A 57,671-nucleotide genomic window follows, 5' to 3' on the forward strand; every position below is an offset into this window, starting at 1 on the left:
GGCGGGCATATAAGGAGCTGTCCGTTAATAACCGTCTGCTCCTCTTCATTTGTTCCCTGTACCTTAATTTGTACAGTATGACTTGAGGTGTTCACTTCTGTTACCTCGAATAAGAATTGAACGGTGCCATAATGATAGACAGGCTTCACATACTCGATCTCCTGCTTTAAAACATGGCTTCCTGGCCCCGGCAAATATTTTGATATGGCAGAGTTAATGATGCCATTCAGCATAACACTTGGTACAATCGGTTTTTTATAAGGTGTTTGTGAGGCATAATCATGCTGGATATATAAAGGGTTTGCATCGTTCGTTAAGCCCAGGTACAGCAATAGGTCCTTATCTTCTATTTTTTCTGTAAGCGTCAATTTTTCGCCAACAGATATTTCATCAATGGTTCTTCCCAGTTTTCTTTTCTTTCCAAGCAGCATATCTAAGCACCTCCAAGTATTGTAACCGTTTACATAGTTGCTTTAAAAAATAGACTGTAAAATATTTTATATTATTCAGTCTATTTTTTATATGATATCATTTTATACTATTTCCCAAAAGAGCTTCCAGTAAAAAAATTCGGAGAGTGGTCCCCGAATTTCTTTACTGTCTATTTTCTCAAAGATTAATTATTAGCCTTAGTACGCTAAAACTTCCATTACCTTGCGAACTGAATCTGCCGATTTATCTAGGGCAGCTTTTTCCTCGCTTGTCAGTTCAAGCTCTATTACTTTTTCAATTCCGTTTGCTCCAAGGATTGCAGGCACACCCAGATAGATTCCTTCGTAGCCATATTCTCCTTCAAGGTAAGCAATGGAAGGCAGTACACGCCGCTGATCTTTAAGGATAGCTTCACACATTTCCACAAGGGAAGCAGCTGGAGCATAGTATGCACTTCCGTTGCCTAATAAGTTGACGATTTCTCCGCCGCCTTTACGTGTGCGCTCAACAATGGCATCAAGACGATCTTTTGAAATTAATGTTTCCAAAGGAATGCCGCCAGCATATGAATAGCGGACTAGCGGAACCATGTCATCACCGTGTCCGCCAAGTACGAATCCTGTAATGTCTTTAACAGACAAATTCAGTTCCTGGGCCACAAATGTCCGGAATCGGGCTGTATCAAGAACGCCTGATTGGCCAATTACACGGTTTTTGGGGAATCCTGATTCTTTGAAGACTGTATAGGTCATCGCATCGACTGGATTTGTCAGAACAACAATATAGCTATTCGGGGAATGTTTTACAATCTCCTGAGCTACACTTTTCATAATCTTCTGGTTCGTTTGCACAAGGTCGTCCCGGCTCATGCCTGGCTTCCGTGCAATGCCTGCTGTAATAACGACAATGTCAGAGTCCTTTGTATCTTCATAGCTTGAAGTACCCGTAATGTTCGCATCGAATCCTTGAACAGGACTAGCTTCAAGCATATCAAGAGCTTTACCCTTTGTCGGATTTTCCATTTGCGGAATATCGACCAGCACAACGTCTCCAAGTTCCTTTTGGGCAAGCAAAAATGCGGTTGTTGCACCAGTAAATCCCCCACCGATTACAGAAATCTTTTTGCGTTTCAATGACATGAGCAGTTCCTCCTTTAGGAAATGAAAGTATCAGGAATTTGCATTCCTTATGTAAGAGGCTGTTTTATTAAACAGCCATCCTATTAGCTTTACACATTCATCACTTATAAAAAATCGCAAGCTGCCAGCTGCAGAAGTTTCCCCAAGAAGCAATCTAAATAACACTGCAGAAATAGTATATTAGCCAAAAGCGCCTTTTATTAAAGGCGCTTCTGTTTTTTTACTCCATATTTTTAATTAATTCGTCTGCAAATTCAGAGCATTTCACTTCAGTTGCTCCATCCATTAGACGGGCAAAATCATATGTTACGACTTTAGAAGCGATAGATTTTTCCATAGATTTAACGATCATGTTTGCAGCTTCGTTCCATCCAAGGTGTTCAAGCATTAATACACCTGAAAGAATAACAGAAGAAGGGTTAACCTTATCAAGGCCAGCATACTTTGGAGCTGTACCATGAGTTGCTTCGAAGATCGCATGTCCAGTTTCATAGTTGATGTTTGCTCCTGGAGCAATACCAATGCCGCCAACCTGTGCAGCAAGTGCGTCAGAAATATAATCGCCGTTCAAGTTCATTGTCGCAACAACATCAAACTCTTTTGGACGGGTAAGGATCTGCTGAAGGAAAATATCAGCAATCGCATCTTTAACGATAATTTTGCCAGCTGCCTCTGCATCTGCCTGTGCTTTGTTCGCAGCTTCAACACCTTGCTCATCTTTAATGCGGTCATATTGTGCCCAAGTGAATACTTTTTCTCCGTACTCCCTTTCAGCAAGCTCATAACCCCAATTTTTAAAGGCGCCTTCAGTAAATTTCATGATATTGCCTTTATGTACAAGTGTTAGAGATTTGCGGCCTTCTTTGATTGCATACTCGATGGCAGCGCGTACAAGGCGGCTAGTTCCTTCTTCTGAAACAGGCTTAATGCCGATGCCTGAAGTTTCCGGGAAGCGGATCTTATTAACGCCCATTTCATCCTGAAGGAATGAAATTAGCTTTTTAACCTCATCAGAGCCTTTTGCATACTCAATGCCGGCATAAATATCTTCAGTATTTTCACGGAAAATAACCATGTCAGTATCCTGAGGGCGCTTAACTGGAGAAGGAACGCCTTCAAACCAGCGGACCGGACGCAGGCACACGAATAGGTCAAGCTCCTGGCGAAGCGCAACGTTCAGAGAACGGATGCCGCCGCCGATTGGTGTTGTTAATGGTCCTTTAATCGCAATAAGATATTCATTGATCACATCAAGTGTTTCAGAAGGAAGCCACTCACCAGTCTGATTGAAAGCTTTTTCTCCTGCTAACACTTCTTTCCAGACAAGCTTGCGCTCACCTTTATATGCTTTTTCAACAGATGCATCCAATACACGGGAAGCTGCTGCCCAAATATCAGGGCCTGTTCCGTCTCCTTCGATAAAAGGAACGATTGGATTGTTTGGTACGTTTAATACACCATTAGTAACTGTGATTTTTTCACCTTGCATTGTTATACCCTCCATTTTGAAAAGTGCGAGCATCAGCCTTTTTATTTATATAGTCTGCGGCACGATACTGCATCAGTATATCAGAATCAAAGGTTAGAAGGCATTTGCCCCTAACCTTTTCCCTGCTCTCTCTCTATTACAGCAATTTTTTAATAAAAAGTAAAATGCTGAGTAGTAATTTTAGTTCTATTAATCTGCTTTTTAAAGGCCTCTTTGCTCTACTGGCACGTATTTCTGCATTCCCGGGCCTGTATAGTCAGCACGAGGGCGGATCAGACGATTATTCTCATATTGTTCGAGAATATGAGCCAGCCAGCCAGATACGCGGCTTACAGCGAAAATCGGCGTGAACAGGTCGTGGTCGATTCCCAGACTGTGGTATACAGATGCAGAATAGAAGTCGACATTTGGCGGAAGTTTTTTCTCTCCGGTAACAATCGCTTCAATTTGCGTGGACATTTCGTACCAGTGTGGTTCCCCGGTAAGTTCAGTAAGCTTTTTGGACATTTCTCTTAAGTGCTTGGCACGAGGGTCGCCCTGACGGTATACACGGTGCCCAAAGCCCATGATTTTCTCTTTCTTTTCAAGCTTTTCACGGATATAAGGCTCCACATTTTCAAGAGTGCTGATTTCAGTAAGCATTTTCATTACCGCTTCATTGGCACCGCCATGCAGCGGCCCTTTTAAAGCGCCAATTGCAGCTGTAACTCCGGAATAGATATCTGACAATGTGGCTACACATACACGTGCAGTAAAAGTGGAAGCATTTAGTTCATGGTCAGCATGAAGAACTAGCGCTTTATTAAATGCTTCAATCGCGATTGGTTCAGGCTCTTTGCCTGTAAGCATGTATAGGAAGTTGGCTGCAAATCCAAGATCTGTTCTAGGAGCAATTGGCTCAAGGCCTTTTCTTACTCTAGCAAATGCCGTTACGATAGCAGGCATTTTAGCTTGAAGGCGAATTGCTTTTTGATAATTTGCTTCTTCATCCATCTGGTCTGCTTCTTCATCATAAAGTCCTAATAGAGACACTGCAGAACGAAGGGCAGCCATTGGATGCACTTTCTCAATTGGATATGTTTTAAAATGGTTCAGAACTTCCTGTGGAAGAGAGTAGTTTGCTGCAAGCTGACTCTTTAACTCATCAAGCTGGGATTGAGTAGGAAGCTTTCTGTGCCATAAAAGATAAATAACCTCTTCAAAGCTTGCATTTTCAGCCAAATCATCAATATTGTAGCCTGCATAGGTTAATGTATCGTCTATGATGGAGCTGATAGACGAAGTAGTAGCTACTACCCCTTCAAGACCGCGTGTTACTGTCATACCGAATCTCTCCTTTACATAATAAAATTTCCCCATACCCATTTTTGTCTGTACATTAAACATAAGTAAGCCGAACCTGATTTTTCATTTTTCAGAAAAGCTTCCTTGTCATGTCCACATTCTGTTTTATCTTTATTATGAACACCTTATAGGGCTGCAGGACAGCCATTGCTAAGCCGGCTGTATTAGCCGATCTACAGACCAAAACCATGAAAGGTGAAACTTCCATTTAGTGAAAGGGCACTCCCCGATATACGGAAGAAATAAACTTTCTTTTGGCATGCATTTCATCGAGCGGTTGCTCGGTACTCTTTTAAAAAAAGAAAATGCTTACATTTTTTCAGAATAGAAAAAAATAAAATATATTAATAACATTTTAATAGAGCTTAACTGAATATAATAGGTACCGTGAAATAGGTTACGCTTACAAGTCCTATTATAAACAATTATCTGACTTTTGTGAATGAAAAGCACTTAAAATGTTAAAAAATAATATTTTTCAAAAAAAGTTTATTTACATTAATGCCCAAGGGCAATAAGAAAAGCGGAAGCGCCTTGCCCATCCCCGACACCTCGAGGGGATAGGCTGCTTGCGCTAGACAGATATCAAAATTCAAAGTTTTCTTTCTTCTTTTCAAAAAATCTATCATGAGCACTTTAATCATTCATTTAAAGAGCTCAAAGATTTTCATTGCCATATACGCAATTCCTGCCCCTATCAGAGGACCGACGGCAACACCTTTAAAAAGGGAAACAGCAAGAATGGTCCCAAGAACAAGAGCAGTAGTAATATGAGGGTCTTCAGCCAGCAGAACGATGCCGCCTTTTGCCAGAAGCGCAACTGCAATCCCTGAGACAAGGGCAACCCATGCATAAGGGGACTTGAATGCTCCGCCTAAATCCCGGAAGCCGATTTCACCGCTTGCTATAGGTGCCAGGACAGCGATTGTAATAATGGTTACACCCCAGTTAATCCCTTTGGACTGCAGGAATGAAAAGGCTTTTGAATCGAGGCCGGCTGCTTTAAGGACAATCAATACAAAGACAGCAATGATCAATGATTGATTTTTTGCTATTACACCTATACCCAGCAAAAGAAACAAAAAAATGAGCGATTGGGAAAACATTTGCTAATTCACCTGCCAGCTTTCTATATTATCGTAACATAATTTAATTTAATTTAATAATTTATGAGTTCTTTACCGCATTTTAATAAATAGAATAAGTATTACTAGACAATAGCTAATTATTTTTAGCTCCATCAAAAATGATGTATGATATGACTAATAACATTACATAAAAGCGGCAGCTGCAATGACTTAGTCTGTTCTAATTAAATAAGGAGGCTATTACTTGAACCCGGCATATATCTATCGGACCGTAAGATTTTTCTTTGTCATTGGAGTAGTGATCTTAAGTCTCTATGCTTTCTTATATTTATCCAAAGTGACTTACCCTTTCATTATTGGACTGGCTATTGCCTTTCTAATAAATCCCCTTGTCAACATGATGGAAGTTAAATGGAAAATCCCCAGGGCTCTTGCAGTCCTCATCGCTCTGATTCTTATCTTTGCCATTTTTGCTGGATTAATCACCTTGCTGGTGGCAGAGATCGTATCAGGTGCGGATTATTTGGCAAAAGTAGTGCCGCAGCACCTCGATACTTTAATTGACTTTATTGAGCAGTTCTTTGCTGGGCAAATCATTCCTCTTTATAACCAGCTTGCAAGTTTATTTAATAATCTTGGCACAGGCCAGCAGGATACCATAATGACGAACATAGAAAATGTCGGGAAGCAATTTGGCTCCACTCTGGGAGATTTTATCCAGGCATTTTTCGAGAAAATCCCAAACATCCTTTCCTGGTTTCCCAATGCAGCAACTGTCCTGATTTTCTCGCTGCTGGCCACTTTTTTCATCAGCAAGGATTGGCATAGGCTGTCAGGCCTCTTCAGCCGCATACTGCCCAGCCGTGCAAAAAAGAGCGGCAGAACTGTATTTGCCGATCTGCAGAAGGCCTTGTTTGGCTTTGTCAAAGCACAGGCTACCTTAGTATCCATTACGACTGTTATCATACTTGCCGGACTGCTGATTTTGCGTGTCGATTATGCTATTACAATTGCACTTGTGACTGGCCTTGTCGATATAATTCCCTATCTCGGAACAGGGCTGATTTTTGTGCCATGGATCATCTATGAGGCAATTGGGGGAGAAATGAGCAGGGCAATCGGACTTGGCATTCTTTATATCATCGTATTGGTGCAGCGCCAGATTATGGAGCCAAAAATTCTTTCATCAAGCATTGGACTTGATCCTTTAGCTACTCTGATTGCTTTATTTGTCGGTTTTAAACTGATTGGATTTCTGGGCTTAATCGCCGGGCCGGTTACTCTTGTACTCATCACCACTCTTCATAAAGCTGGAGTATTCCGGGATATCTGGATGTTTATAAAAGGCAATGAAGAAGCAGATTAAGATGAAGAACCTGAAATATGGGCATCGCTTTCAATCAGGCTATGTAATGGATTACCTATTTGGCACTTTACATGACCAAAAGGTGTGAATACGTCAGAAAATACAAATGCCAATAAAATAAACAAGCCGCTCCCATTTAAAGGAGCGGCTTTATATATAGCTGTTTTCACCTGATTATCGTGATCGTTCCCTTGTTCATCCATTTTTTCAGCCCTATATACAGGATGTTTTTAAATACTTTTCTTGCAGAAGGAAGAAGCAATGTAAATCCTAATGCATCTGTAATGAATCCGGGTGCAAGAAGCAAGGTGCCTCCAATAAGGATGCTGACCCCATCAAGAATGGCATCCCCAGGCATTTGCCCGCAGCGGAGCTGATCCTGTATTTTTCTAATTGTTTCAAGGCCCTGTTTTTTAGCCAGATAAGCACCGAGAACGCCTGTAAACAAGATAATCGCAAGAGTAGGCCATAGCCCAATTGTGTTCCCTGATAGAAGTAAAACACCGATTTCAGCAGCAGGAACGATTATCATCAGCAAGAAAATGTAGCGCATCAAGCACCTCTATTTTGTATAAGACTTATCTTCATTATATCAAACATGGAACTGAGAATATAACAATTTGTCTTTCCCAGGAATCAAAAAAAGGAAGGGCATCCCCTTCCTTTTGTGATTCCTAATTATAGCACACTTGCATGGCCGTTATAAATTACGCCGCGCTGAGAATCGACTGTTACTTCCTGTCCATCTTTGAGAAGGGTTGTTGCTTTTTCAACCCCTACAATGACAGGTATGCCAATATTAAGGCCTACAACAGCCGCATGGCTTGTAAGCCCGCCTTCTTCTGTAATAAGTGCACTGCATTTTTCAATAGCAGGCACCATTTCACGGTCAGAACCGATTGTAACCAGAATAGACCCTTCTGTTACTTTTGCCAATGCTTCCTCTGCATTTCTAGCCACAACGACTTTTCCAAAGGCTGATTTGCGCCCTATTCCTTGCGCCTTAGCCAGGATATCCCCCACCACATGAATTTTCATTAAATTGGTGGTACCTGCTTCACCAACAGGCACTCCTGCTGTAATAACCACTAAATCTCCTGATGCAACAATTCCGCTGTTCACGCTTTCTTCAACTGCAATATCAAGCATATCGTCCGTAGTAGACGCTTTTTGGCCAATTTGAGGATAAACACCCCATGTTAAAGATAAACGGCGTGATACATAGTCATTTGATGTAACGGCAACAATAGGAGCTTTTGGACGGTACTTTGAAATCATTCTTGCTGTATGGCCGCTCTCAGTCGGTGTAATAATTGCGTTAACATCAAGGTTTAGAGCTGTATGTGCCACGGATTGTCCAATGGCATCTGTAATGTTATGTTCATTATCTTTGCTCCGATTTGATAGGATTTCTTTATGATCTAATGCAGATTCTGCTCTTGATGCGATGTTGTGCATCGTCTGCACAGCCTCGACAGGATAAGAGCCCGCAGCCGTTTCGCCGGATAACATGATAGCATCAGTACCATCAAAAATGGCATTTGCTACATCACTCGCTTCTGCGCGTGTTGGGCGGGGGTTGCGCTGCATGGAATCCAGCATTTGTGTTGCGGTAATAACAGGTTTACCCTGTGCATTGCACTTTTTAATTAATTTCTTTTGCACGAGCGGAACTTCTTCTGCTGGAATTTCAACACCAAGGTCTCCGCGCGCTACCATAAGACCGTCGGAAATTTCAAGAATTTCATCAATGTTATCTACACCTTCCTGATTTTCAATCTTAGGAATGATGTTGATATAAGAGGCATTGTGCTCTTCAAGCAGCTGTCTGATTTCCAAAACATCAGACGCTCTGCGGACAAAAGAAGCGGCGATGAAATCGACGCCCTGTTCGATTCCGAAGATGATGTCCTGAGCATCTTTCTCCGTTATGCCAGGAAGATTCACAGATACTCCCGGAACGTTGACTCCTTTTTTATTTTTAAGTGTTCCGCTGTTTAATATTTTTGTGTGGATTTCACTGTTGGCTTTATCAATTTTTGTCACTTCAAGTCCAATTAAACCGTCGTCAAGCAGAATTTTGCTTCCTGTGTGTACATCTTCAATAAGCCCTGCATATGTAACGGAAAACTTATCTGCTGTTCCTTCAACCTCGTTCATGGAGATAATAATGTTTTCCCCAGCTCTCAGTTCAATCGCACCATCCTGCATATTGTTTGTGCGGATTTCCGGTCCTTTGGTATCCAAAAGGATCGCTACTGTTTTGCCGGTCTTTTCTGCAGCCACACGGATATTCTGAATTCGCTGTCCATGCTCCTGGAAATCACCATGGGAAAAATTTAAACGGGCAACATTCATCCCTGCTTCAATAAGCTGTGTTAACTTTTCAACACTTTCACTGGCAGGTCCAATAGTACAAACGATTTTCGTTTTACGCATTATAATTTACCTCCTGAATTGATGCAGCTTGAATACCAGCACTGACAGCTTAATGCCGCTTGGTGCCGGCTTATATCTGATTAGATTAAATAGACAGCTCTTTCGAAAGTTTGTATAGGTCCAGGTCAAGTGTATGCTCTCTATCCAATATTTCTATTATATCATGGTCAACAAGTTTATTATTTTGAATTCCTACTGCACGTCCGCCTTTGTCTTCGAGGAGAAGTTCTACCGCATGTGCTCCAAGGCGGCTTGCCAGCACCCGGTCGAATGCAGTTGGAGATCCGCCCCTCTGCATATGGCCAAGTACAGACACCCGTGTATCAAAGTTTGTTGTGTCTTTGATCTGCTTGGCAAATTCCACTCCGCTGCAGACTCCTTCTGCAACCACAATGATACTGTGTTTTTTGCCGCGTTCATGTCCCTTTTTAAGTCTCTCTGCTATTTCATCCATGCTATAGCCTGCTTCCGGGATGAGGATTGTTTCCGCACCGCCTGCTAATCCTGCACATAAAGCGATGTCTCCTGCATCTCTTCCCATCACTTCAATGATAAATGTTCTTTCATGGGAAGTAGCTGTATCACGGATTTTATCAATTGCATCAATAACCGTATTTAAAGCCGTGTCAAAGCCAATAGTATATTGCGTTCCCGGAATATCGTTATCGATGGTGCCAGGTACTCCAACACAAGGAAAGCCCTGCTCTGTCAAAGCTTTTGCTCCACGGTATGAACCGTCCCCGCCAATTACAACAAGACCTTCAATGCCGTGCTTATTCATCTGTTCAATGCCTTTTTGCTGGCCTTCTTTTGTTTTGAACTCTTCGCTTCTTGCCGAATGCAGGACTGTGCCGCCGCGATGGATGATGTCACCAACCGAACCAAGGTCAAGCTTCTTAATATTCCCTGACATTAAGCCGGAATATCCGCCATAAACACCATACACTTCAATATTATGATAGATCGCTTTACGGACAACTGCACGTACAGCTGCATTCATGCCAGGAGAATCGCCGCCGCTTGTTAATACTCCTATTTTCTTCACAATAATCACCCCGAATTGAATTTATATAAAAATAAGAAAGCGTGTTGTCTGCTGCGCTGTTTATTAACAGCCTATAAACCATGGACACGCCTGCCCAAGAATTTTGTAAGTAATATAGGCTCTTTATGTAAAGCAGAGCATAGTCTGCTTATCTTATTATTGAACAAAACGCTATTGAATATTTCTAAAATACCATGAAGAAGGGAGCATCTCAACTTAATCAGGCAAATTCAAGGAAATACAGAATTGTCGGGATACTGAAAGCGTTTTATATTGAAAAACCTGCATTTTTTACTTTCAAAGCGGGATTTTTATATAAGCCTCCCGCTGACAAAGATGGCTTTCCATTCGACACCAGGGTGCAATGGAATGTGCAAAAAATAAAAGCGTGCCCGAAAGCACGCTTTTATTTTACCCCAATAAATTCCTTTAAAAACGAATATTCACCAATGGATTTGAACTTGTTGTATCGGTGATCGATCAGCTGATCTTCAGAAAGGACCATCAAATCCTTCAATGATTGATAAAGGACCTCTCCGATTTCCGCAGCCTGAACCTTTACATCTTTGTGGGCTCCACCCTTTACCTCTTCGATAATCTCATCCACAACACCTAATTCTTTTAAATCCGGAGCAGTAATTCTCATGGATTCTGCAGCCTTTTTAGCCTGCGTGGCATCTTTCCAGAGAATGGCTGCCGCTCCTTCTGGAGAAATAACCGAATAAGTGGAGTTTTCGAGCATATGAATATGGTTTCCCACACCGAGAGCCAGCGCTCCGCCGCTTCCGCCTTCACCGATGACAATACAGATAACAGGAACCCTAAGGCTGGCCATTTCAAACAGGTTTTTGGCAATTGCCTCACTCTGTCCGCGTTCCTCTGCGGCTTTCCCAGGGTAGGCACCCTTTGTATCAATGAAACAAATAATCGGCCTTCGGAATTTATCAGCTTGCTTCATAAGCCTTAATGCTTTGCGGTAACCTTCGGGATGCGGCATTCCAAAATTTCTGCGGATATTCTCTTTTGTGTCTTTTCCGCGCTGATGCCCGATGACGGTAACCGGAAGACCCCTAAATTTTGCAATACCTCCAACAATTGCCTCGTCATCCCCAAAAGCACGATCTCCATGACACTCGAAAAAATCCTCAAAAAGATAGGAGATATAGTCCTGTGTAGTTGGCCTTGCGGGATGTCTTGCAACCTGCACACGATCCCACGGTTTCATATTTTCATATATATCGGTTTCTAATTTTTCCAAGCGCGCTTCCAGCTTCTCTATCTCAGAGGATAGGTCTACATCGGCTGTTTTTGTAAACTCTTTTAATTCAGCAATCTTTTTTTTCAGTTCCATAACCGGACGTTCAAATTCTAATTCTCCTGCCATTGGAAGTCACCTCCTGGTTGATGTATCGATAAAATGGCTGATATCTTGTCCTTTAGCTCTGTTCTGGGAATTACTGCATCCAATTGACCGTGTTTTAATAAGAATTCTGCTGTCTGGAAGTCTTCCGGCAATTCTTCTCGGATTGTTTGTTCTATGATTCTGCGTCCCGCAAAGCCAATCAAAGCACCAGGTTCCGCCAGATTGTAATCTCCCAGTGAAGCAAAGCTTGCAGACACACCTCCTGTTGTAGGATGAGTCATGATGGAGATAATCAGGCCTCCATTATCACTGAATCTTTTTAAGGCTACACTTGTCTTAGCCATTTGCATCAGGCTCAAAACGCCTTCCTGCATTCTTGCTCCGCCTGAAGCGGTAAATATAATAAAAGGAACTCCCAATTCATCTGCTTTTTCAATGGCACGGGTAATTTTTTCTCCGACTACTGAGCCCATGCTTCCCATTCTGAATGTGGAATCCATAACAGCCACTGCAAGTTTTTGGCCATTTACAGTGCCTGTCCCAGTCACTACCGCTTCATTAATCTTTGTTTTTTCCCTATCCTTCTCAAGCTTTTCAATATAATCCGGGAAATTCAGAGGATTTTCAGAAATCATGTTTGCGTTAATTTCTTCAAAGCTATTGGCATCCAAAAAGCTTGCCAAACGCTCTTTTGAATTCATGGTGTGGTGGTATTGACAGTGGAAACACACTTTAAGGTTCTTAACCAATTCTTTTGTATACATGATCTTCTTGCAGTTCGGACACTTTGTCATGATTCCTTCCGGCACATCCTGCTTTGCCGTTTCCGATGGAATGGTTGCATATTTCTTCTTCTTCGTCTTAGTAAAAATATCTTTAAGCAAGATGAAACCTCCCTGATAATCGCTGAATCATTTCCATTAATTTCAACAGTGGTCAGACCACCGATTTAAAAATGAATGCCTAACTCTCCTAGGCTCCATTTATGCTTGTCTGATTATTTAAATATAGAGGATATCAGCTTTAAAATCTGCAAAAAATTGTCGTTAGCTTTTCGACAATTTCCTCAGATTTCTATATACACGAATAACTTCGGATTCATTTCTGGAAATCAATGTCTCAATCAGCTCTGCATATTGTTCCTTGGTTACCATCATTGTCTCCAGATCCAGAGAATTATAATAATCTTTAAGGATGATCCAGATACGGAGGAAAAGATGATTATCTGCAAGTGTGACGATTTCCAGGAAAAAGTCATCATCTGAGTAGTCTGCTTCAAGAGTCCACTTTTTGAACCTAAGAAGCTGATCTTCTCCAGCCTTTTGAATGATCAGCCATAAACAATCCAGTTCGATCAGAAACTTGGTTTCTTTAACATCTCTTATGGATTTCTTATCCTGAAGAATAAACGTGCTAAGCAGCTGTACAAGCTGATGCCCTCTAAAATCTCTCACAAAAGTCCCCTCGCCTCTCCTTGTCTCTATTAAGCCAAGAAGTTCAAGGGCTCTTAATGCTTCCCGAACGGAAGAGCGCCCGACACCCAGGCGCTCTGACAGCTCTCTTTCGGAAGGCAATCGATCTCCAGGCTTAAGTCCGTCATGTTCAATCATGGACCTAAGCTGTTTGACAATGCCGATATAAACCTTCGTGTTATTTTGAGGTGAATTCACGTATGGAGTCACTCACCTTTTCCAATGACAGCAAGTTGCTTCGTTTTTTCCTTTACTTCTTCAGGATCCACTTTAATGCGGGCAACACCGGTTTCCATAGCTGCCTTTGCCACAGCAGCCGCAACTGCAGGTGCGACACGGGGATCGAATGGCCCCGGGATGACATAATCTGCGTTCAGTTCATCCTGATGAACCAAATTGGCAATGGCTTCTACAGCAGCTACTTTCATTTTCTCATTGATATGAGTTGCACGGACATCCAGAGCTCCGCGGAAGATTCCAGGGAAAGCCAGCACATTATTGACCTGGTTTGGAAAGTCGGATCTTCCTGTACCAACTACCATCGCTCCAGCTGCTTTCGCTTCTTCAGGCATAATTTCAGGAGTTGGATTGGCCATAGCGAAAATAATCGGATCCTGATTCATGGTACCAATCATCTCTGCCGTTAACGCTCCAGCCACAGATACCCCGATGAATACGTCTGCGCCTTTAATAACATCAGCTAGGCTTCCCTTCGCATTTTCCCGATTCGTATACTTCGCTACTTCATTTTTTATCTCATTCATTCCCTGCGGGCGGCCTTCATAGATGGCACCCTTGGTGTCACACATAATAATATCGCGAACACCATAGCTGTAAAGAAGTTTAATGATGGCAATTCCGGCCGCACCCGCACCATTTGCCACAACCTTAATTTCATTCATTTTCTTTCCGGAAAGCTTCAAGGCATTCACAAGACCTGCAACAGTCACAATGGCAGTGCCATGCTGGTCATCGTGGAAAACAGGAATATTTGTTTCCTTCTTTAGTCGCTCCTCTACATAAAAGCAATTTGGAGCAGCAATATCCTCAAGGTTTACGCCCCCAAATGTAGGTTCAAGAAGTTTTACCGTCTCAACGATTTTATCTACATCAGTCGTATTGAGGCAAATTGGAAATGCATCCACTCCTGCAAAACTTTTGAATAGTACAGCTTTCCCTTCCATTACAGGCAGGGCGGCTTCCGGCCCGATATTTCCTAATCCCAGCACTGCTGTTCCATCGGAAACAACCGCGACCATATTGCCTTTCATCGTATATTCATAGACAGTTTCCGGCTTATCATAAATCTCCTTGCAGGGCTCAGCAACCCCCGGGGAGTAAGCAAGGCTTAAGTCTTTGGCATTTCGCACCTGTACTTTTGATTTAGATTCCAATTTCCCTTTATTAGCTCTATGCATATGCAGTGCTTCTTCGCGTAAGGTCAAAATTTTCACTCCTCATATTCCGAATAGAATTTATATATAAACATAGATCGACGAACAAATATCTGCTGCACTTCTGCTTAATTAACAGATGGTGCAGGGCTTATCTTTTCGCTTCAGTGGTCAGACCAGTTTATTTTTCTTCTTACAAATATACCATAATTGTTATTGTTGTAAAGGGTAATTACTTTAAAATGACGTTATTCTGTCCAAGCATTTTCATAAGCAATTTAAGGAAATCCTCTGATGGCGAGATTAGATCCTCTTCACCCAGGCGAATGGTTTTTCGGGAGCTTTCATAATACAAAACCACCTGAACCCGGCCTTCATTTTTTTTAAATAATTCTTTAAGAAAACGAAGATTTTCCGATGTTTCCCGATCCTCAGTAATCCTTAAATACAAAACGGGATCTTTGTTTTGTATTTTTTCAATAGCTTCCTTCACATCATCAAGATGCTGGACAATCAGCTGTTTCTTTCCATCCCGCTCCTCTATCCTTCCTTCCGCTAAGACGATGTTTCCCTGGGAGCAGAGCATTGAAAATCGGTTAAACACCTTTGGAAAAACAACTGCCTCCATATCCCCCGACTGATCGCTCAAGGAAAGAAACGCCATTGGCTCGCCTTTTTTCGTACGAATCTTTTTCACTTCGGATAAATAAGCAACTGTTTTTGCCTTATTTGCAGTTCTTTCTAGTTCAAGAAGCGGACAAGCATCCAGCAGGTGAAAAGATGATTCGTAAATCGAAACCGGATGATCCGATAAATACAGGCCCAGCACTTCTTTTTCAAATCTCAGCTTGTCCTCGGAACGGATCGGATCTACTTCAGTATATTTAGGCTTAGGAAAAAATTCATCATCCTCAAAGAAATCCGCTTGGTCGTCCTCCGGCATAACAAGCTGGGCATGTTCTGCAGCCACATCCAGGCTGGCAAGAAGAACAGCTCTATCTTCCCCAAATTCATCAAAGCTGCCTGAATGAACCAGGGATTCGAGAATCTTGCGATTAACAGCTTTTGTTGAAACCCTTATGCAAAAATCAAACAGATCTTCAAAGCGCTTATTTTTCCTTGCCTGAAAAATATCCCTTAAAGCTGCAGCACCTACGCCTTTTATGGCTGCAAGACTATACCTGATTGAATCTTTTTCTACCAGAAATGAATAGCCGCTTTTATTAATGGAAGGCGGGCTGAGCGGCAAACCCATCTGTCTCAGTTCTCCAATATATTGGGCAATCCTTCCTTCATTTCCTACGGCTGAAGTCAGCAGGGAAGCCATAAAGTGAAGCGGATAATGAGTTTTTAAATATGCCAGCTGATAAGCTATGAAACTGTATGCAACCGCATGGCTCCGGTTGAATCCATAGTTTGCAAACCGGACAATTAGATCATATATTTCATGAGCAGCTTGTTCATTATAGCCTTTCTTCACTGCCCCCCCTACAAAATGGGCACGCTCACGGTCCAGCACTTCTTTTTGCTTCTTGCTGACCGCTCTCCGAAGCAAATCGGCTTCCCCCAGTGAAAATCCTGCCATTTTTGCAGCGATTTGCATAATTTGTTCCTGATATACGATGACACCATACGTGTTTTCAAGAATAGGCTTCAAATCGGGATGAGGATAATTTATCGGCTTTCTCCCATGCTTCCTGTCAATAAACAGCGGGATATTTTCCATTGGACCGGGGCGGTAAAGGGCATTGACAGCCACAATATCTTCAAAGCGTGTTGGCTGAAGCCTTGTCAGCACACTTCGCATCCCCTCAGATTCAAGCTGAAAAATGCCTGTAGTATCTCCTTTTCCCAATAGACTGTATACTGCCTCATCATCTAGGGGAATGTTTTTTATATCAATCTGTGTGCCTGTTTTTCTCTGGATAGAGCTTAGGATATTCTCGATTAATGTCAGGTTCCTAAGACCGAGAAAATCCATTTTTAATAGGCCGACATCTTCAAGATGCTCCATCGAGTATTGAGTCAGATAAACATTTTCATGTCCCTTTTGAATAGGAATGGCCTCAACCAGCGGGTGCTCGCTGATTACAACACCGGCAGCATGAGTGGATGTATGTCTTGGCAGACCTTCCAGTTTGATAGCCGTTTCAAAAAGTCTCCGATTTAAATCGGATTCCTGGGTGAATCTTCTTAGAGGCTCTGATTCTTTGTAGGCCTCTTTGAGACTGATGCCCAATTTGGAAGGTACTTTTCTTGAAAGCATGTCCAGCTCTTTCGGATTAAGCCCAAATGCCCTGCCGACATCCCGAAGTGCAGCCTTGGCTGCCAGTGTTCCAAACGTAAGAATTTGGGCAACATGGAGCTCTCCATATTTCCTGGATACATACCGAATCACCTCATCCCTTCTGTGATCCGGGAAATCGATATCAATATCAGGCATGGAGATTCTCTCTGGATTTAGGAATCGCTCGAATAATAACTGATGCTCAATTGGATCCACATCTGTAATATATAAGACATAAGCAACCATTGAACCGGCAGCAGATCCCCGCCCCGGGCCGGTTAAAATTCCATTTTCTCTCGAAAACTTCATAAAATCCCATACGATTAGAAAATAATCGCTGAACTTCATGTTTCTAATTATGTTCAGCTCATACCGCAAACGTTCCCTATGCTCATCATCTGCATCCGGATATCTGTCAGCAAAACCCTGCCAGCAGACTTCTGACAATAGCTCATCGGCACTCATGCCTCTTACAGCAGGGTATTTAGGAAGGTTCTGTTTATCTAGCTCAAGCATGACATTGCATTGCTCTGCTATCTTAATCGTATTCTCCAAAGCATCAGGATAACCCGATAACAATTCCGCCATTTCACCGGATAATTTTAAATAATACTCATCACTCTTCAGCCGCTCTCTCTCTTCATCCTGAAGCTTCTCTCCATTTTTAATGGCCATCAGGCACTCATGGGCAAAAGCATCTTCTTTCTTTATGTAACAGACACCATTTGAAGCAGCCAGGCCAATCCCTGTTTCCCCAGAAAGCTGAACCAGAAGTTCATTGTTTTTTTTCTCTTCACGCAGCCCATGATCCTGTATAGCGAAAAAGAATGAATTTGGCTCGAAAAGACTGCTGAAAAGTTCAGCTGTTCTTTTTGCCTGGCCGTATTCACCTGCCTCAAGATATTGTTCGATTTCCCCATCAAGGCCGGGAGTTAAAGCAAACAATCCACCTGCATAGTGCTTAAGCCATTTAACAGGGATGCCTTCAGGCGATTTTGTCTGGACTGTGCTTGTGATTTTTAATAGATTCTGAAACCCCTGCCGGCTTTTAGCCAAGAGGACCATTGGATAAGCTTCGCCTTCGGATATCTCGCTTAACACATCCACAGAGAGACCCAGGATCGGCTTTATGGACTGCTTAAGACATTCTTTATAAAAGGCAACGGCTCCGTACATGACATTCCGGTCCGTTAAAGCCAGGGCAGGAAACCTGTTTTCCCTGGCGCCTGACACAAGCTGCTCTATTCTTGCCGTGCTCGACAGCAGGCTATAAGCGCTATATACATGAAGGTGAATAAATGACACGTTTCTCACACCCTTAATTTCTCTGCTATTTTTTATTATAGAACGCCCGTTTCCAAAAAGAAAATATGTTCTCTTTTTAACGGCAGCTAAAAAACATATTTTACTAAGTTTGTCCATATGATGAAGTATCAAGATAATTCTGGCAGGGCCATTCCTGCAGCGAGGACGGATGATATGAATACCCAGCCCTTTTTTTCCACTTTAATTGAGAGTTATTTTATTGCTTTCGGTGTTTTGATAGGAGGTTCAATCATTGGAGGCATGGCTGCTTTTCTGACAGGAAAGCCTCCTTTAAATCAAATCTTCCAGATTTCCAATATGATACGCATTTGGGCCATTATTGCAGCAATCGGAGGAACCTTTGATACAGTTTACAGCTTTGAAAGAGGTGTCATGGACGGACAGACAAAGGATATATTTAAACAATTCATGCTGATTCTTTCTGCTCTCGGAGGGGCCCAGACAGGCGCCATGCTCATTAACTGGCTGACTCAGGAGAACATTTCAGCATGAGGATACCGCCTTACTACCGATTGCCATCCTGGCAGCGCTTTTTTTCAGGAATGGCCATAGGGGGCATCATCAGCTGGTTTATTTTTTTATTTGTTTTTGGGCAATGGCAGGAGAGATACAGCAAAGAAATCAAGCTTCAAAAGGATGCTATTTATGAATTGGAAAAAGATAAAGAAATCTGGCAGGAGGAATTCAAAAAACTAAATAAAGAAAACCAGAAAAAACTGACTGTCCAGGATATATCCATTAAAATTGTCAACAGCGATAAATATAAACTGGATTCCTTCAGTGTTTTTCAGCTGGAAGATGAAATAAAAGAGGATATTAGCATGATGATTGCCAAAGACATCGATACGGTTTATAAAAGCAGTGAACTGATCAAGAAAATAATAGAAAATAAGACACATCGGGTTAACGAAAAGAGATACCGGGTGGAAGTTAAAGAATTGGTCATCTATACAACTGTCTCAATTGAATTGAATATTATGCTGGATTAATGCCCGGCTTTTGCCGGGCATTATATTTTAGTCAGCTTTGCAGACATCCTCCAGATCTCTTACAACTGATTCCATCTCTTCCCATGAATAAATGGAAGCTCCGGCAGCAAGAGGATGTCCTCCGCCTTTATACTTCCTTGCAATTTCATTAATTATTGGACCCTTCGAGCGGAACCGCACACGGATTTGATCACTTTCCTCAATAAAGAAAACCCATGCTTTTATTCCCTTCACATCGCCAAGAGTGCTTACAAGCAGGGAAGCTTTAGAAGGTACTGCCTGAAATTCTTCGAGCAATTCTTTTTTCAGGATCATAACAGCAGCCCCGCTGTCTCTCATTTCAAAGTTCTGCAGTACATAGCCCTTCAATTTAACAATATTTGCGTCCAGCTCGTACATCTTATCAAACAGTCCCGGCCGTGAAAAATTATAGTGAATCAGTTCACCTGCATACGCAAACGTCTTATCTGTCGTGCTTGGATAGAGGAATCGGCCGGTGTCCCCTACTATTCCGGCAAATAACAATCTTGCAGCTTCATCCGACATTTTCAGGCCCTGATCTTTGCCGAAAAGATAAAACTCATAAATCATTTCACTGGTAGAACTTGCATCCGTATCAACCCACATCATATCTCCATACGGATCCATATTCGGGTGATGGTCAATTTTGATCAGTTTATTACCCGTTCCATATCTATCATCACATATCCGTTCCGCATTTGCTGTATCACAGACAATGACCAGCGCCCCATTATATGTATCATCAGATACTTCATCAAGCCTTCTCATATAATGAAGTGTTTCTTCTTCCTTCCCGACAGTGAAGATCGATTTTTCAGGGAAAGAAGCCTTCAGGATTTCAGCAAGGCCTCCCTGTGAACCATATGCATCCGGATCAGGACGGACATGCCTATGAATAATGATTGTTTCATATTTTTTGATTTCATCAAGTATCTTTTGTTTCATGGCGCGCTCCTTTTATTCTGAATACTACTTTATTTTTACCATATCACCATGAAAAGAAAAAGAAAACACTGCATGCTTATGGCAATTTTTTAATAATGAAGGTAAAATAATAAGAGATTGTCGAAACTTGGAGGTTATGAAATGCCTATCTTTGTTATCCTGATTATTCTCTCTTTTTCTTTCTATATTTTCTATAAAGTGAAATTCTTCAGAAGCAAACAGCCGGCTGAAAGACAATGGATATCAGCCAAGTCCAGGATTGCGCTCGGTTCATTCGTCGCCATATTTGGCCTTAATCAGCTGTTTTTATACAATACAACAACAGCTCTCATTGTGGGAATTGTGTTTATCCTTATTGGGGGATTGAGCATTTGGGGCGGCATAAAAGCATACAAGTTTTACATGCCTCACGCAGCAAAAGAAGCTGAGGAAGCAAGGAAGAGTTAAGTTTAACCGGACTTCCCAAAGGGACCTGCAAAAAAAGCCGTTCAAATGTGAACGGCTTTTTGTTTATTAGTAAGAAAGTATAACCTTGAACGTGGATTACTGTCTAGCTCCAGCGCCTACCCCCTCGAGGTGAGGCCCCAGGATGGGGGTCATGCATACGTTGCCACAGGACGTGGCGTTCTTAGTCTGCGTTCATTCGTGGGCAAGGCGCTTCCACTTTACTTGTATTAATGCCTGTCAATAAGCTGGCACATCATCATCGCCTTGCCTACAAGGACACCTTCGTTAAAAACTTCAACATCCACTTTTCCGAACTTCCGTCCTACTTCCAATACTTTTGGATAGATTTCAAGCATACTGTCGATCTGAACAGGCTTAATAAAGTAGACAGTCATATTTTCAACTACGAGATCTCCTTTTTTATAGCTTCTTAAGACTCTGTTTGCAGCTTCCGAAACAATGGTTGTAAAGACTCCATAGGATATCGTTCCAAGGTGGTTGGTCATCTGCGGAGTAACCTCACAGCGATAAACGTCATCCCCTTTTGTTTTTCCCCGTGTCATAACCAGCTGGTTGGTGACTATATCGTCAATTGTTTCACCCACCTGCGGCTGCCTTTGGATCATCTGCAGCGCCTTCAGCACATCCTGACGGCTAACAATCCCTTCGAGTTTATTCGCTTCATCTACCACAGGAAGCAATTCGATTCCTTCCCATACCATCATATGCGAGGAAGAAGCAACACTCGTTTTTCCGCCAACCGTCATAGGATTTTTGGTCATGATTTTTTCAATAAGCGTTTCCTTTTCATGTCCCATAATATCCTTGGAAGTGACAACTCCCTGCACCTTCAGATTACTGTCGACAACCGGGAATCGGCTATGGCCGGTTTCACGATTGTACGTTAGCCAATCCGCAATTGTATCGGTTGTTTTCAGGAAAATCGCTTCTTGCAGAGGAGTCAGGATGTCTTCAACAAGTACAATCTCCTTTTTGATCAGCTGGTCATAGATAGCCCTATTGATCATAGTTGCCACTGTGAAGGTGTCATAGCTGCTTGAGATCACAGGAAGCTGCAGGTCGTCAGCAAGCTTTTTGACATGGTCTTCTGTATCAAAGCCCCCAGTAATTAACACAGCAGCCCCAGCCTTCAATGCCAATTCGTGTGCCTGGGTCCGGTTTCCTACAATCAGCAGGTTTCCGGCATCAGTGTATCTCATCATCGCTTCAAGCTTCATCGCTCCAATAACAAACTTGTTCAGTGTTTTATGGAGGCCGGCTCTTCCACCAAGCACCTGGCCGTCAACAATATTAACAACTTCTGCAAAAGTAAGCTTCTCAATATTTTCTTTCTTTTTCCGCTCGATTCTTATTGTCCCAACACGTTCTATTGTACTGACATATCCCTTATTTTCAGCATCCTTAATCGCTCTGTATGCAGTCCCTTCACTCACAGCGAGCGCCTTGGCGATCTGTCTGACCGATATTTTTTCTCCAATTGGCAGTTCATCAATGTATTGTAATATTTGCTCATGCTTAGTAGCCAAGACTTTCACCCTCTACAAATTATTCCTTATTTTTCATTATAAGGGTAAAGAGGCCTTGATACAATTGACTTCGGGAATCTTAGATTATCTGCCGAAGGAGCGCACCCGCTTCCTGTCTGCCATTTTGCGTACCTGCTTCCCCGAAGCAGCCGCTTTTTTCGGGGCAAACAGCAATGCAGTCAGGTTTCCGGCAATGACAAAAAGGGCAAGGGCCAGCCAGCTTATGGCAAAGATCCCTTCAGTCCCTCCATTAAACACACCCATTCTTGGAGCGGCATAATAAAGCATCAAGCCGCACAGCAGCAAACATAGCAAATATCGGTTTTTATTCAATTTAGCTTCCTCCTTTATCCTATCCTCCCTAAAATGTATGCGGACAGGCTGGGAAAATGATTGGTTTTTAAAGAAAAGCGGAAGCGCCTTGCCCACCCCCGACAAGCACAAATACGAGCCTCCCGGAAAGGCGTTCTTTGCCTTTTTGGGAGGGTTGTCCGAAATGTGGAGGCGACTGCCCAGGGACGACAAGCATAAGACGAGCCCTGCAAGAAGGTGTTCTTTCCTTCTGGAAGGGATTGACTTATGTCTCGAGTCCCTAGGAGCCGCAACTAGACAGGCTTGTGACCTCGAGGGGGTAGGCGCTGGAGCTAGACAGTTATCTAACTTCAGGGTTTATACATTCCTCATTAACAAACGCAGCCTCCATTAGAAGCTGCGTTTTCATATTATAATTCGATTGATTCTCCTGCTTCCAGCACCTGGCCGACTCCAGTTTCCAGCATGCTGATGAATTTATGCGGATCCTGCTTGATTGGCGGGAACGTGTTGAAGTGAATCGGAACCACCTTTTTGGCGCCAAGGAGTTCTGCTGCGTATGCTGCATCATCCGGCCCCATGGTAAAGTTATCTCCGATTGGCAGAAATGCCAGATCGATTGGATGACGGTCACCGATTAACTTCATGTCAGAGAAAAGCCCGGTATCCCCTGCATGGTAAATCGTTTTTCCTTCTAAAGTGATAAGCACACCCGCAGGCATTCCCAGGTAGATAATTTCCTTATTTTCTGTCTCAAGGCCTGTCCCATGAAAGGCAGGTGTCAGCTTCACTCTTCCAAAATCAAAGTCATAACCCCCGCCGATGGACATCCCGTGAGCATTGACACCCTGCCAGCCCAAATAGGTGGCAAGCTCAAAGTTTGCAATAACAAGTGAGTCATTGCGCTTTGCCAATTCAACCGTATCCCCAAGATGATCACCGTGTCCGTGTGTGACAATGATAACATCAGGTTTCTGGTCTTCGGCTTTTAAATCAGTTAAATCATTCCCGGTAATAAAAGGATCTATTAAGATTGTTTTTCCCTGTGATTCGATTTTCACTACTGCATGGCCATGAAATGATACTTTCAATTTTATTCTCCTTTCAAATTTAGAAGTTATGTAAGTTACTTCAACGGAAATCAAGTTATTCCTGCTCCCTTTTTAATATATACCCGAATTGGCAATGTTTAAAAAGTTTACTTTTTCTTATTTAGTTGCTACTCTCAAAGTATCAGTACATAAGGAGGTTCACTATGAATAATAGATTGCAGAAACTATCACAGTGGATGAAAGAAAATGATATCCAGGTCAGTTTTGTAACATCACCGGATAATGTTTTTTATTTAAGCGGTTTTTTAAGCGACCCTCATGAACGTTTGCTTGGATTGGCTGTTTTCCAGGAAGAAGAGCCTTTCCTCGTATGTCCGGCCATGGAAAAAGAAGATGCAAAAAAAGCCGGCTGGAGCCATGAAATTATTGGCTACAGCGATATTCAGAACCCTTGGGAATTTATTCAGACATCCATACATAAAAGAATTGGAAAAGTAAATAAAGCAGCCATTGAAAAAGAACATATGAATGTGGAGCGGTATGAAGCGATCTCGGGACTATTCGGCGGGGCTTCATTCGTTTCGGCAGAAGAAAAGCTGCAGCAGCTTCGTATGGTGAAAGATGACAAAGAATTGGAAATCATTCGCGAAGCATGCGCACTGGCCGATTTTGCGATTGAAACAGGCTGTGCCGAGATCCAGGAAGGAAAAACTGAACTGGATGTTCTAGCTGCTGTAGAATATGCACTAAAGAAAAAAGGCGTTAACGAAATGTCTTTTTCTACCATGGTCCTGACGGGGGCTAACGGAGCTTCCCCTCATGGCACACCAGGAATGGCGAAGATTCAAAAAGGGGATTTAGTCCTATTTGACCTCGGAGTTGTCTGGAATGGCTACTGCTCAGATATTACTAGAACTGTGGCTTACGGTGATATCAATGATAAACAAAAAGAAATTTATGATACGGTCTTAAAAGCTCAGCTTGCAGCTGTGGAAGCGAGCAAGCCGGGAGTCACTTGCGCAGATATTGACCTGACAGCAAGAAATCTGATAGCAGAAGCCGGCTATGGCGAATATTTTCCGCATCGATTGGGCCATGGACTGGGTGTGAGCGTTCATGAATATCCTTCATTAACAGAAACAAACTCACTTTTGCTTGAAGAAGGAATGGTCTTCACCATCGAACCGGGAATCTATGTCCCAGGTGTTGCAGGAGTGCGGATTGAAGATGACCTTGCTGTAACAGCAGACGGAGTTGAAATTTTAACCAAGTTCCCGAAAGAACTTCAGATTATTAAATAGAGACTTGAACAAATTTCCACAGAAAATCCGGAGCTGTCCAGCCCCGGATTTTTTTATGAAATAAGTGTATAAATTCTGAATTTAGATAAGTGTCTAGCTCCAGGCGCCATCGGTTCGATGTCATAATCCGATAAGCTGGCGCCTGCAGCTTTTCCTATTGCTGCTCCAATTGTGTTCCCGTATCTGAATAGTCAAGGTTATGGGCTTCAGCTACCGCCTTGTATGTCACATAGCCATTTAATGTATTAACTCCCTTTAATAAAGCCTCATTATCCAGACATGCCTGCTTGTAGCCTTTATTCGCAATTTGTACTGCATAAGGCACCGTCACGTTGGTCAGTGCAAGAGTTGATGTTCTGGGAACTGCTCCCGGCATATTAGCTACCGCATAATGAACTACGCCATGTTTTTCATATGTGGGATTGTCATGGGTAGTAATTCGATCAGTTGTTTCAAAAATCCCTCCCTGATCGATTGCGATATCCACGATAACAGAACCAGGGCTCATCGTTTTGATCATCTCCTCTGTGACAAGCTTAGGAGCTTTTGCACCCGGAATCAGTACAGCTCCAATCACGAGGTCTGAATCCTTAACAGCTTCAGCGATATTGTAAGGATTTGAGATTAATGTTGTTACTTCTTTTCCAAAGATATCATCAAGCTGCCTAAGGCGATCTGGATTCAAATCGATCATAGTCACCTTTGCCCCAAGGCCTATTGCCATTTTTGCCGCATTGGTTCCAGCAACCCCGCCGCCGATAATGGTAACATTTCCCCGCTGCACCCCCGGTACCCCCGATAGCAGGATTCCTTTCCCTCCATGTATTTTTTCTAAAAATTGAGCTCCTACCTGAGCTGCCATTCTCCCGGCCACTTCACTCATAGGAGTCAATAGAGGCAAAGTCCGGTTGGGAAGCTGGACTGTTTCATATGCGATGCCCGCTACTTTCTTATCAATTAAAGCACTTGTCAAATCGGGTTCAGCAGCCAAATGCAGATATGTAAAGAGAATTAACCCTTCCCGAAAATATACATATTCGCCCGGAATCGGCTCTTTTACTTTCATGACCATATCCATTGACCATGCCTCTTCTGCAGTTTGAACAATATGTGCACCCGCACCCATATAGTCGTTATCCGAAAAACCGGAACCAGTCCCGGCATCAGCTTCGATATAGACTTCATGTCCAAATTGGATGAGATTCATAACACCAGCAGGGGTCATAGCAACCCTGTTTTCATTGTTTTTTACTTCCTTTGGAACCCCGATACGCATGCTGCATACCTCCGTATTTTAAGTGATATACCTATTAACTTTATATGGCTATTTGAGGGAAAAGTATACAATAGCTTTGCCCATTTTTTATCATTACCCGGTATTGCCAAATCCTCATTAAAACAGCTCTCATTAATTTATGAGAGCTTGCTTTCTTATTGCAGATTGCCTTCATTCCGTTCGTGAGCTTCCATGTCAAACTCTGCATTCGGCTGATCAATAACACCGCTGTTATAAGCATTCATGATTTGTGCGCTAACTTCATTTGTACCCTGCTCATCAAAAAAATACGCGGACCCTGCTTTCGGTTCTCTCTTTTCCATTTTCATCTGCTCCTTTAATAAATTTTCATCAGCCTTACTATTGTTCGATTTTTTGTTACAGATATTCAGATTTAACAGCTGTATAATATAGGTAAAGGAGGAGATTCAAATGGGCATGAAGTATAAAAACATATTAGTCGCTGTAGATGGTTCAACGGAAGCAGAATGGGCTTTTAAAAAGGCAATTGAAATTGCGAAGCGCAATAATGCTTCTCTTGTATTGGCACATATCATTGATACCCGCACCTTTGCTACGGTTGAAGCCTATGACCGCACGATAGCTGAAAGAGCTGACCGTTTCGCAACCGAATTAATGGAAAAATACAAAAGAACTGCAATGGATGCAGGCATCGAGAATGTAACATATGAAGTCGATTATGGTTCCCCAAAAGTGAAGGTTCCAAAAGATATTGCAAGAAAGCACAACGTCGACCTGATCATTTGCGGTGCAACAGGCATGAACGCAGTTGAACGTTTCATCATCGGCAGTGTATCTGAACATATTACCCGCTATGCCCGCTGTGATGTCCTCGTTGTCAGAACGGATAAAGAAGATGAAGAATAGAAAAAATGGCGCTGCCTGCTGCAGCGCCATTTTTCTATTCTTTATTGACATACTCTTTAATGCCGAGAGATTTCTTCGCTTTTTCAATCGCGATGCTTACTTGTTTAAATCCTGTTCCGCCTGCACTATTTCTTCTTTTGACAGCTGTATAAGGATCCAGTACTTCATAAATATCTTCTTCAAACAATGAATGGGCGTTCTTGAAATCTTCAAGCGGCAAATCTCCAAGGAAGCATCCCTTTTGTACACAGACAAGGACCAGTTTCCCGACAATCTCATGTGCTTCTCTGAATGGAATGCCTTTATCAGATAGATAATCAGCCAATTCAGTAGCATTGGAAAAATCATTTTTAGTCGCCTTTTCCATCTGCTCTGTTTTAACCTTCATGGTGCGGATCATTCCTGCAAAGATTTTCAGTGAACCTGTGACTGTCTTTACAGTATCAAACATCCCTTCTTTATCTTCCTGCATATCTTTATTATAGGCTAGCGGCAGACCCTTTAGTACTGTCAGCAGCCCCATAAGGTTACCGTATACACGTCCCGTTTTACCGCGGATGAGTTCCGCCATATCCGGATTCTTCTTTTGCGGCATAATGCTGCTGCCAGTTGCAAAGCTGTCGTCCAGTTCAATGAATTGAAACTCCTGGCTTGACCAAAGGATGAATTCTTCACTTAAACGTGACAGATGCATCATCAGGATTGAGCTTGAGGATAGAAACTCCAGAATAAAGTCTCTGTCACTGACTGCATCCAGGCTGTTTTCATAGATGCCTTCAAATCCGAGAAGTTCCGCGGTATACTCACGGTCGATTGGGAAAGTGGTTCCAGCGAGAGCCCCTGCTCCAAGCGGAGATAGGTTGATTCTTTTTAAGCTTTCAGAAAATCGCTCTTTGTCTCTCTCAAGCATCCAGAAATAAGCCATTAGATGATGACCGAAAGAGATCGGCTGTGCCCGCTGCAGATGCGTATAGCCCGGCATGATGGTTTCCACATTATTTTCAGCCTGGATGATTAACTCTTCCTGCATTTCCTGAATCAATTCAACAATCTGCTCCACCTGCTTGCGCAGGTATAAATGCATGTCTGTTGCCACCTGGTCATTTCGGCTTCTTGCGGTATGAAGTTTACCGCCGACAGGCCCAGACAGTTCGGTCAAATGACTCTCAAGATTTAAATGAATATCTTCAAGTTTTACTGAGTAATCCAGTTCATCCTTGGCAGCTTTCTCTTTTAGCTGCTGAAGGCCTGTTTTGATTTTTTGAGCTTCGTCCTCAGTGATGATTCCTGTTTTAGAAAGCATGGCAACGTGGGCCATGCTCCCTTCAATATCTTCCATAACCAATTCCTGGTCAAATGAAATCGACGCTCCGAATTCATCTACCCATTCTTCAGCAGATTTTGTGAATCTGCCTCCCCATAACTTTTTCACACTGTCACCTTCTTGCTGTTTTGAACAATGCTCTGCACCTTTGTCGGCAATCCCCAAAGCTTAATAAAACCAACTGCCGCATTATGGTCAAATTCATCATCGGAAGTATAAGTTGCTAACTTTTCATCGTACAGGGAATAAGGAGATTTTCTTCCTTCAACAATCGCATGGCCTTTAAACAGCTTCACTCTGACTGTTCCTGTAACAAAGGTTTGTGTCTCTTTAAGGAAAGCTGTTAATGCATTGTTAAGCTGAGAGAACCACAATCCTTCGTATATAAGCTCAGCCACTTTTTTCTCAATAACCGGTTTAAAGTGGGCCAATTCTTTTACCATCGTTAAGTCCTCAAGCTCTTTATGTGCTTTAAGAAGTGTCATCGCTCCCGGACACTCGTAAACTTCACGGGATTTGATTCCGACAAGCCGATTTTCCACATGGTCGATACGCCCAACTCCATGCTTGCCTGCAACCTCATTCAGTTCGGCAATAAGCTCGGAAAGCTTTATACTTTTGCCATTCAAGCTGACTGGCACACCCTTTTCAAAACCGATTTCAACGGTATCAGGTGTATCAGGAGCTTTTTCAAGAGAAACGGTAAGATCGTATGCATCTTCCGGAGGAGCTGCCCATGGATCTTCCAGGACTCCGCACTCATTGCTTCTGCCCCATAAGTTTTGATCAATGCTGTAAGGAGAATCCAGATTAATTGGGATGGGGATATTATTTTGTTTTGCATATTCAATTTCTTCCTCACGTGACCAGCTCCACTCACGAACTGGAGCTAACACTTGAAGATCAGGGTTTAGAGCCTGGATTGCCACTTCAAAACGAACCTGGTCATTTCCTTTGCCGGTACATCCATGTGCGACTGCTACAGCACCTTCTTTTTCTGCTACTTCAACAAGCTTCTTGGCGATCAGCGGACGTGAAAGAGCAGAGATCAATGGATACTTATTTTCGTATAAAGCATGTGCCTGCAGCGCTATTAATGCATATTCATTAGCAAATTCTTCTTTTGCATCAATCACATAGGATTGGACAGCACCAACCGTTAATGCTTTTTTCTGGATAAAGTTGAGATCTTTTCCTTCACCAACGTCAAGACAGCAGGCAACAACTGCATAACCTTGATCCTGCAGCCATTTAACCGCAACTGATGTATCCAAACCGCCTGAGTATGCAAGAACTACTTTATTTTGAGACATATATATTTCCTCCTTGGATTATACGTATAAATATACAATCAAATTATGTTTTTATTCATTTATTATTCTCTTACTTTAACAACCTTTTCTTTAAAAATCAATACTTATTCTTAAAAATGTATAAAAATAAATATAATTTCCCAATAAAAAAGGCAAAAGCTCCGTTTTGGCTTTTGCCTGCAATAGTTTAGTGATTTAATGCTTCATAAACAGCTGAGATTACACTTCCATATTGACTGATGCTGTATGTGTCACCTTGAAACTTATGCGGATCTTTTAATGGATCGATGACTGAAGAATGTTTTTTATTTGTCAGGAGAGCAATAGCTAAATTATTTTCTCTGTCTATCACCGTTACCGTTCCTGTCCAGCCTGTATGCCCAAATACTTCTTTCCCAGCATACTTGCTGAACATCCACTCCATACTTGGATCTCCGTTCAAACGCCATCCTAACCCATATGTAGGATTCATATCATAAGGTTCTACAAACTCATCAATTGTTCGTTTATCAAATAACTTTATATTTCCATAGCCTCCATCATTAAGCATCACCTGCATCAGGACAGCAAGATCTGTAGTTGTGGAAAAGAGGCCTGCATGCCCGGATATTCCATCCATTGAATAAAAGGACTTCTCATCATGAACCTCTCCCTGAAGAGTATAGGTCCGGATATTAGGGAAGGAAATGACCCCATCCCTGGTGTTGCCGTGTAATTCAGTTGCTGCGAAATCTTTTTCTTTGAATCCCTTGCGAAGCGGATTAAATAAAGTATGCTTTAACCCTAAGGGCTTATAGATATGATTCTCAGTATAATGGTCAAGCTGCACTCCCGTTATTTTTTCAATAATAAATCCCAGCAGCATATAGTCAATGTCACTGTAAACCTGTTTGGTGCCAGGTTCATACTGAAGGGGTGTTTTTAAAATCATGGAAAGCGTTTTACTGCGTTCCTGGGAATACAATTCTCCCGCCCTTTCAGGATTATGATAATGGATGCTTGAAGGAAATCCGGCAGTATGGTGGAGCAAGTCGATTATCCGGAGTTCACCTTTCCCTTTTATTTCATCGTCCGCTGAATCTTTAAATTCAGGAAAATAATGCTGAATTTTTTCTTCAAGATTGATCTTTCCTTCACTGACAAGAAGCTGCAGTGAAAAGTTAACGGCATACATTTTCGTGTTTGATGCTAAATCAAACATGGTTTTTGTCTTCATTTTCTGCGGGTGATTTAACGGATCAGATTCATCAAAGACTTTGGCTGAACCATATGCGGAGTTTTTAACAATCTTGCCATCTTTAATTACGACTAAAGCTGCTCCTGGAAAACCATTTTCTATTTCTCCCTCGATCAGCTTATCAACCTCTCTTAGCTTTTTGGAAGAAAAGCCTGCATCCTCAGGGCGCTTTGCTTTTGACAAGGTTGGATATTCTAATGGTTTTTTATGTTTAAATACTTGCTCTTCTGAGCTGCTGCTTCCTGTTCTGCCCAATTCTTCTCCTAGGGCTGCAACGGGGTAAGGCAAAAGCAAACCCAGCACTAGGCCTAAAACTGTTAAATGTGTTATAAACCTTTTCATATTCTCCCCCTTTTAATTGTTTTAATATTCTTAATAGTCAATATGTTATTCGATATCTATTAAATCTGTAAACCAATACCTTAGCCTTTCTATTAAATCAGTACTTGTGAACCAAGTTCATTTATCTTTACATTAGTTCCATAGTAGTATCTGCAGAAAAAGATTGAATACTAAAACATTCATGCACCGCAAACACCTTTATAGTAAAATAAAAACAAGATTTATCGTTTGGGGGATTAATAATGGAGGAGCATTTTTCACATAATGGCCGTCTTGGCATTCCCATACCCGCCTTTGACCGGGATTGGGATGAATATTCACCAAAAACACAGCAGATGATCCTGTTTCAATGGGAAAAAATAAGAGGCAGGATTCCTGACCGCATTGCCGAGCTTGAAGCGGACATCAACAGGAAACAGGCTGAGCTATCAGATGAGGGCAATTTCGAAAGATCATGCAGACTCAACAGTGAAATTTCAGAACTGGCATCAGTCATAAATGATCTGTGGCTATGGTATCGAACGAATCAGGATATTACAGGGAAAATGCATTCATAAAGAAAAGCGGAAGCGCCCCCACACCTCGTGGGGCCAGGCTGCTTGCACTAGACAGTTCTCGAAGTTAAAAATTATACTTCCCTATCATTTTAAAAAAACCTTTCCGCGGCGGAAAGGTTTTTTGCCCTTTATAAATCTTTTCTTAGTTCCCTGACGATATGCCCGAGTTCAGGCAGAATCAGCTTATTCATCGCAAGGCGAACAGCCCCGGATGATCCTGGTGTTGAGAAAACTGCTTTATTTTGCACTGTGCCTGCAGCAGCTCGTGAAAGAATGGCCGCAGACCCGATATCTTCCGTGTAGCTTAGCATCCTGAACAATTCGCCGAATCCGTCAATTTCTTTATCAAATAATTCTCTTACTGTCTCAATAGTCACGTCCCTTAACGCAATTCCTGTGCCTCCATTTGTAAGGACAGCATCAATGCCGGGGTTTTCACACCCTTTTAATACGGCCTCACGAATGAGATTTCCTTCATCTTTGACGATTTCATAGTCAGCTATGACATGTCCCGCCTCTTCCAGCAGGCGGATCATCAGCTTTCCGCTTTTATCTGTTTCTTTATTTCTCGTATCACTTACGGTGACCACTTTGCATCTAACTTCTTTTGGGGCCTCTTTTTTATGCTCGAATGTACTCATTTGGCATCACCTTTGCTTAAATTCATAGTAATCCGGGAGTTCACTGCTGAATGTTTTTTCTATGCAAATATCTCATTTGATAATATTTATGAGCGAAATCTGTTACTTTTCTTGTCAGCTGATAATTTGTCCCGGCTCCAATGGCCATGCTGATGAACGGAATTCCCTGTACTGACTTTCTGCGGAAAAAGTAAATAGCCATTGCTTTAAAAAGCTGCTTCATTGGCTGTTCAATCCAGGTTATATCAGTCAATTCTTCTTTTCCTTCATAAAAATAGAATTCTTCCTGATTCTTCAGCTCGTTCATCAGTTCTTCCCAAGCACTGCCCTGCATGCGCGGCGGCAGTGTGGCTGCGTGAAAAACCTTAAGAGAGCTCATCATTTCGAATGGAGTATTGACCTCAAAACCATAGGTCATGGCAATCAGCTGGACGGCACGAAGATTAATAACCGCCATAGCAGGAATATCTGTACCCAGCATGAGTGAGCTGCCTGAACCCGCAATGCCGCCTTGTGCAAAAGAATAAAGGCGATGCCGGGCAATCTGCTGTTGAGCTATGTATTGAAGCTGGTCGATATTCAATTGCTTAAGGTCTTCAATCGTCTCAATATCAGAATGAAAAACACGGCCTGCCGTCAAAATGCGCTCTTTCGCATCCATTTGAAGCTGTGAGCCTTGAATAAGCGCATGAAGATGAAACAGCCAGCTATCCATTGCTGAAAAAAATTGCTGCTGAACTTCTTCAGGCAATAGTGAAAAAGACCTTTCCAATGATTTATCATAAACCATTTCCAAATCATTGGGCTCATAATTCAACAGCTTGTTTTCCCACTCCTGAATACCGGCCAAAACACTTTCTTCCCTTTCGTTCAATGGCATCGCAATTCCTCCCAAAACATTTTTTCTTGGACTCAGTATAGCATAAGTCAGATGATGAATTCTCTTTCCGCCTGATGGGCAATAAATCTCGATAAAAACAAAAAAGACAAGAGCGTTAAGCCCTTGCCTTGTTATGAATGTTATTTAGACATTCTCACAACATCACGTGCAATCATGACTTCCTCATTTGTTGGGATAATCATGACTTTAACTGGTGAATGAGGGTAGTTAATGAACGCTTCTTCACCGCGCACTTTATTTAATGCAGGATCCCAGTATACGCCCATGAATTCCAGCCCCTGAAGAACACGATCACGGATAACATCACTATTTTCACCGATTCCGGCTGTGAAGATGATCGCATCTACGCCATACATGCGGGATGCATAGGATCCAATATATTTGTGGATTCTGTTTGCGAATACTTCAAGAGCCAATTCTGCTCTTTCATTTCCTTCAACAGCTTGAACTTCAATGTCGCGAAGATCACTAGAGAATCCGGAAACACCAAGCATACCGCTCTTTTTATTAAGAACGTCAAGAACTTCATCTGCATTCTTGCCCGTCTTTTCCATAATGAATGGAATAAGTGCAGGGTCAATGTTCCCTGAACGGGTACCCATTGTAACACCCGCTAACGGAGTGAATCCCATGGAAGTATCAATTGACTTTCCGCCTTCAATAGCTGTAATACTTGCTCCATTCCCTAAATGGCAGGAGATGAGGCGAAGCTGTTCAAGCGGACGGCCAAGCATTTCTGCAGCACGCTCTGATACATATTTATGTGAAGTGCCATGGAACCCATACTTGCGGATGCCATATTTTTCATAATACTCATATGGCAAGCTATATAGGAATGAGCTTTCAGGCATCGTCTGATGGAAGGCTGTATCAAATACTGCCACTGCAGGCACATTCGGAAGAACCTGCTGGAATGCCTTAATTCCCGTAATATTAGCCGGGTTGTGAAGGGGTGCAAGTTCAGAAAGTTCATCTATTTTCGCAAGCACTTCATCCGTAATGACTACAGAATCGTTGAATGCCTCACCGCCGTGTACTACACGATGGCCAATGCCATCTATTTCATCAAGAGATTTAATAATCCCAAGATTTGTTAATTTATCAAGCAGGATTTTAACCGCTACTGAATGATCAGGTATATCAGTTACTTCCTTAATTTTTTCGCCATTTACAGAAATATTGAAGACTGCGTTATCCAGCCCAATACGCTCGATTAAGCCTTTCGTAATTACTTCTTCACTCGGCATGTCAAATAATTGAAATTTTAACGAAGAACTGCCGGCATTGATTGCTATGATTTTTGCCATAAAGCTACCGCTCCTTTAGAAGATGTTCAAAGGGACTGACTTGTCTCTCCAAACCCATACTTTTATATAACAATGTGTGATACGACACAAAAAGTAATACAACTTTATTTTGTGCATCGGCCACAATTAATATCTCTCAATTTTCCATTTAAACACTGTAAGCAATACATTTCAAGAAGCACCTTGCAATGGTATCGTTTTCATGATAAATTAAATATTTTCTGATACTTCCCTATATTAATACATTTAAAAAAGAAGCCGGCAAAATGCTCGGCTTCTTTTCGTTTATCCTTATTTGCTTTCTTTAAACCAGACATCAATTTTCTTGAGTATTTTTTCAGCTTCTGCTGTTTTGGATAAGCTGGGCAAGTTGACCAGGAGGGCCTGCTTAGGCGGAGTGACTCCATCCCCTTTTTTCTGAAGGATAAATATGCTTTTGGCCGCTTTTTCATTTTTAAACATGGTAAGCGGCAGCTGTACCAAACCTTGAATATAGGCATACTCCTTAAGGAATTCATGCAGCTTTGGTGCCTGCTCACTTTCAAACAGCCCATTTGGAATGATAAAAAATAGATAACCTCCAGATTTCACATGATTCATGCTCTGCTCAATAAATAAGTGATGAGAATAAGAATGTCCCTCATCTGCTTTTAACTTATACTCAGCTGAACGGACATCATTCGGATAATAGCCAACAGGCAGATCACTCACTACAGCATCAGCAGCTTCTATAAACAGGGGCTCAAGGCTATCCTGGTTAAAAAATTGAATGGGATGCTCCTGTAAATTGGCATTTATATAAGCAAGCTTAATTAATAAGTCGTCAATCTCAATCCCAGTTGCCTCAACCGTTTTATCCTTTTGGTGATTCATAACGGTTGTCAATAAATTTCCTGTTCCTACTGCAGGATCCAGCAGGCGGAAACCTTTTTCCTGAATGAATTTTTCGACCAGATACCCCATCAGCATGCCCACTGCATCTGGAGTCATTTGATGATTAGGCTGGACGTTTTCTTTCATGCCTTTTAATATGGCAAGCTGAAAGGATTTTCTAATCTCTTCTTTTGTGCAGCTGCTTAAGTCAATGGATTCATAACTCTTCCTAAGCCTTTTAACTGTTAATTCGCTGAGCTCATCCTGAAGAATGCTTTCATGGAATAGATTCTCTCCTGTTTCTGCAAGAGCTTCCAAGTATGTACAATGCAGTTCTTCCTGCATAATAGTAGCCGTTTCGTTTAAAATGGTAAATAAATCCTCAACTGGAGTTATTTTCACAGCTTATTCCTCCCGTCCTTATTCTTTTTCCTATTTTAACGGGCTTTTGTTTTATTCACAAGTTTGGTGCTGAAGGGACGTAAAATAATAAAGCTCCGGAACAAATCCGGAGCTTTAAATATTCGTATAATTATTTCGCTTGCTTAGCAGCTTCCACTGCAGCTTCATAGTTTGGATGATCTGTTGCTTCACTTACATATTCCGCATATGTAACTGTGTCATTTGAATCGACAACAAAAACGGCACGAGCCAATAGGCGAAGTTCCTGGATGGCAACCCCATAAGCTTCACCGAAAGAAAGGCCGCGGTGATCGGAAACGGTTTGAACATTTTCAATGCCTGCTGCTGCACACCAGCGTTTTTGAGCAAATGGAAGATCCACGCTTACAGTAAGAATCTTAACATTGTCGAGCTTGGAAGCTTCTTCATTAAAACGGCGTGTCTGCGCATCACAAACTCCCGTGTCAATAGAAGGAACTACGCTGATTAGACGCACCTGCCCTTTTGAATCAGCAAGAGTTACTTCAGAAAGGTCATTTGCCAGCACCTTGAATTCAGGAGCTTTATCTCCAACTTTTACTTCATTGCCCAGCAATGTTACAGGATTTCCTTTGAACGTAATAGATGCCATTTAAATCGTCCTCCTTAATCACTTATGTACAGTGTAAATCATATCTTTTCAGAATCTTTTTTGCAATTATTAAGGATACATTCCAAGAAAAAAGTTAACTCTCCCTGGGAAAGTTAACTTCCTTCTCTTAGATATCAAGGTCTTGTTTCTTGCCGCTGTACTCATCATTGTTTTGATCCTGAGGCTGGCTTTGCTGATTGCCGGTTCCTCCGTCTTTCTTATTGAACATTTGCTGAATTTTATCGACGGCCTGTGGAGCAAGGTCAAGAATTTTCTCATATAAATGAGTGCTTTCATCCAGATGAACCATTTTCACCCCTTGAGAATTGACAATCAAAAAGGCGATTGGAGTGATGGAGACACCGCCGCCGCTTCCGCCGCCAAACGGGTGGCCCTTTTCCTCGCCTGATTGTCCATCAAGCATAAACTCGCTTCCTCCTGCGGCAAAGCCAAAGCCCACCTTTGAAACGGTTAAAATTACACTTCCATCAGGGGTTTCTACTGGATCCCCAATTATGGTGTTAACATCAATCATCTCTTTCAGGTTTTCCATGGCAGTTGTCATAAGCCCTTGAATAGGATGGTCAGACATTCTTGCTCCTCCTTTTTTAGACAGTTTTAGTACCATCATCAGATAAGGCAGAAAGCGGCTTTGTCCTGAAATCCGGCCGTCCGCCTTTCCAATATTTGATCAGTTTAATTCCTGCTAACATAGCATGCCCGACACGAAAATGAATCATACATGAAATGGCCGTTTGTGAGACGGAAAATTGGAAATGGGGAGTTACGGTGATGCTGGGAGGCGTTTTCAGTTTCATATAATGACTTATTAATCCAATAATGCTCCCTTTTATCGCCCAAAGAGCCCCAGTAAGCATTCCCGTATGGGCTGCATCCCCAAGACCAGCAAATGTATGCCATTCAAGATTCCGGATGGTCACACGCTTGAGAAATTTCCGTATTATTTTGTGAAGAGACACGATATGATTTATCATTGCTTTTGTATCATGCAAGCTATCAATAAGATCTTTTGCGGAGTATTGCGTTGTATCTTTTTTAGGAGCATTCTCCTGTGGTCCAGCAGCCGTCTTTTCCTTAACAACAATAGTTGGCGAGTTATCATCCACTTTTATTAGAGGGACTTCAATTTTGTACCTGATCAGTCCGAACCAGGCTTTGAATTGGATTTTCACATGGTCATTATCATTTCCATGGTAAAAATGAAAATATATCTTCAGTTTTGTTGCCATGATTAGAATTAAAAGAAGTATGAGAGCAATTACGGCAATCAGAAGCCACTTCACTTTTTTCACACCCTTTCAGCTTTGTATTATGCCCAACTCTAAAAAAATAAACCTGCCACCAAGCGGTGACAGGCTTCCATTTCTCAATTATAGCCCTGTTCATTTTGCCTTTCATGAACAACGGAGGTATCTGCAAAAAGATCATGCAGTCCCTGTTTCTTCGGCAGGAATGCTACAATTACATATCCGACAAAAATGGTCGCTGATATAAAGCGGCCGATCCATTCACGGAACAAAATTGTGCTCCATGTCAGTTTTTTTCCTTTAAGATTTACTACCCTTAAACCAAATACCATTTTCCCGAGTGTCTGGCCAAAAAACTTGGTCATCAGCACAAAATAGGCATAAAACGTAATAGCAGTAGCTATGGAAATCGGAGCAAACAAATTGCTTTCATGCAAAGGAATATCCAGTGCTCTAAAAATTGGATTAACCAATATCCGGTCAACACTGCCAACTACAACTAAATCTAAAAGATAAGCCCAAAATCTCATCCAAAACCCGGCAAACCTGATTGGTTCTGCAGCTTTTTGAATGGGGAGGGTTTCTGCTTGTGTGATTGTTTCGTTAACAGCAGGATCTGCTTCATCAAAGGATGACTTATTCCTGCCCTCATCCTGCAATGAATCAGGACGGGCAAGCTCTCTTTCATTCTGATCATTTGAGGTCATCTTCTCTCCCCCTCCTTATTCAGCATAAAGATACATTAAACGCGGTGAGTTTGGCTGAGATAACAATTTCATCATTCCCGCCATTTCCAGGTCATCACCCATGATTTTTCTCGCTCCCATGCTGAACATGGAGCCGAACCCAAAATTCTCAGAGTACTTTACAACCTGGGCACCATTTAATTTATGGTCTTTCTTTAATTGTTCGATTACATCATCGCCATAGCCAAAACCGTCGATCAGATTCAGTTCTTTTGCCTGCCGTCCGTCATAAATACGGCCATCCGCAATTTCCTTCACCTGCGCCTCAGTTAGTCCGCGGCCTTCCGAGATGACTTTAACAAACCCTGCATATGAATTATCAATCATGGATTGAAGGATTTTTCTTTCCTCATCTGTCATATCCCTGGTAGGGCTCATGATATCTTTATATGGCCCGCTCTTAATCGTTACAAACTCGACACCATATTTTTCAGCAAGCCCAGCATAATTATAGCCCTGCATGATAACACCCAGCGAACCGGTCAATGTCTCGGGGCTCGCAAAAATCTTGTCAGCCGGAGCGGATATATAATAGCCTCCTGATGCAGCCATTGATCCCATTGATATGTATACCGGCTTCTTTGTTTCTTTTTGAATTTCAATAATCTTATCATGTATTTCGGCGCTTTCCACTACCCCTCCGCCTGGAGAATTAACCTTAATGACAATCGCCTTTACTGTGCTGTCTTCTTTTACATATTCAAGATTATCCATGAATCCTTTGTGATTGTATCCCGGGCTTGCAAATAAAGAAGCTGCATCTCCGGTATCCTGAATCACTCCATTTACATCAAGCACGGCTATCTTTTTCTGTGCATTTCCCTCTTCAATGACTTCTTCCAAAAATGCTTCATTGCTTCCTGCAAACAGTTCATTAACCGAGCTTTCAAAATCTGTAAATGCAAATGCAGTCACAAAGTTCAGCACAACTGAAAAAACAAACAGACCTGCTGCTATTCCCAGTGCAGCCCAACGTTTTCCATTCATTTTGAAATCCTCCTTTTAATATGCTTTCTCCTTCAACATAACCAGCCGCCTTTTTGAATGATTATGATTCCCAGAAAACCTATTCGTCACATATTCTTCATACGTATAAACTTTTAAAATGTTTCAAAAAAAGGTAAACTGAACTCAGGCAACCATAATCATAGCAAAATATGAATTATTTGGGAAAGAAAATCATCAAGGACATTTTCCCCCCTGGAATTCCACAACCTTTATTACTGTTTGGAGGAATGAATATGCCTGAAAGACGCAATATATACTTTTATCACAAAAAAGATGAAGCAACGATGGAAAAAGTAGCACCGCTTTATAGCCTGGCTGAAGAGCATGCCTTTACCATTGTTAATGACTTCAAACAAGCCAATATCATTGTAAGCATCGGGGGAGACGGAACGTTTTTGCAGGCTGTCCGCAAAACTGGCTATAGGGATGATTGTTTGTATGCCGGGATTTCAACTACCGGCAGCCTGAGCCTGTACTGTGATTTCCATCTCGATGATACCGACAAGATGGTAGAGGCAATGACAAATGAACAAGTAGAAGTAAGACGCTATCCCACTATTGATGTTACGGTTGATGACCAGACATCGTTTCAGTGCTTAAATGAATTCAGCATCCGTTCTGCCATAATTAAAACTTTTGTAATCGATGTCTTTATTGATAATTTTCATTTTGAAACGTTCCGCGGGGACGGAATGATTGTTGCCACCCCAACTGGAAGCACAGCCTATAATAAATCTGTAAATGGAGCTGTTGTTGACCCGCTGCTTCCTTGCATGCAGGTGAGCGAACTCGCTTCACTGAATACTAATCGCTATCGCACTCTCGGCTCTTCCTTTATCCTGAGCGGAAACAGAAAGCTGACCCTAAAGGTGGTTCAAGATGGCAACGACCATCCTACAATGGGAATGGACAACGAAGCCCTCAGCATCCAGCATGTAGAAAAGATTGATATTAAACTTAGCGACAAAATCATTAAAACCGTAAAACTGAAAGACAATTCCTTTTGGGAAAAGGTTAAGAGGACATTTTTATAAAAAAAGAGTTTCGCATGATGGTGCGAAACTCTTTTTACTCTATGCCAATACCTTTTCCGCGCTTTAGTTTTGTTTCCCAATGGACAAAGAGTTTTGTCCTTGAAACAGAGTAAATCGTTAAGGCCAGCCAAATAAACATAAAGGAAAGCAAGTGAAGTTTTGTAAAGTGCTCATGATAAACGAAGATCCCCAGAATCAGCGTAATGGTCGGCGCAATATACTGCAGAAAACCAAGCATGGACATCGGTATCTTTTGTGCCCCTTTGGCAAAGTACAATAGCGGCACTGCTGTGGCTGCGCCTGCTCCTATAAGGAGCAAGTCGGAGCTTAGCGAAACATGCAGAAATGCCTGTTTGCCATCCATAAAAAGCATAATCATATAAATAAATGCGATCGGGGTCACTACAAGTGTTTCAAGCGTTAAACCAACTGCAGAATCTACCTTTATGAGCTTTTTGGCTAGCCCATAAAGGCCAAAGGATAAAGCGAGGACAATGGCTATCCAGGGAAACCGCCCATAGCTGACAGTCAAAATCATAACCCCTGCAAACGCAAATCCAAAAGATACGTATTGCGCAGGTGATAGTTTCTCTTTAAAAACCACCATGCCCAGAATCACACTTACGAGCGGATTAATATAATAGCCAAGACTAGCCTCAATCATCTGATCGGTATTGACCGCCCAAATATATAAAAACCAGTTGGTGCTGATCAAAAGGGAGGCAATTACAAGGGCGTAAAGCTGTTTTCTATTTGTTTTAAATCCTTTTAGCGTTTCAGCAAAAGCATTCCATTTCTTTGAAGCCAGCAAAATCACCAGCATAAAGAAAAACGACCAAAAAATCCTGTTTGCCAAAATCTCATCTGCTTGGACGTGATCTAAAAACTTCCAATAAACCGGGAGAATGCCCCATAAAAAGTAAGCAAACCCTGCGTATAGAGCTCCCGTTTGCACTTCATTATTTTTCATTGCCATTTCCTCAATTCTTTCTAGTATCGAAATATTTATATTATAAATCTGCCATAAAAATGTTTGCAATCATTTTTTCCTGCTAAAACGATGCCAGGCACCTGCTGGAATAGGTGCCTGGCACTTTCACTTATGCTTCGTATACTATTTTTCCGTCAATAACGGTTTTGTTTACTGAAATGGCGGCAATGTGCCCTATTGGCTTTTTAAAGATATCTTCATTTAATATGGTGAAATCTGCCAGATACCCTTCTTTTATTACACCTCTATCATTTTCATGGGATCCAGCATATGCACTGCCTTTTGTGAATAAGCATACTGCTTCATAAACAGTTAACGCTTCACTTGGATAATAGACTGTATTGTGCGGATCATCTATATTTGTTCTTGTAACAGCCGCATGAATTCCAAGAAACGGATTGACCGGCTCAATCGGTGCATCAGAGCCTCCTGCACAATGTATCCCTTCTTTCAGAAGTGTCTTCCAAGCGTAACAGTACTCCATATGTTCTTCACCAATGCGGTCAATCACCCATGGAAAATCAGATGCTGTAAATCTTGGCTGGATATCAAGGATTAATGGCAGTTTTTTAGCCCTGTCTATAAGTTCTTTGCGCAATATTTGTGCATGAATCAGCCTGTCTCGTCCCAAACCTTCCAATGGGTGCTTTTCTATCGCATTTAATGCCATTTCAAATGCCAAATCTCCAATCGTATGGACGGCAACCGGCAATTCATGCTTGCGGGCTTTCTCCACTAATCCATCAAGCTGCTCCTGTGAAAAAATGGCAACTCCCGAAGTGGATGGGTCATCTGCATACGGATGGCTTAATAAAGCTGTTCTTCCGCCCAGGGCTCCATCGGCGAATATCTTCATTGCCCCAAACTCTATATGTTTACTTCCCTCTAGAAACCCTCCGCCTGATTCCTTCATTTCATCTGCAACTTCATGATGAACAAGCAGATGTGCACGGAAAGGAAGACCATCCTCCTCTATTACCTGTTTGAAAGCCTGATAAGTTTGGCTGAATCCTCCATAATAATTGAGATCCTCAGTATGTCCCCCTGTCAGTCCAAGCTTATAGGCATCTTTAATGGCAGCATGAAGTGCCTTCCTTAAATAGCTTTCTGAGACAGCCGGCATCACATTAAATAAAAGCTCCTGGGCCTGGTCTTTCAAAATTCCATTTAGTTTCCCATATTCATCTTTATCGATTACTCCTCCTGGAGGACATTCAGTATCTTCAGTAATATTTGCTTTTTCTAATCCAAGGGAGTTCACTGTAAGGGCATGTCTGCACACACGTTTCAGCATGACAGGATGATTCGGAACAAATTGATCAAGCTCTGAAGCATAAATAGGTTCCGGCTGATCCCATAAATTTTCATTCCAGCCTTCCCCAATGACCCACTCTCCCTCTTCTATGGTCTCTGAAAATTCCTTTACAGCCATAAGAACTTCCTGCTTTGATGTGTGCTTAGATAAGTCGAGCCTTATTAGCCTTTCACCATGCCCGATTAGATGCATATGGCTATCCACAAATCCTGGCAGCATGGTGCTTCCCTGCAGATCTATCTCTTTTTGAACCTCTTCTTTATATTTGCTTCTTAACTCTCTCAAGGCGCCAATTTCAATGATACGGCTGCCTTCTGTAAAAACGGCCTCTATCTGATGACCTTCCTGCTGAAGGGTATAAATCGAGCCCCCATGCCAAAGCGTTCCCATAAATCTTTTCTCCTTTAATATACTAAAAGTTCACATTTACCATAGTATAACAAAAATACAGGCGGAATTCCCGCCTGCATTTTTCATAGCATTCAGTTTTGCGCTGAAGCAGTCTCCGCTTCTTTTTTCCGTAACTCCACACGCATAATTTTTCCTGAAGTAGTTTTAGGAAGCTCTGATAGAAATTCAATTTTCCGAGGGTATTTATAAGGAGCCGTCAGCTCTTTTACATGTTCCTGCAGCTGGGAAACAAGGTTAGGGTCGCTTTGGTCAACACCTTCCCTTAATACAACGAATGCTTTAACGATCAATCCGCGCACTTCATCCGGACTCCCCACAACTGCACATTCCGCTACATATGGATGCTTTACAAGCGCATCTTCCACCTCGAAAGGTCCAATGGTATAGCCTGAACTGATTATAATATCATCACCGCGGCCTTCAAACCAGAAATAGCCATCTTCATCTTTCTTTGCTTTATCTCCGGTAATATAGTAATCTCCGCGGAATTGCATAGCTGTTCTTTCCGGATCTTTATAATAGTTTTTGAAGAGCGCAGGAGTTTCGACATGGACAGCGATATCTCCTACCTCACCAACAGCACATACCTCACCTTCTTCATTGATAATGTCAACTCTGTTGCCAGGGGTCGGTTTGCCCATTGAACCTGCTTTTAGCTCCATATCCTTCGTAATGCCTACAAGCAGGGTATTTTCTGTCTGCCCATACCCGTCACGGACATTTACGTTAAAATGCTTTTTGAATGTATCAATCACTTCGCGGTTTAGCGGTTCACCGGCTGAAACAGCACTATGAAGCGCCGGCAGCTTGTATTCATGAATATTTTCAGCCTTTGCCATCAGCCTGTATTCAGTCGGCGTACAGCAAAGGACATTTACCTGATAATCCTCTAACAGCTGCAAATATTTCTTCGGCTCGAACTTTCCATTGTAGACAAGTCCAGTTGCACCAGAACCCAAAACAGAAAGGAATGGGCTCCAGATCCACTTTTGCCAGCCAGGGCCTGCTGTTGCCCATACTGTATCGCCTTCATTAATGCATAGCCAGTTCGGTGCTGCTGTTTTTAGGTGAGCAAATGCCCAGCCATGTGTATGTACTACACCTTTGGGATTTCCTGTTGTTCCTGATGTATATGAAAGAAACGCCATGTCATCCCGGGAAGTATCAGCCAACGAAAGTTCATCGGAAGCCTTTTTCATTTCCTCATCCAGCCCGATCCAGCCTTCTGCGTTTCCGCCTATCACAAACTTCGGCAGGGCTGCTGCTTCCTTAATATCTTTAAATTGGTCAACATATGGATAATAACTTACAATACCTTTAACATCCCCATGATTAATGCGGTATTGGAGATCTTTCGACCGAAGCATTTCTGAACTTGGTATGACGACAATTCCCGCTTTTAATGATGCAATGTAAACCTGATACGCTTCAATCAGTCTTGGAACAATGATCAGAATAACATCCCCTTTATTCAGACCATTTTCTAAGAAAACGTTTCCAATTCTATTTGCATTAAGTATCAGTTCACTGTATGTAATCTCTTTCTTTTCTCCCTGCTCATTTTCCCACTTTATTGCAAGTTTGTCCTTATCTCCGGCAAACCGCTCCATTTCTGATACGAGATTGTATTTCTCCGGTGCAATTAAGTCTTCCCGTTTCATCAAATCTCCCCCTGACAATTTCATTTGCTGGTGTCTGAACTTGGATGCGTAATCTATAGAAATTATTATACTAAATTATTATAAAATTTAAAATTATTTATTTTTTGAAAAATAATTTTCGCACAAAAATAAGGAGCAGGAATGATTCCTGCTCCTTGTAGCCATATTATTTAATTATCTTTGGAAACCGCCTAATTGCTGTTCAGCCATTTGAACTAAACGCTTAGTGATTTCTCCACCTACAGAACCGTTAGCGCGGGAAGTAGTTTCAGCACCAAGGTTTACACCGAATTCAGTAGCGATTTCGTACTTCATTTGGTCAAGAGCTTGTTGTACTCCAGGAACTAGAAGTTGGTTTGAGCTGTTGTTGTTTGCCATGTGATTTTCACCTCCTTGTGAGTATAGAATGTGTAGAATCACATGGCCATATACACTAATTAATTGGTAATTGTTGTATTATTTTTTGAAGTTAAATTTAACAATTAACCTGCATTTAGATCAAAATAACTCCCCAAAAGACTCTTCATTGCGCGATTGAGGTTTAATAACCATCTTTTCGGTATCCTCAACTGCTTTTGCGATGAGAGGTTCGAAATCAACAAAGCTTTCAAAGCGGCGGACTTTGTCACGCTTTGGTTTTGTTTTTGGGGATGATGGAACAAATACGGTACAGCAATCTTCGAATGGCCTGATGGATATATCGTGGGTATCGATGCTTTGGGCAATCTCGATGATTTCTGATTTATCCATTGTGATAAGCGGCCGCAGGATAGGTGTTGTTGTCACATCATTAATGGCAAACATGCTCTCGAGTGTCTGGCTGGCTACCTGTCCAAGGCTTTCCCCCGTGATGATGGCAAGACCATCATTTTTATTGCGTATTTCATCAGTGATCCGGAGCATCAATCGTCTTGTAGCCGTCATCGTATAATTCGACGGAACCTGCTGATGGATCAGCTGCTGAATCTCTGTAAAAGGGACAATATGGAGTACAACGGTTCCAGCAATATTAGAAAGTTTTTCAGTTAAATCAATTACTTTTTGCTTTGCGCGCTCACTCGTGAAAGGCGGGCTGTGAAAATGGACAGCTTCAATTTCCAATCCCCTCTTCATGGACAAGTAACCTGCTACCGGGCTGTCAATTCCCCCAGAGAGCATAAGCATGGCTTTTCCGCTCGAACCTGCAGGAAGTCCGCCAGCACCCTGAATGGTTTCGCATGATAAGTAAGCCGCCTCTTCGCGAACTTCAATTTGCAGATTTATATCCGGTTTTTTTACGTTCACTTTTAGACCCGGCACATTCTTCAGCAGGTGTCCGCCAAATTCATGATTGAGTTCGTCTGTATTTAAAGGAAAGCTTTTATCCGCTCTCTTAGCCGTAATTTTGAAAGTCTTTCCTTCTTCAAAATGTTTTAAGAATAACGCCAATGCGGCTGTCTTCATTTCTTCGATATCTTTAGTGGTTTTAACAGCAGGGCTGAAAGACTGAATGCCAAAGATGCCCTTGAGGCGATCAGAAACCTCTCTGCCATCTGCACCATTCAAGACAACATACATTCGGTCTCTTGTAGATTCAATCTTGATCCCGGGAAATTCATTGAGCACATCCAATATGCTTTTTCTTAATTTATCCACAAACTTATTGCGGTTTCTTCCTTTTGTGGAGATTTCTCCATATCGTATAAGTATACGATCATAATTTATCATGATTTCATAACCTCTCTTAGCCTTATAACGGTCTCTTTTACTGCCTCAGCAAAAACCTCTGCCTCTTCCATTGTATTATCATAAGATAAGCTGACCCGGACTGCACTTTTCGCATCTTTTTCAGGGATTCCCATAGCCATCAAGGTGCTGCTGGCAGCAGCTTTCTTTGAAGAGCAGGCACTTGTAGTTGATATATAAATCCCGCGCTCTTCTAAAGCGTGGACAAATACCTCTGCTTTGAATCCTTCTATGGAAAAATTCACAATATGAGGAGCAGAGTTTCTTTCGGGGGTATGGACAGTAATATTCCCGATTTCATTCATTTCCTCAAAAATATACCTTTTAATAGATATAAGCCGGCTCAAATGCCTTTCCATATTATTTATTGTAAGCCTTAGCGCCTTTGCCATTGCTACAATGCCAGCTACATTTTCTGTGCCGCTTCTCATTTTCCATTCCTGATTGCCCCCGGATAATAACGGTGAAAGACGAAGGCCATCACGAATGAACAAAACCCCATTCCCTTTTAAACCGTGGAATTTATGAGCTGAAATCGTACACAGATCCACGCTGGCTTGATAAAGATCAAGAGGAACCTTTCCGATTCCCTGGACGTTATCTACATGGAATATCACTCGCGAATGCTTCTTCAGCATCTCTCCAATTTCTTTTATTGGCTGAATGGAACCAATTTCATTATTTACATGCATGACTGAGACTAAAATAGTTTCCGGTGTAATTTCCTTTTCAATGTCTTCAGCATGGACAATACCGTCTTTATCCGGTGCAATGATGGAAATGCGGTAGCCCAATTCCTTCAGCTGCTCCATCGCTTCCTTCACTGAAGCATGTTCCAATCCAGTTGTGATAATATGGCGGCCTCTTTTCCTATGCATTAAAGCCGTTCCTTTTATTGCAAGATTATTGCTCTCTGTCCCTCCTGATGTAAAATACACCTCATTATGCTTAACATTCAGCAGTTGAGCAATTTGCTCACGTGCCTGCATGAGCAGCCTCTCTGCCTTTCCGCCGAATTCGTGCAGGGAAGAGGGATTCCCAAAGTATTCTGAAGAAACCTTTATAAAAGATTCAAGCACTTCTTTATATGGTTTTGTCGTTGCACTGTTATCTAAATAAATCACGGACTTCTCCTTTCCGTTCCGAAAACCCTTTTGCCAACTGTAAATCATATCATAACCACGTAAGATTGGAAATGTAATTGAAGCTTTTGTGTCAAATATTCATTTCTTTACTATTAAATTATTCAAGTTTGTACAGTTTAATCAAAATGAATGAAATGCTGCCCCCGTGGAAAGCTGATAATATTGCACTTTGAGTAAAGGACAGCTCTAGTCTGATATTATAAAATACTAAATATTAAGACTTCGTATTTTTTCGACATTTTTTTTAGCACCTGTGCTAATATGAAAATGTTCTAAACATTAAGATATGGAACCATTTTCAGGAGGATATATATGGAGAATAAAACATTAGCACCAAAACAAATTCTCGCCGTCGGACTCATGTTGTTTGCTCTATTTTTTGGGGCAGGGAATATGATTTTCCCTCCATTCCTGGGACAATCTGCCGGAATGAATGTATGGACTGCTATTATCGGATTTTTAATTACAGGGGTCGGATTGCCGCTATTAGGCATTATTGCCATTGCCAAAAATGGTGATTTACAGACGATTGCAAGCCGTGTACACCCTTTATATGGAATTATTTTTACGATTATTATGTACTTAGCCATCGGACCATTTTTCGGAATTCCGCGTACCGGAACCGTTGCTTTTGAAATAGGGATTACTCCGTTCTTGCCTGAAACCGCTTCCAATAGCGCTTATACTTTATTAGCTTATACCATTGTCTTCTTTTGCATTACAGCATGGCTTTCTTTGAATCCATCTAAGTTAGTGGATAGGATCGGCAATATTTTCACGCCTGCACTCCTCATAATCCTTGCTGTTCTGGTTATTAAAAGCATCATTACTCCAATGGGCGAATTAAAAGCACCGATGGGGGCATATGCAGAGGGGCCGTTCTTTAAAGGCTTCATTGAAGGCTACCTGACTATGGATACAATTGCAGCTTTAGTATTCGGTATTATTGTTATTGGTTCAATACAGGGTATGGGTGTGACAAATAAACATTCACTTATGAAAATATGCATTACTGCCGGACTTATAGCAGCTGCTGGTCTTGCGGCAGTATACCTGTCCCTTGCGTATATTGGGGCATCAAGTATGGAAGCTATAGGTCAACTTGATAATGGCGGTGCTGTCCTATCCGCCGCTTCTCAATATCTATTCGGAGCTGCGGGAGCATTGATCCTTGGGCTGGCCATTACGGTAGCATGCCTTACAACGTCTATCGGACTCGTTTCCGCTTGTGCGCAGTACTTTCATAAGCTGCTCCCAAAAGTACCTTATAAAACCATTGTCATCATTCTTTCGCTGTTCAGCATGGTGGTTGCAAACATTGGTTTAACTCAGCTGATTCAACTTTCATTGCCAATCTTAATCATTATTTATCCTCTGGCCATCGTGCTGATTCTGCTTTCCTTTATGCACAATGCCTTTAATGGATACTCTGCGGTATATATAGGGGCTTTAATTCCCACAGGCTTAATTAGTTTTGTGGATGGGTTAAAAACTGCTGGAATGGATGTATCCGTCATCACAGACTCACTGCAATTCCTGCCATTCTTTGCTGAAGGAATCGGCTGGATTGTGCCTGCCATTGCAGGAGCTGTAATAGGTTTCTTCCTGGCAATAGCTTTCGGAGAAGCTAAAAAGCCAATTGCTGTAAATGACTAAAGAACAAAGGCGGAAGCGCCTTGATCAGATGAACTTCAACTAAAAACCGCCACGTCCTGTGGCGGTTTTTAGTTGAAGCCAGCACATCCTGTGCAAGTCCGACAGGCATAAGACGAATCACGTAGGAAATCCTGATTTCTGGAGTGATTTGGCTTATGACCCGAGGGGCTAGGCGCTGGAGCTGGATGCAGATAATTTTTCATCAAAGTTATTCATACCGTTATATTTTATAAATTCCTAGACAACAAAAAACCAGATCCAATCGGATCTGGTTTTTTAGTGCTCAGTTATCATTTCTTCTATTCTCTTGATCGCACCCGGCTCGACCTCTTCGATTGAAGCTGCAGCCTGCTCCAGTGCTGTTTTATATTCATAGCTTCTAAATGAAGCTTCTGCTTCCATTAACCCTTTATCAATAGATGGATATCTGCTTCTGTATCGATTTCCATATTGAATGACTTTCTCAGCTAAAAGGATCGTCTCAATCATATCACTCACTGAATCCGCAGCCTTATCAACAGTAAGTACCGCAACTTCAAGATATTGCTGGACCGCAGGAATATTCAATGGTTTCTCATCGAGTTTAGCCAGCACATTATCTATGCTTTCTTTCGCATCCTGGATCAAATATTTATATTCCTGGGAAACTCCAGGCACATTGTTTTTGGAGATAAGCCTTATCATTTCTGCCACTTTCTTGCTTAACTCTTTTACTTTTTCCCTTGCAGACATCTCGTCTTTTCTTAAGGCCTGGAGCATTTCCGCAAAGGCTGTCTGCTCATCTGAAATTTCCTCAATGTGTTCCTTGATTTCAGCAAGCTCTTCTCTCAAGACAGTATGGGGAGTACTCCCGCTATTAATTTTATGCTCCAGCACTTCGAATTTTTTGAAGAGCTGGGTTATTTTTTTCTCCAGGTGGATTTGAATTTCCAGATCCTTGTCTGGAACATGATAGCTATGCCGGATAGCAGTTATCTCTGTCTTAAGCTGATTATTCATATCTTTATTATTATAAAGCATGTTTCTTGTTGCATCATCCTGCTGGCTTAAGTAATGTCTGGCATGTACTTCCTTTTCGAGCAGATCATACAGAAGTTCAATATTATCTTTAATCTCTTCGACTCCTTTTTGAACTTCCTCAATTTGCGCTTTATCAATAGAGCCTGCATATCCAGTTACTTGTTCTTCAAGTCTCTCAATTTCTTTATCTATTTGCAGATGATCAAGCAGATACCCCTGATCCAGCATATCCTTGTACCCATCCCTTAACTCTTCCAGCTGGGAAGGGATCTTGGATTGACACTCAACCATCAGGTTGGGGATAGCTTCCATTTTAGCCTGAGAATCCTCAAGCAGCGCTTTCATCACAAGAAGGATTTCACGAGCATCAAGGTAATTGCCCTTCTCCGTTTTCTCATCAAATTCTTCAAATTTGGCCAATGCTTCATCCAGCTGTTCTTCAAGAATTATTTCTGATTTACCGAATGTATGGCGATGTGCAAGCAGAGACTTTTTGCATTGGCGATACATTTCTTTCAATTCTTCAATTTCCGCTCTATTTTTCTCTTCACTGCCTACCAGCTCATTCAATTCACTCAGCAGATTTTTTATGCTTTCTTCAATCTCAGTTAATCTCTTCTCTATTCTCTGCTGGATTTCCAGGGAATTCTTAAAGCGGTATTTATCGATGCTCTCTTCAGCATCAAATAACAATTCCTCCACATCCGGAAGCTGTGATGTTACGATCTCATCCCATTCATTTCTCCAGCGTTCAAACAATTCTTCTGTCTGCCCCGTCATATTAAGCTTTTTAACTCTTGACATCTCATCTAGAACAGGGCGGTCCGTTATGTCCATCTTCCATGTTTCCAGCCTGTCAATTTCCTTATAATGTTTTTTCTTAAAAAAATATCCCGTGAGATATAGGCATAAAAGAATGACTATAACTCCAATTATGTATTCCATTTTAAAGCCCCCTGTTCTGTTCCCGAGCCAATATGTATATGTAAAGTCTTTATTTAAGAAATAACAAATGCCCGCAGGCGTTTCTTCATTTTCACATGTTATTTTCAATGCTTTTATGATACCATGTAAACGACATTTTTTGACTATTTATTTCATTTTTTTATGAATTTCTTCTTTTATATCTTATCTAAATTGCTATTTTCGGAAAATAACTGGAACATCCGTATTTTTTATTGAACTATATGAGCTGTTCAAATACAAACAATTCGCTTTTTATAAAAGATTTCCTTCTTTATTTAAGAGATATGTTAAAAAGAGACTTGAGTACTGTATTTATAAACATTTGCAGAAAGGAAGCCCTCCATATGCTAAAAGACGGACACATCCACACCCCCTATTGTCCACACGGGACAAAGGACGCATTGGAAGATTATGTTGAAAAAGCAATAAATCTTGGTTTTAAGGAAATTTCATTTACTGAACATGCTCCGCTACCTGAGGGCTTTGAGGATCCCGCACCTGCTTGCGACAGTGCGATGCGCAAGGAACATCTTGAAAAGTATTTTACTGATATATCAAGAGTGAAGGCTGCTTATCAAGGAAAAATCAGGATTAATGCGGGGCTTGAAGTGGATTATATTGAAGGCTTTGAACAGGAGATCCGAAAATTTCTCGATATGAACGGGAAATATATGGATGACTCTATTTTATCTGTACACTTTCTAAAGCATGGGAGCCGCTACGAATGCCTGGACTACAGTCCCGATGTTTTTGCAAAGATGATCGAAGAATACGGTTCAATTGAAGCTGTTTATATGAATTATTTCCGCACCCTGCTTTTATCTATAAAAGCAGATTTGGGACCATTCAAACCAAGAAGGATTGGGCATATCACCCTGGTTAAAAAGTTCCAAAAAAAATATCCCGCTGATCGGGAATTTAGAGAGGAAATAAACCAAATACTTGATGAGGTACAGAATCAAGACTATGAACTTGACTATAACGGAGCCGGTTTTTTTAAGCCGTTATGCAAAGAGTCCTATCCTCCCGATTGGGCAGCAGAAGCAGCGGCCCAAAAAGGCATTTCACTGATTTATGGGTCCGATTCTCATCAGGCAAAGGAAATGGGTCAGGGCCTTGATAGAATGAAACACATTTAAATGCTTTTAGAGTACAGCAGCATAAGGTTTTCCGGCATGATTGCAGAGGACTCCATCAACCCAATTGAAGATCTCCTTCGTGTATTTGTCTGCGAAATATTTTTCATGAGGAAATACATGCAGAACTTCAGCCATATAATGTGTGTTCAAAAATGGCATGGACAGGAGTCCTTTCAGCTGGACAATCATATAATTGGCTGAATGGATACGAAACTCTTTTGTTTTCATGCCCCTTTCCAGCACCCTGCCAAAATAAAACTTTTCCTTTGCTAAGTAAGTGGACATGATTTCCCTTACTACTTGGGAATCTATAGAAATTTCCCGGAGGATCAATCTTGTTAAATGGCTATGTTCAAATTGATAAGCCATAATATTTTGCGCAATTTTTTTCAGGCTCAGAGCAGCCCCCTGCTCAAGAAATGAAAACCCCCTCTCGATCTCCTGAATATACCCTTCAAAAAATGCAGTAAAGCAATATTCAAGCAGCCCGTGTTTGTTTTCGAAATAGTATGCGATATTCGCCGGATTTGTCTGTGCTTTGCCTGCAATATCACGGATGGAAGTCCCGGAGAAACCTTTCGTATTAAATAAGGAGATAGCGGCCGACACAATTGCCTCTTTTGAATTTTTTTTCATCTTTCCCGCCTCGCTTTCTTTTGTAAAGTCTCTGTTCATGCACATATGAGCGAATAATAAATTATGGCATTATTCAAAAACGGATTTGTTGTGATAATTAAACATTCTTGCTAAAATCGTCTTATCCTTTTTAAAGTTCTCGACAATGTCTATCTAATTTCCTGTTCTTCTGCCAGGAAATTCATATATCTTTGAGGAAGTAAGGTGAATTGTGATGTTTAGTGTCGAATCATACAAGGGAACCCGTGAAGAAAATTATCAATTATTGATTAAACAGCTCTCTGCTCTTCTTGAAGGAGAAACAAACAGCATTGCCAATCTAAGCAATGCATCAGCACTTCTTAATCAATTCCTGGACCGTACAAACTGGGTAGGATTTTACTTGATGGAAGAAGGCGAGCTGGTTCTTGGGCCATTTCAGGGTCTGCCGGCATGTGTAAGAATCCCCCTTGGTAAAGGCGTTTGCGGGACAGCTGCCAGGCAAATGGAAACAGTCCGTGTAGAAGATGTCCATCAATTCCCTGGCCATATCGCCTGTGACGCAGCTTCGCAGTCTGAAATCGTCATTCCGCTTGTCAAAGAGGGCAATCTTCTTGGTGTGCTGGATATTGATTCTCCAGAAAAAAACCGGTTTGATGAACTTGACCAAAAATACCTTGAAGACTTCTCGGAAGTGCTTGTATCATTCCTTTAACGGAATGGCAAAAAGGAGATGACCGTATCTGAGGCCATCTCCTTTTAGTATTAGACTCCTTCGAGTGCCTGGGACAGATCATCCCTGATATCTTCCCACGATTCAAGTCCAACTGAAAGCCTCAGCAGAGTATCTTCAATGCCCATCTTTTCACGTGACTTCTTTGGAACCACTGCATGAGTCATCGTAGCAGGGTGCTGAATCAATGTCTCAGCATCTCCAAGGCTCACGGCAATTTTAATTAGATTCAGCCGGTTCATAAATTCCTGAGCAGTCTCTTTATCCCCCTTTAGAGTAAAAGAAATCATCCCGCCAGGTCTCCTCATTTGTTTTTGTGCAATTTCAAAATCTGCATTATTGCTGTCTCCTGGAAAATAAACTTTTTCTACCTTTGGATGCTCCAATAAGTATGATGCAAGCTGTTTCGCATTGTCACAATGCCTGTCGAGTCTGACTGCAAGTGTTTTCAATCCACGTAGAAGCAGCCAGGCATCAAAAGGTGAAATAATGCCTCCAATGTCTTTTTGAGTCGTCATGGAGACTTTACCCAAAAATTCTTTAGACCCAATTACAAGCCCGGCAACTACGTCACCATGACCCCCGATGTATTTTGTCGCACTATGAATGACAATATCACAGCCCAGTTCTATCGGATTCTGCAAATATGGCGAACAGAAAGTATTATCAACTACAACTGGAATTCCTTTCTCTCTCGCTGCTTCTGCAACGATTTTCAAATCCACCAATTTCATTGTTGGATTTATTGGAGTTTCAACATATATACAGGCAGTTTCCGGTTTAATTTCATCAAGCAGCTGCTGCTTTGATTTCATAGCTGAAAAATCATGGCTGATTTTATACTTTTCATCCATCATCTCCAGGAGTCCAAATGTACAGCCATAAACTCCCTGAGAACATAAAATATGATCACCTGTTTTGGTTAAAGCAAACAGGACAGCTGAAACTGCAGCCATACCAGACCCAAAAGCAAGGGCTGCTTCTCCTTTTTCCAGAGCGGCCATTCTTTCTTCAAGCATCTTAACTGTTGGATTTCCCAGACGGGAATAGATATAGCCTTCTTCCTCACCGGAGAAACGCTTTTCTCCCTGCTGTGCTGTCTCAAATGTAAAAGTTGAAGTCTGGAATATTGGCGGTGCGAGGCTCCCCTTGAACCTTTCAGCATCGTATCCTTCATGGATGACCTGCGTCTCGAAGTTAAACCGATGTTTCCTATCCATTCTACCTCTCCCTTTCACTGCAAGCGCTTACATTATTATCTATAATAAACTTCTCTTTCAGCATATGATAATAGTATATTTTTTGAAAGTATTTTGTTTTGGAAAAATATCAATAAAGACTGCCTTTCCATAAGGCAGTCCCTAGATAAATGAATCTGCAGCCGACTCAATGATCACTTTATTTTTCCCTGTATTTTTGGCGGTATATAATGCCCTGTCAGCCCGTTTAAACAGCGCAGCATATGAATCATTTTTCCCCCTGCTCCAATACGAAACACCGCATGAAATGGTTACTTGGGGATCTGTGATTTGACATACCTTTCTGACAAGCCGTTCAGCAATGAGCGATCCCGCCGGCAATGAAACACCGGGCAGGTAAAGAGCCAGCTCCTCTCCGCCCCATCTTGCACCTATATCAGTGCTGCGGATATTGCTGTTTATTAAATTGGCAACTTGAATAATGATTTCATCGCCAACCTGATGTCCGTATGTATCATTTACCAATTTAAAATCATCTATATCTACAAGCATAAATGTTCCTTCATGATCTTCATTCATGGACTGATGAATCCGATCATCCAGATAACTTCGCGAATATAGCTTTGTTAAGTGATCCGTTACAACCATCTTTTCAAGCTCTTCTCTCAGCATTGAATTGGTAAAGGCAAGTGTGGAATGATGAATCAAAGACTGGAGCAGCTTGAATGTTTCAAATGAAAAATGATAAGGAGAACTATGCATGACCAGGGCAAACCCCTTTAATGCTCCAGATTGGGTCATTGGAACAGCCATAATGGATTTGTAAAAGCTGGCCGTTCCCTCGAACTGTAAAGAAAAATCCCCAATAAAAAGAGACTCTTTCTCTTTGATGATCTTTGTCTTTATATACTGAATATAGATTTCTGCCTCTTTGGTTTGAAAAAATTCAGTGCTGCCCTGGATTATATTCACATCGGCACTATCAGAAGATATCAAGATGAAACCGGCTTCTTCAGCATCAAAGGAATGCAGAATCTGATCTGCCATGAAGTTCATGGTTTCTGTCAGACGCAAATTCGAATTCAGGCGGTGGGATGTTTCGTTAATTAATTGAAGGTCCGCTATCAATCGCTTGGATTGCTGATAAAGCTGCGCATTTTCCAGTGCACTGCCTGCAGTATTGGCCAGAAGCGTGATAAATTCAATTTCATTTTTAGGGAATATGATGGTATTAGGAGCTATGACCTGAAGCACTCCATAAACCCCCTGTTTCCCTTTTAATGGAGCATATAAGACAGAGCGCATTTCCTGCAGGGAATCTTCAAATTGAACAGCCCCTGTGACATATGCCTGCATGGCCGCGATGTTTTCGCTGTCATATTCAAGGTCTCTAATGGGCAAATCCCCATGATTATTGTTATCCTGGGACAGCAGAAGATAATAGGTAAAAGTGGGGTACATTTCCTGTAAAGTATAAATAATTTCCCCCAGCACCATATCCATATCCATTGAGGAATGGAATTTCTCTGTAACTCGATACAGCTGTTTATAGCGTTTTTCTTCAGATGCAATTTTGGCCAGACCCTGGGCTTTATCAAGAAATTGCCCGCATTCTTCGCTAAGCTCCTGAAATACTTTTTCTGGATAGGAATGAAAACAGCCTGATTCACCTGTTAAAATCATGCATCCCAGCAGCTGGCCTCTCTTTACAAGAGGAATCATGATTTGATCTTCCTTAATCTCAGTGCCTAAACTCTGCAATTCTCTGTTTTTGTTAGCCCATCTTTTTAAATCACCTGAAAAAGCAGGTGAAAGCAAAGCATCCGGGTTCGTGGCAGCTTCTGCAAAGAACTCCTGCTTCCATTCATTAAAGACGTACAGAGTTATTTCATCAGCTCCGGTAAGGGCTTTAATGGCAGAAAGCATTTCATTCAGTAATTTTTCATAGTGAAAGAAACCGTTCTCCGTATCGATAATGTCAAAAAATCGGCTTTTTAAATTAAGTATGATTTGGCGTTCAAGTGTATCCATCTTTATTATCACCCATCAAATGTCTCAGATCATGAATCTTTAAACCAATAAGGTATATTATAACGGACCAGAATTAATATTTTCAGCATACATGTGGCTATTTCGTTTCAACTTTCCTATATTCATATCTTTTAAGATAAGAAATCGACAAAAATACACATTAAAATAAAAAAAACGAAGCCGCCTTCCTTTAATTAAACAATTCCAATTTTTTCTTTATTATATCATATCTTGCAAATGGACTCTTTATAAGTTTTCTAATTTCATGTGAAATATGGCAAAGGACAAAAACTTCGCTTATAATTTAAACATCCTTTAAATATGAAGGAGTAAAAAATAAAATCATCTTGACTTTTATCCTTTAAAAATTATATAATACTCCTTGTGTAAAATATTGCAGCCTATGTGAGCACCTTGATGCACTCATTTTGTTCCTCAACCAGAGTTTTCTGGGGATGGGGTACTGTGTAACCCTCTGCTGCTAGGGCGAAGGTACATGAAAACAAAATGGACATGAT

53 protein-coding genes (1 of these 53 running past the window's edge) are annotated in these 57,671 nt (G+C 41.6%); 11 read left to right on the plus strand and 42 right to left on the minus strand.

From position 1 onward, the window contains the following. The 5 genes from IRB79_RS23090 to IRB79_RS23110 form a co-directional block, all read right to left on the minus strand. A protein-coding gene (locus IRB79_RS23090) for a MaoC/PaaZ C-terminal domain-containing protein (RefSeq protein WP_243505236.1) crosses the window boundary here: on the minus strand, window positions 1–431 show its 5' portion. The gene continues 46 nt to the left of window position 1, outside the view; 431 of the gene's 477 nt are visible here — the first part of the coding sequence; its start codon is at window positions 429–431; the stop codon falls past the left edge of the window. Window positions 432–629: 198 nt separating this feature from the next. Further along, entirely contained in the window at window positions 630–1,571 is a 942-nt protein-coding gene (gene mdh, locus IRB79_RS23095) for a malate dehydrogenase (RefSeq protein WP_221878580.1), read from the minus strand. Window positions 1,572–1,791: 220 nt separating this feature from the next. Continuing rightward, complete coding sequence (gene icd / locus IRB79_RS23100) at window positions 1,792–3,060, minus strand: NADP-dependent isocitrate dehydrogenase (protein WP_217032697.1); 1,269 nt, start codon at window positions 3,058–3,060, stop codon at window positions 1,792–1,794. A gap of 201 nt (window positions 3,061–3,261) precedes the next feature. Next, window positions 3,262–4,383 (minus strand): citrate synthase, encoded by a 1,122-nt coding sequence (gene citZ / locus IRB79_RS23105; RefSeq protein ID WP_243505237.1) that lies wholly within the window; start codon window positions 4,381–4,383, stop codon window positions 3,262–3,264. A 665-nt stretch (window positions 4,384–5,048) separates the two neighbouring features. Further along, complete coding sequence (locus IRB79_RS23110) at window positions 5,049–5,510, minus strand: DUF441 domain-containing protein (RefSeq protein WP_243505238.1); 462 nt, start codon at window positions 5,508–5,510, stop codon at window positions 5,049–5,051. A gap of 226 nt (window positions 5,511–5,736) precedes the next feature. Here IRB79_RS23110 and ytvI point away from each other — a divergent pair, with 226 nt between their 5' ends. Then, on the plus strand, window positions 5,737–6,858 hold the full coding sequence (gene ytvI / locus IRB79_RS23115) for a sporulation integral membrane protein YtvI (protein WP_243505239.1): 1,122 nt from the start codon (window positions 5,737–5,739) through the stop codon (window positions 6,856–6,858). Here ytvI and IRB79_RS23120 read toward each other — a convergent pair. From IRB79_RS23120 to dnaE, 9 genes are all read right to left on the minus strand, one after another. Then, the gene (locus tag IRB79_RS23120) at window positions 6,855–7,061 is read right to left on the minus strand and encodes a hypothetical protein (RefSeq protein ID WP_243509694.1); all 207 of its coding nucleotides are present in this window, start codon (window positions 7,059–7,061) and stop codon (window positions 6,855–6,857) included. The two genes, ytvI and IRB79_RS23120, sit on opposite strands and share 4 nt — an antisense overlap. Beyond that, window positions 7,025–7,411, minus strand: a complete 387-nt coding sequence (locus tag IRB79_RS23125; protein WP_243505240.1) for an FxsA family protein — start codon at window positions 7,409–7,411, stop codon at window positions 7,025–7,027. The genes IRB79_RS23120 and IRB79_RS23125 overlap by 37 nt, the downstream gene beginning before the upstream one ends. 125 nt (window positions 7,412–7,536) lie before the next feature. Then, complete coding sequence (gene pyk / locus IRB79_RS23130; protein ID WP_243505241.1) at window positions 7,537–9,297, minus strand: pyruvate kinase; 1,761 nt, start codon at window positions 9,295–9,297, stop codon at window positions 7,537–7,539. Between the two features lie 85 nt (window positions 9,298–9,382). Further along, on the minus strand, window positions 9,383–10,342 hold the full coding sequence (gene pfkA, locus IRB79_RS23135; protein WP_243505242.1) for a 6-phosphofructokinase: 960 nt from the start codon (window positions 10,340–10,342) through the stop codon (window positions 9,383–9,385). 406 nt (window positions 10,343–10,748) lie between these two features. Beyond that, window positions 10,749–11,726, minus strand: a complete 978-nt coding sequence (gene accA, locus IRB79_RS23140; RefSeq protein ID WP_221878587.1) for an acetyl-CoA carboxylase carboxyl transferase subunit alpha — start codon at window positions 11,724–11,726, stop codon at window positions 10,749–10,751. Beyond that, a complete protein-coding gene (accD, locus tag IRB79_RS23145) occupies window positions 11,711–12,589 on the minus strand; it encodes an acetyl-CoA carboxylase, carboxyltransferase subunit beta (protein WP_243505243.1) in 879 nt (292 codons plus the stop codon). Before accD ends, accA begins: the two co-directional genes overlap by 16 nt. 162 nt (window positions 12,590–12,751) lie before the next feature. Beyond that, window positions 12,752–13,315, minus strand: coding sequence for a FadR/GntR family transcriptional regulator (locus IRB79_RS23150; protein WP_243509630.1), 564 nt, complete (start codon window positions 13,313–13,315; stop codon window positions 12,752–12,754). A gap of 68 nt (window positions 13,316–13,383) precedes the next feature. Next, on the minus strand, window positions 13,384–14,622 hold the full coding sequence (locus IRB79_RS23155) for an NADP-dependent malic enzyme (RefSeq protein WP_221878590.1): 1,239 nt from the start codon (window positions 14,620–14,622) through the stop codon (window positions 13,384–13,386). Window positions 14,623–14,803: 181 nt separating this feature from the next. Then, window positions 14,804–18,163 carry a DNA polymerase III subunit alpha gene (dnaE, locus tag IRB79_RS23160; RefSeq protein WP_243505245.1) on the minus strand — a complete coding sequence of 1,120 codons (3,360 nt, stop codon included), beginning with the start codon at window positions 18,161–18,163 and terminating at the stop codon, window positions 14,804–14,806. Between the two features lie 117 nt (window positions 18,164–18,280). Between dnaE and IRB79_RS23165 the strand changes: the two genes are divergently transcribed. Both IRB79_RS23165 and ytrI read left to right on the plus strand, forming a co-directional pair. After that, window positions 18,281–18,676 carry a sporulation membrane protein YtrH gene (locus IRB79_RS23165; protein ID WP_347815342.1) on the plus strand — a complete coding sequence of 132 codons (396 nt, stop codon included), beginning with the start codon at window positions 18,281–18,283 and terminating at the stop codon, window positions 18,674–18,676. Beyond that, window positions 18,673–19,173 (plus strand): sporulation membrane protein YtrI, encoded by a 501-nt coding sequence (gene ytrI / locus IRB79_RS23170; RefSeq protein ID WP_243505253.1) that lies wholly within the window; start codon window positions 18,673–18,675, stop codon window positions 19,171–19,173. The genes IRB79_RS23165 and ytrI overlap by 4 nt, the downstream gene beginning before the upstream one ends. 27 nt (window positions 19,174–19,200) lie before the next feature. Here the strand turns inward: ytrI and IRB79_RS23175 are convergent, their stop codons facing one another. Then, the gene (locus tag IRB79_RS23175) at window positions 19,201–20,139 is read right to left on the minus strand and encodes a DHH family phosphoesterase (RefSeq protein ID WP_243505255.1); all 939 of its coding nucleotides are present in this window, start codon (window positions 20,137–20,139) and stop codon (window positions 19,201–19,203) included. 141 nt (window positions 20,140–20,280) lie between these two features. On the opposite strand from IRB79_RS23175, the gene IRB79_RS23180 reads away from it, so the two are divergent. After that, window positions 20,281–20,586: a YtpI family protein gene (locus tag IRB79_RS23180; RefSeq protein WP_221878594.1), complete on the plus strand. Its 306-nt coding sequence runs from the start codon at window positions 20,281–20,283 to the stop codon at window positions 20,584–20,586. A 227-nt stretch (window positions 20,587–20,813) separates the two neighbouring features. On the opposite strand, the gene IRB79_RS23185 is transcribed toward IRB79_RS23180, so the two are convergent. The 3 genes from IRB79_RS23185 to IRB79_RS23195 form a co-directional block, all read right to left on the minus strand. Next, complete coding sequence (locus IRB79_RS23185; RefSeq protein WP_243505257.1) at window positions 20,814–22,133, minus strand: CBS domain-containing protein; 1,320 nt, start codon at window positions 22,131–22,133, stop codon at window positions 20,814–20,816. A gap of 84 nt (window positions 22,134–22,217) precedes the next feature. Further along, window positions 22,218–22,466 (minus strand): hypothetical protein, encoded by a 249-nt coding sequence (locus IRB79_RS23190; protein WP_221878596.1) that lies wholly within the window; start codon window positions 22,464–22,466, stop codon window positions 22,218–22,220. A 389-nt stretch (window positions 22,467–22,855) separates the two neighbouring features. Next, window positions 22,856–23,536 (minus strand): metal-dependent hydrolase, encoded by a 681-nt coding sequence (locus IRB79_RS23195; RefSeq protein WP_243505265.1) that lies wholly within the window; start codon window positions 23,534–23,536, stop codon window positions 22,856–22,858. A gap of 164 nt (window positions 23,537–23,700) precedes the next feature. Here IRB79_RS23195 and IRB79_RS23200 point away from each other — a divergent pair, with 164 nt between their 5' ends. Beyond that, window positions 23,701–24,798, plus strand: coding sequence for a M24 family metallopeptidase (locus IRB79_RS23200; protein ID WP_243505267.1), 1,098 nt, complete (start codon window positions 23,701–23,703; stop codon window positions 24,796–24,798). Between the two features lie 154 nt (window positions 24,799–24,952). Here IRB79_RS23200 and ald read toward each other — a convergent pair whose 3' ends face one another. Continuing rightward, window positions 24,953–26,074, minus strand: coding sequence for an alanine dehydrogenase (gene ald / locus IRB79_RS23205; protein ID WP_243505269.1), 1,122 nt, complete (start codon window positions 26,072–26,074; stop codon window positions 24,953–24,955). Window positions 26,075–26,229: 155 nt separating this feature from the next. Beyond that, window positions 26,230–26,397, minus strand: a complete 168-nt coding sequence (locus IRB79_RS23210) for a hypothetical protein (protein WP_206839100.1) — start codon at window positions 26,395–26,397, stop codon at window positions 26,230–26,232. A gap of 109 nt (window positions 26,398–26,506) precedes the next feature. Here IRB79_RS23210 and IRB79_RS23215 point away from each other — a divergent pair, with 109 nt between their 5' ends. Further along, a complete protein-coding gene (locus IRB79_RS23215; RefSeq protein ID WP_243505270.1) occupies window positions 26,507–26,962 on the plus strand; it encodes a universal stress protein in 456 nt (151 codons plus the stop codon). 34 nt (window positions 26,963–26,996) lie between these two features. On the opposite strand, the gene argH is transcribed toward IRB79_RS23215, so the two are convergent. The 3 genes from argH to pbp4b form a co-directional block, all read right to left on the minus strand. Then, window positions 26,997–28,394 carry an argininosuccinate lyase gene (argH, locus tag IRB79_RS23220; protein WP_243505272.1) on the minus strand — a complete coding sequence of 466 codons (1,398 nt, stop codon included), beginning with the start codon at window positions 28,392–28,394 and terminating at the stop codon, window positions 26,997–26,999. Then, window positions 28,391–29,599, minus strand: coding sequence for an argininosuccinate synthase (locus tag IRB79_RS23225; protein ID WP_221878602.1), 1,209 nt, complete (start codon window positions 29,597–29,599; stop codon window positions 28,391–28,393). Before IRB79_RS23225 ends, argH begins: the two co-directional genes overlap by 4 nt. A gap of 187 nt (window positions 29,600–29,786) precedes the next feature. Continuing rightward, the gene (gene pbp4b, locus IRB79_RS23230) at window positions 29,787–31,178 is read right to left on the minus strand and encodes a penicillin binding protein PBP4B (protein WP_243505274.1); all 1,392 of its coding nucleotides are present in this window, start codon (window positions 31,176–31,178) and stop codon (window positions 29,787–29,789) included. A 242-nt stretch (window positions 31,179–31,420) separates the two neighbouring features. Between pbp4b and IRB79_RS23235 the strand changes: the two genes are divergently transcribed. Then, window positions 31,421–31,735: a hypothetical protein gene (locus IRB79_RS23235; RefSeq protein ID WP_095244878.1), complete on the plus strand. Its 315-nt coding sequence runs from the start codon at window positions 31,421–31,423 to the stop codon at window positions 31,733–31,735. Between the two features lie 128 nt (window positions 31,736–31,863). On the opposite strand, the gene IRB79_RS23240 is transcribed toward IRB79_RS23235, so the two are convergent. The 9 genes from IRB79_RS23240 to sppA all read right to left on the minus strand — a co-directional run bounded on the left by IRB79_RS23240 (window position 31,864) and on the right by sppA (window position 39,491). Next, complete coding sequence (locus IRB79_RS23240; RefSeq protein WP_221878605.1) at window positions 31,864–32,376, minus strand: MogA/MoaB family molybdenum cofactor biosynthesis protein; 513 nt, start codon at window positions 32,374–32,376, stop codon at window positions 31,864–31,866. Window positions 32,377–32,416: 40 nt separating this feature from the next. After that, window positions 32,417–33,256: an EcsC family protein gene (locus IRB79_RS23245; RefSeq protein ID WP_243505276.1), complete on the minus strand. Its 840-nt coding sequence runs from the start codon at window positions 33,254–33,256 to the stop codon at window positions 32,417–32,419. Window positions 33,257–33,396: 140 nt separating this feature from the next. Continuing rightward, entirely contained in the window at window positions 33,397–34,584 is a 1,188-nt protein-coding gene (locus IRB79_RS23250) for an acetate kinase (protein WP_243505278.1), read from the minus strand. A 291-nt stretch (window positions 34,585–34,875) separates the two neighbouring features. Further along, window positions 34,876–35,859 (minus strand): class I SAM-dependent methyltransferase, encoded by a 984-nt coding sequence (locus IRB79_RS23255; RefSeq protein ID WP_243505280.1) that lies wholly within the window; start codon window positions 35,857–35,859, stop codon window positions 34,876–34,878. A gap of 130 nt (window positions 35,860–35,989) precedes the next feature. Next, window positions 35,990–36,490, minus strand: a complete 501-nt coding sequence (gene tpx / locus IRB79_RS23260) for a thiol peroxidase (RefSeq protein ID WP_243505288.1) — start codon at window positions 36,488–36,490, stop codon at window positions 35,990–35,992. Between the two features lie 127 nt (window positions 36,491–36,617). Further along, a complete protein-coding gene (ytfJ, locus tag IRB79_RS23265; RefSeq protein WP_243505290.1) occupies window positions 36,618–37,082 on the minus strand; it encodes a GerW family sporulation protein in 465 nt (154 codons plus the stop codon). Window positions 37,083–37,098: 16 nt separating this feature from the next. Further along, window positions 37,099–37,794, minus strand: a complete 696-nt coding sequence (locus tag IRB79_RS23270; protein WP_243505292.1) for a DUF2953 domain-containing protein — start codon at window positions 37,792–37,794, stop codon at window positions 37,099–37,101. A gap of 83 nt (window positions 37,795–37,877) precedes the next feature. Continuing rightward, on the minus strand, window positions 37,878–38,465 hold the full coding sequence (locus IRB79_RS23275; protein WP_243505294.1) for an RDD family protein: 588 nt from the start codon (window positions 38,463–38,465) through the stop codon (window positions 37,878–37,880). Window positions 38,466–38,480: 15 nt separating this feature from the next. Further along, window positions 38,481–39,491: a signal peptide peptidase SppA gene (gene sppA / locus IRB79_RS23280; protein WP_243505300.1), complete on the minus strand. Its 1,011-nt coding sequence runs from the start codon at window positions 39,489–39,491 to the stop codon at window positions 38,481–38,483. Between the two features lie 254 nt (window positions 39,492–39,745). Between sppA and IRB79_RS23285 the strand changes: the two genes are divergently transcribed. Beyond that, entirely contained in the window at window positions 39,746–40,546 is an 801-nt protein-coding gene (locus IRB79_RS23285; RefSeq protein WP_243505302.1) for an NAD kinase, read from the plus strand. Between the two features lie 34 nt (window positions 40,547–40,580). On the opposite strand, the gene rarD is transcribed toward IRB79_RS23285, so the two are convergent. The 6 genes from rarD to IRB79_RS23315 form a co-directional block, all read right to left on the minus strand. Then, a complete protein-coding gene (rarD, locus tag IRB79_RS23290) occupies window positions 40,581–41,516 on the minus strand; it encodes an EamA family transporter RarD (protein WP_243509632.1) in 936 nt (311 codons plus the stop codon). A 130-nt stretch (window positions 41,517–41,646) separates the two neighbouring features. Beyond that, on the minus strand, window positions 41,647–43,242 hold the full coding sequence (locus IRB79_RS23295) for an amidohydrolase (RefSeq protein ID WP_243505304.1): 1,596 nt from the start codon (window positions 43,240–43,242) through the stop codon (window positions 41,647–41,649). A gap of 92 nt (window positions 43,243–43,334) precedes the next feature. Then, complete coding sequence (gene mbcS, locus IRB79_RS23300) at window positions 43,335–44,924, minus strand: acyl-CoA synthetase MbcS (protein ID WP_243505306.1); 1,590 nt, start codon at window positions 44,922–44,924, stop codon at window positions 43,335–43,337. A 174-nt stretch (window positions 44,925–45,098) separates the two neighbouring features. Beyond that, a complete protein-coding gene (locus tag IRB79_RS23305; RefSeq protein WP_035330326.1) occupies window positions 45,099–45,302 on the minus strand; it encodes an alpha/beta-type small acid-soluble spore protein in 204 nt (67 codons plus the stop codon). Between the two features lie 120 nt (window positions 45,303–45,422). Further along, window positions 45,423–46,631 (minus strand): tRNA uracil 4-sulfurtransferase ThiI, encoded by a 1,209-nt coding sequence (gene thiI, locus IRB79_RS23310; protein WP_430538267.1) that lies wholly within the window; start codon window positions 46,629–46,631, stop codon window positions 45,423–45,425. After that, window positions 46,628–47,773, minus strand: a complete 1,146-nt coding sequence (locus tag IRB79_RS23315) for a cysteine desulfurase family protein (protein WP_243505313.1) — start codon at window positions 47,771–47,773, stop codon at window positions 46,628–46,630. The genes thiI and IRB79_RS23315 overlap by 4 nt, the downstream gene beginning before the upstream one ends. A 333-nt stretch (window positions 47,774–48,106) precedes the next feature. Here IRB79_RS23315 and brnQ point away from each other — a divergent pair, with 333 nt between their 5' ends. Next, window positions 48,107–49,450 (plus strand): branched-chain amino acid transport system II carrier protein, encoded by a 1,344-nt coding sequence (brnQ, locus tag IRB79_RS23320; protein WP_243505321.1) that lies wholly within the window; start codon window positions 48,107–48,109, stop codon window positions 49,448–49,450. Window positions 49,451–49,726: 276 nt separating this feature from the next. Here the strand turns inward: brnQ and ezrA are convergent, their stop codons facing one another. Beyond that, window positions 49,727–51,415, minus strand: coding sequence for a septation ring formation regulator EzrA (gene ezrA, locus IRB79_RS23325; protein WP_243505323.1), 1,689 nt, complete (start codon window positions 51,413–51,415; stop codon window positions 49,727–49,729). A 365-nt stretch (window positions 51,416–51,780) separates the two neighbouring features. On the opposite strand from ezrA, the gene hisJ reads away from it, so the two are divergent. After that, window positions 51,781–52,575 (plus strand): histidinol-phosphatase HisJ, encoded by a 795-nt coding sequence (gene hisJ / locus IRB79_RS23330; protein ID WP_243505325.1) that lies wholly within the window; start codon window positions 51,781–51,783, stop codon window positions 52,573–52,575. Between the two features lie 6 nt (window positions 52,576–52,581). Here the strand turns inward: hisJ and refZ are convergent, their stop codons facing one another. Next, on the minus strand, window positions 52,582–53,211 hold the full coding sequence (gene refZ / locus IRB79_RS23335) for a forespore capture DNA-binding protein RefZ (protein ID WP_243505328.1): 630 nt from the start codon (window positions 53,209–53,211) through the stop codon (window positions 52,582–52,584). 214 nt (window positions 53,212–53,425) lie between these two features. On the opposite strand from refZ, the gene IRB79_RS23340 reads away from it, so the two are divergent. Continuing rightward, window positions 53,426–53,905, plus strand: a complete 480-nt coding sequence (locus IRB79_RS23340; protein ID WP_243505330.1) for a GAF domain-containing protein — start codon at window positions 53,426–53,428, stop codon at window positions 53,903–53,905. 50 nt (window positions 53,906–53,955) lie between these two features. On the opposite strand, the gene megL is transcribed toward IRB79_RS23340, so the two are convergent. Next, window positions 53,956–55,143: a methionine gamma-lyase gene (megL, locus tag IRB79_RS23345; RefSeq protein WP_243505332.1), complete on the minus strand. Its 1,188-nt coding sequence runs from the start codon at window positions 55,141–55,143 to the stop codon at window positions 53,956–53,958. Window positions 55,144–55,284: 141 nt separating this feature from the next. Continuing rightward, complete coding sequence (locus IRB79_RS23350) at window positions 55,285–57,153, minus strand: sensor domain-containing diguanylate cyclase (protein WP_243505340.1); 1,869 nt, start codon at window positions 57,151–57,153, stop codon at window positions 55,285–55,287. Window positions 57,154–57,671 lie beyond the last annotated feature (518 nt).

Origin of the sequence: Cytobacillus oceanisediminis, from assembly GCF_022811925.1 — a bacterium.
Taxonomy (GTDB): Bacteria; Bacillota; Bacilli; order Bacillales; family Cytobacillaceae; genus Cytobacillus; species Cytobacillus oceanisediminis_D.

What these genes read in the sequence shown, in the direction of transcription:
- IRB79_RS23305 (WP_035330326.1), bottom strand. Translation starts at nt 45,302, where the DNA reads ATGGCAAACAACAACAGCTCAAACCAACTTCTAGTTCCTGGAGTACAA.
- IRB79_RS23120 (WP_243509694.1), bottom strand. Translation starts at nt 7,061, where the DNA reads ATGGATGAACAAGGGAACGATCACGATAATCAGGTGAAAACAGCTATA.
- rarD (WP_243509632.1), bottom strand. Translation starts at nt 41,516, where the DNA reads ATGAAAAATAATGAAGTGCAAACGGGAGCTCTATACGCAGGGTTTGCT.
- ytfJ (WP_243505290.1), bottom strand. Translation starts at nt 37,082, where the DNA reads ATGTCTGACCATCCTATTCAAGGGCTTATGACAACTGCCATGGAAAAC.
- IRB79_RS23295 (WP_243505304.1), bottom strand. Translation starts at nt 43,242, where the DNA reads ATGGGAACGCTTTGGCATGGGGGCTCGATTTATACCCTTCAGCAGGAA.
- pbp4b (WP_243505274.1), bottom strand. Translation starts at nt 31,178, where the DNA reads ATGAAAAGGTTTATAACACATTTAACAGTTTTAGGCCTAGTGCTGGGT.
- IRB79_RS23150 (WP_243509630.1), bottom strand. Translation starts at nt 13,315, where the DNA reads ATGATTGAACATGACGGACTTAAGCCTGGAGATCGATTGCCTTCCGAA.
- IRB79_RS23210 (WP_206839100.1), bottom strand. Translation starts at nt 26,397, where the DNA reads ATGGAAAAGAGAGAACCGAAAGCAGGGTCCGCGTATTTTTTTGATGAG.
- IRB79_RS23225 (WP_221878602.1), bottom strand. Translation starts at nt 29,599, where the DNA reads ATGTCTCAAAATAAAGTAGTTCTTGCATACTCAGGCGGTTTGGATACA.
- IRB79_RS23125 (WP_243505240.1), bottom strand. Translation starts at nt 7,411, where the DNA reads ATGCGCTACATTTTCTTGCTGATGATAATCGTTCCTGCTGCTGAAATC.
- IRB79_RS23215 (WP_243505270.1), top strand. Translation starts at nt 26,507, where the DNA reads ATGGGCATGAAGTATAAAAACATATTAGTCGCTGTAGATGGTTCAACG.
- brnQ (WP_243505321.1), top strand. Translation starts at nt 48,107, where the DNA reads ATGGAGAATAAAACATTAGCACCAAAACAAATTCTCGCCGTCGGACTC.
- ytrI (WP_243505253.1), top strand. Translation starts at nt 18,673, where the DNA reads ATGAGGATACCGCCTTACTACCGATTGCCATCCTGGCAGCGCTTTTTT.
- IRB79_RS23245 (WP_243505276.1), bottom strand. Translation starts at nt 33,256, where the DNA reads ATGCCATTGAACGAAAGGGAAGAAAGTGTTTTGGCCGGTATTCAGGAG.
- citZ (WP_243505237.1), bottom strand. Translation starts at nt 4,383, where the DNA reads ATGACAGTAACACGCGGTCTTGAAGGGGTAGTAGCTACTACTTCGTCT.
- IRB79_RS23275 (WP_243505294.1), bottom strand. Translation starts at nt 38,465, where the DNA reads ATGACCTCAAATGATCAGAATGAAAGAGAGCTTGCCCGTCCTGATTCA.
- sppA (WP_243505300.1), bottom strand. Translation starts at nt 39,491, where the DNA reads ATGAATGGAAAACGTTGGGCTGCACTGGGAATAGCAGCAGGTCTGTTT.
- pyk (WP_243505241.1), bottom strand. Translation starts at nt 9,297, where the DNA reads ATGCGTAAAACGAAAATCGTTTGTACTATTGGACCTGCCAGTGAAAGT.
- IRB79_RS23200 (WP_243505267.1), top strand. Translation starts at nt 23,701, where the DNA reads ATGAATAATAGATTGCAGAAACTATCACAGTGGATGAAAGAAAATGAT.
- IRB79_RS23235 (WP_095244878.1), top strand. Translation starts at nt 31,421, where the DNA reads ATGGAGGAGCATTTTTCACATAATGGCCGTCTTGGCATTCCCATACCC.
- IRB79_RS23165 (WP_347815342.1), top strand. Translation starts at nt 18,281, where the DNA reads ATGATGAAGTATCAAGATAATTCTGGCAGGGCCATTCCTGCAGCGAGG.
- ezrA (WP_243505323.1), bottom strand. Translation starts at nt 51,415, where the DNA reads ATGGAATACATAATTGGAGTTATAGTCATTCTTTTATGCCTATATCTC.
- IRB79_RS23110 (WP_243505238.1), bottom strand. Translation starts at nt 5,510, where the DNA reads ATGTTTTCCCAATCGCTCATTTTTTTGTTTCTTTTGCTGGGTATAGGT.
- ald (WP_243505269.1), bottom strand. Translation starts at nt 26,074, where the DNA reads ATGCGTATCGGGGTTCCAAAGGAAGTAAAAAACAATGAAAACAGGGTT.
- megL (WP_243505332.1), bottom strand. Translation starts at nt 55,143, where the DNA reads ATGGATAGGAAACATCGGTTTAACTTCGAGACGCAGGTCATCCATGAA.
- mbcS (WP_243505306.1), bottom strand. Translation starts at nt 44,924, where the DNA reads ATGAAACGGGAAGACTTAATTGCACCGGAGAAATACAATCTCGTATCA.
- tpx (WP_243505288.1), bottom strand. Translation starts at nt 36,490, where the DNA reads ATGGCATCTATTACGTTCAAAGGAAATCCTGTAACATTGCTGGGCAAT.
- IRB79_RS23240 (WP_221878605.1), bottom strand. Translation starts at nt 32,376, where the DNA reads ATGAGTACATTCGAGCATAAAAAAGAGGCCCCAAAAGAAGTTAGATGC.
- hisJ (WP_243505325.1), top strand. Translation starts at nt 51,781, where the DNA reads ATGCTAAAAGACGGACACATCCACACCCCCTATTGTCCACACGGGACA.
- IRB79_RS23285 (WP_243505302.1), top strand. Translation starts at nt 39,746, where the DNA reads ATGCCTGAAAGACGCAATATATACTTTTATCACAAAAAAGATGAAGCA.
- IRB79_RS23350 (WP_243505340.1), bottom strand. Translation starts at nt 57,153, where the DNA reads ATGGATACACTTGAACGCCAAATCATACTTAATTTAAAAAGCCGATTT.
- icd (WP_217032697.1), bottom strand. Translation starts at nt 3,060, where the DNA reads ATGCAAGGTGAAAAAATCACAGTTACTAATGGTGTATTAAACGTACCA.
- accA (WP_221878587.1), bottom strand. Translation starts at nt 11,726, where the DNA reads ATGGCAGGAGAATTAGAATTTGAACGTCCGGTTATGGAACTGAAAAAA.
- IRB79_RS23180 (WP_221878594.1), top strand. Translation starts at nt 20,281, where the DNA reads ATGCCTATCTTTGTTATCCTGATTATTCTCTCTTTTTCTTTCTATATT.
- mdh (WP_221878580.1), bottom strand. Translation starts at nt 1,571, where the DNA reads ATGTCATTGAAACGCAAAAAGATTTCTGTAATCGGTGGGGGATTTACT.
- refZ (WP_243505328.1), bottom strand. Translation starts at nt 53,211, where the DNA reads ATGAAAAAAAATTCAAAAGAGGCAATTGTGTCGGCCGCTATCTCCTTA.
- IRB79_RS23250 (WP_243505278.1), bottom strand. Translation starts at nt 34,584, where the DNA reads ATGGCAAAAATCATAGCAATCAATGCCGGCAGTTCTTCGTTAAAATTT.
- IRB79_RS23175 (WP_243505255.1), bottom strand. Translation starts at nt 20,139, where the DNA reads ATGAAACAAAAGATACTTGATGAAATCAAAAAATATGAAACAATCATT.
- IRB79_RS23340 (WP_243505330.1), top strand. Translation starts at nt 53,426, where the DNA reads ATGTTTAGTGTCGAATCATACAAGGGAACCCGTGAAGAAAATTATCAA.
- thiI (WP_430538267.1), bottom strand. Translation starts at nt 46,631, where the DNA reads ATGATAAATTATGATCGTATACTTATACGATATGGAGAAATCTCCACA.